Genomic DNA, 57,671 nt, shown 5'->3' on the forward strand with positions numbered 1-57,671 from the left:
CTATGTTAGGGTTGAAGAAACACTGATGATTTTAGCAAAAACACTGGAAGATAGTAGCTTTAAAGAGCAAATCGGTGCAGGTGTCGTTTTAACAGGTGGAATGACAAAACTTGATGGCATTAGAGAATTAGCATCAGCAATTTTTGATAATGTGCCAATAAGAATTGCCAAACCAAGAGAAATGGATGGACTTTTTGAGACACTCAGAGATCCAAGCTATTCAACAGCTATTGGACTTGTTTTATATGGAGGCGGTCATTTCACCCCCTATGAAATTGATTCTAATAAAAAATTGCGTTACAAAGATGAAACCATTGAACCAACGCGCCACCATCAAGAGACTTTTGATGAAGGTGATGAAACAGAAGAAGGCGAGGTAGGGACAGCTCCTCAAGCAGATAATGCAAAAGAGAAACTCAAAGATCTTGCAAATATTCAAGAAGAAGAAAGCGAAGGGTTTGGCTCTAAGCTATGGAATAGATTAACACAATTATTTTAAAGAGGGGTATGAGGTATGAACGGATTTAGCATAGAAGAATCAAAATGTGTTTACGGCGCTAAAATCAAAGTTATTGGTGTTGGTGGCGGTGGTGGTAACATGATTAACCACATGGTAAGAGAAGGTATTAGTGGTATCGATCTTATTGCTGCAAACACTGACGCTCAAGCCCTTGAAAACTGTTTAGCAAAAACAAAAATTCAATTGGGCAAAAAAGGTCTGGGAGCTGGTATGCGACCAGAAATTGGCAAAGAATCAGCATTAGAAAGTTATGAAGAGATCAAAAGTTCTTTAGAAAAAGCAGATATTGTTTTTATTGCATCCGGTTTTGGTGGTGGAACTGGAACAGGTGCTGCCCCTATTGTTGCACAAGCGGCTAAAGAAGTCGGTGCACTTACCGTTGCTGTTGTCACTCGCCCTTTTATGTTTGAAGGAAAGAAAAGAGCTAAACTTGCAGAGATGGGGATTAATGAACTTCGTAAAGAGAGTGATTCTATCGTTATTATCCCTAATGATAAACTGCTTTCCATCGTTGATGCCAAATTTGGAATCAAAGATAGCTTTAGAATCGTTGATGATGTTTTAAGTCGTGCTGTTAGTGGTATGAGTTTAGTGGTTCTTTCTTCAGGTCAAAGTGATATTAACGTTGACTTTGCAGATGTCCAAACCGTTATGAGTCATCGTGGTATGGCACTCATGGGTATTGGTGAGAGCACAGGCGATGATGCAGCCATTGAAGCAATCAAGAGTGCTATTGAATCACCTCTTCTTGATAACATGTCAATTAACGGTGCACTTGGTGTCTTGGTTCACTTCCAAATTCCAGCTAGTTATCCTATTACAGAGATCAGCAATGCAATGAGTCTTATTCTTGACTGTGCTGATGAAGACGCTGATGTTATCTTTGGTACAACGACCAGTGAAGACATGGCAGACAACTCTGTTCGAGTTACCATTGTTGCGACAGGCTTTGAAAATAAAGTTGAAGCCTCAAAAGAACTCAAGATGCTTAATAACAATCAAGAATCAATCAAAAAAGAGCGTATTTTACGTATGAAAAAAGTAAGTGGTGGCTATGAGGGACAAGATGACTATCTTGATATCCCAACGTACATTAGACACCAAATGGATTAAGTAACCCTCTCACCCCTCTTCTATGCAAAAGGAGGAAGCTAAAAGCTTCTTCCTTTTATCGTTGACTTAAAAATCCTCGTCTTATAAATAAACCAAATTGGGCAACCATCAAGAATTTCATAACCCATTCACTCTGTTTATGCATCGTTGCAAAGGCTTCCGTTACTGTCTCAGCCGAACCTAGTTGTTGTGCATGGACAATAAATGGCGTATAGTAAAAGAGAAAGAGCCCTGTAGTTATCACACAAATAAGAGACAAAACAAATGAGAGAAAATCATAGTTTTTACCCATCATCCAAACTTGCACTTCATAGATAATGCTGTAAAGTGCTATAAAACCTATTAGAATATTCATCTTCAAAAAGAATTGTGTCATTAGAATACCACTTTGAAAATGAGTGAGAACACCATCTCCTAGATATTTTTGCGGAAAAAAGATCACTGGGGCTATAAATGCACCTGCTGCGATTTCAACACCAATGGCAATACCCAACATTACCAAATAAACGACCATTAAACTTTTCATTTCTACTCCTTAATCCAAAATCCACGGTCTAATCCCGCTAAATCTTTATAAAAGTCCACTGCTAAACCTCTCTTTTCTGTATACTGGCAAATAGCCTTGCGTTGATCATACCCCATTTCACAGACGAGCACTTTTGCTTTTCGTTCCTGAAAAAGGTCAATAATATGACACAGCATTTCATCACCTTTTACGCCACCATAAAGTGCCAAGGATGGTTCAAAAGAAAGTCCTATTCCTAAGGGCTCTTCATTGGCAATATAAGGAGGGTTTGAAACAATCATATCAATCTCACCGCTCACACCATCTATATAACTTCCCTCAAGAAACGTTATTTTGTCACTAACACCATGTTTCTTTGCATTCTGTTTGCTTACATGTAAAGCCTCATTTGAAATATCTATCGCTGTCAATCTTGCATGAGGGAGTAAAAGTGAGAGCATAATTGAGATAATTCCACTACCACAGCCAATTTCAACGATATGAGCATCAGAAGAAAGCTCTTTAGCTAATGCCACGGCTTTATCGACCAATATCTCGGTTTCAGGTCTTGGAATAAGAACGCGCATGTCGACATCAAAAACTCTATCATAAAAACTGGCACGTCCTAAAATATACTCTAAAGGCTCATGGTTTTTGCGACGTTGTAACAATTCTTTTAAATGTTTATTTTCACCTATTTCATCCTCGCTATGACTTATAAGCCAACTCATCTCATAGCCTAATACTTCACTTAAAAGGATCATCGCTTCTTTTTGAGGAATATCTGTCACCTCACGCAATTGCTCAGCACTTTGTACTAAGAGTTCTTTAATGCGCAAGTGCTTCACCTTCTTCAAAATGCATGCCTAATTTTTTTAGTCTTTCAGTTAATGGTGGATGGGTGAAATAAAGTGCAATCGTTAAAGGATGCGAAAAAGGGAAACTTTTATTTTCATCAGCAAGTTTAACCAAAGCAGATGCAAGTGCTTCTTTGCTTTCGCAAACACTACCATATTCATCGGCTCGGTATTCATTGTAACGACTCAAAAGTCCAAAAAGAGGCATTAAGATAAACGAGACAACGGGAGATAATAAGAGAAAAAGCACCATAATACTGGCAGCAGATTTGTTTACATGTAAAGAATCAAAAAGCTCTACAGGGAGATTTCCAAAGAGAGCAAACATCACAAAAAGCATTAAAGCACTTGATGCAATATTTTTAAGAATATCTTTGTGGGTAAAATGCCCCAGTTCATGCCCAAGTACAGCCAACAACTCATGTTTTTCCAATTTGGCGATTAAGGTATCGAAAAGTACAACGCGTTTAGAACTACCCAGTCCACCAAAATAAGCATTAAGTCTATTGTCACGTTTACTCGCATCCAAACTAAAAACACCGCTACTCTTCAACCCTGCTTTATTCAAAAGTGCTTCAATAGAACTTTTAAGGTTTTCATCTTCAAGAGGAGTGAGCTTATTGAATAATGGAACGATAATAATCGGATAGATCATATTGATAAATAAAATAACCACAAAAGAGAATAAAAACCCATAAAACCACCAATAGTTATATGCCATAATAATCACACTCATAGCCCAAAAAAATGCCCCCCAAACAAAATAAACATTAAGATTGATTTGATCTGATCTAAAACAAATGTTTTAACATTAATCGTAGAAAAACCAAATTTTTTATCAAGTCCAAATGTTTGGTACAAATCAAAAGGGAGGAGCAAAACATAATTGATAGCAATAAAACTCATCACAAAAAGGACAGAGCGCACTGCTTCATTTCCAATATGGACTGTTGCCTCAAGCGCAGTAAGTCCAAAAGCAATCCAACCAAAAAAGAGAATAAAATCAAAAAAGGAGGAGACTAAAGAGAGCTTTTGTGATGCTATCTTGTACGCTGCTGCTTTGGCATAATTCGATGGAGAGAGGATAATTGCTTTCAAAATGCGTGCTTGAGTAACAAAACCTATTTCCATAAAGGCAGCATACATTTTAATTAAGAGATAAAGTATGTAAATGAGTATAATAAATTCTAACATAAAGCCTTGTTCCTTTGTCTAATTGAAAAACGTTATCATACCAGTTTTTCATCAATATTATCTAAACCGATATAACACATTTACAACGCATGCATGCTATTATTTTCACGGAAATTAGTTTTCCTTCTCATTTCTATACCCATAAAATTGATTTAAATATTTTATTAGGAAAATGAGTTTACAATCAAGATATAGAACAAAAAGGGGTTAAAATGACAATTTCTAAACAACTGATGATTCTGCTATCCATCGCAATCATAGGGACTTGTGCCATCTTTGGTATTAGTATGAAAGAACTAGATAAAGTCTATGAAGAAACAAATTATAGCAATGTTAATTCGCTTCCAAGTATTCTTATACTGAATGATATCACAGTTGATGCGCTCAGACTTCGATTGGTTTTATGGGAGCATATTTCGCAAGAAGATAAAGGATCAAACGATAAAAGTGCAACGGGAATTAAAACCAGTTTGGCGAATATTAGTAAACTACTTAAAAACTATGAGTCATTTGTAAGTGATGATAAAGATAGAGACATGCTTAGCAAAGATATTACAAGTTTTGAACAGTATGCTACTATTGCGCAAGACGTTATCAAATTATCAGAAACAGGGCATAAACTTGAAGCAGGAAATTTCCTCAACAAAAGTAGACCTACATTAAAAAATTTCACAGCTGCTTTAGATGCACATATGAAATATAATTCAGATATTGCAAAAGACTCTGCAACCACTGCTGCTCATGAAAAACAAAGTGCTAACACTATCATGATTATTCTCTCTCTTATCATTATTGGCTCAACAATTTTCATCAGTATTCTTATCCGTAATAACATCATGCAAGGTGTTCATCTTGTACGTGATAGTATTGCTAATTTTGTTCGCACTAAAGAGCTTAATTTCCGTATTAAATACGAGAAATCAAATGAGATCAAAGAGATGGTTGATAGCTTCAATGCATTGGTTGAAACTCTTGAAAGCACTATTGTTGATGCCAAAGCCTCTTCCAGTGAAAATGCTTCTGTATCGCATGAACTGAGTACCACCAGTATGCAAATTGGGCGTAATGCTGAACAAAGTTCTACGATTGTAGAGAATACAATCCAAGAGATTCAAACCATTAAGACCTTTGTTCAAGAAACCGCTACGCTTTCTGAAACGATGAAACAAAATATTGCAACAGCAGGTCATCGACTGGACAATGCTAAAAATGAAGTTATTACGCTTCGCAATGAAGTCGAATCTGCAAGTGAAGCTGAAACTGCCCTTGCTCAAAAATTAGAGCAAATGAGCCATGATGCAGAGCAAGTGAAGCAAATCTTAACGGTCATTTCGGATATTGCCGATCAAACCAATTTGCTTGCACTCAATGCCGCTATTGAAGCTGCTAGGGCGGGAGAACATGGTCGTGGATTTGCGGTTGTTGCCGATGAAGTACGAAAGCTCGCTGAAAGAACTCAAAGTTCACTGACTGAGATTAACGCAACGATTAATGTCATTGTTCAATCCATTGTCGACTCATCTGAACAGATGGGAAGAAATGCTAAAAACATTCAAAGACTATCGACGGTTTCCAGTGGTGTTGAAACGACAATTTTGGGAACAACACAAGTGATGAAAGAGAGCGTTGATTCCGTAACAACCAGTGCCCAAAACTCACAAAAGATTTCACAGGACACCGATAAAATCGTCAGTATGGTGAGCAACATCAATACGTTGACAAGTCAAAATGCAAGAAGCGTAGAAGAAATCGCTGCAGCAGCGGACCATCTCTCACGTTTAGCTGAAAATCTCAACAACAAACTCAATCAGTTCAGATCATAACCAACTTTTAGGGTAAAGTCCAAAGCTTTATCCTCTTCTTCCTTCTCATGTTAATGGTATAATACGCGCAAAAACAACGGAGTACATTTGGCACTTTTAGATTTAATCGGCATTAGCAAAGCATATGAAACTCAAAAAATTTTAACAGACGTTGACTTTTCCTTACATGAAGGTGAGCGTGTTGCAATCATTGGTAAAAATGGCGGTGGAAAATCTACACTGATGAAAATCGTTTTTGGCACATTGGAAACCGATGATGGAAGACGTATTCTTCAAAAAAATATTAAAGTTGGTATGTTAGATCAAACCCCTCGCTTTAAAGAAGGAATGAATGTTAAAGAAGCGATTGAAGAAGAACTCAAAGAGCTCAAAATGGCAAGGGTTCGTTATGAAGAGGTCATTAAGATACTTGAATCTGACTACCATAATGAAGCGCTACTTGCAGAGCAGAGCCAACTCGTCACTTTTTTGGATTTGCATGATGCATGGAGTTTAGATGAAAAGATTGAGCAAGTTTTACAAGAATTTGATCTCAAACAGTTTGAACAAAGTGATGTCAATCTCTTAAGTGGCGGCGAGCAACGACGTGTGACACTCGCTGGTCTCATCCTTCAAAAACCTGACATTTTACTACTGGATGAGCCAACGAACCATTTAGATGTTTATATGGTCGAGTTTTTAGAGCAGATGCTTTTAAAATCAAAATTTACCCTTCTCTTTATCTCCCATGATCGTTATTTTATCGACCATTTAGCAACACGAACGATTGAAATTGATGATGGAAAAGTGAGGAGTTTTGAAGGTGGTTATGAAAACTATCTTACATGTAAAGAGTTATTGATCTTATCTTTACAAAAACAGCATGAAAATCTCCTCAAATACCTCAAAGGGGAAGAAGAGTGGTTAAAACGTGGTGTCAAAGCGAGGCTCAAACGTAATGAAGGGCGAAAACAGAGAGTTTTTGAACTACGTGAGTCTGCCAAAAAAAATCCTTCTTTGGTCCGAAAACTTAAACTGGAATTAGAGAGAGAAAAGCACAATTTCAATGGTGAGAAGATTATCAATAAGCAAAAAATGCTTTTTGAGATGTATAACATCCATAAAAAATTGGGCGATAAGCTTCTCATTAAAGATTTTAGTACCCGTATTTTACAAAAAGATCGTATTGCCATTGTTGGTAAAAATGGAGCAGGAAAATCAACACTTTTAAAAATTCTACTCGGTGATCTCAACGTTGATAGTGGAAATTTTGATAAAGGTGAATTTAAAGTAGGTTATTTTGATCAACAACGAGCTATGCTCGATGATACTAAAAACCTCATAGAAACTTTTTGTCCTAATGGAGGCGATAGGGTTGATGTCAAAGGAAAAAATCTTCACGTCTTTGGCTATCTAAAAGACTTTCTCTTTCCAAAAGAAGATCTAAACAAAAAGATCGGCATCCTCAGTGGCGGTGAAAAAAATCGTGTTGCCCTCGCCCTGCTCTTTTCTCAAGAAGTAGATTGCCTTATTCTCGATGAACCAACCAATGATCTGGATATTCCAACCATCAATATTTTAGAAGAGTACATCCAAAGTTTTGCTGGCGCAGTCATTTTTGTCAGCCATGATCGTTACTTTGTGGATAAAATTGCAGCTAAGCTCTATGTCTTTAAGGGCGAAGGCATCATTGAGGAGAGTTATCAAAGCTACAGTGAATATTTAGAGATTGAAAAAGAGATTAAAGAGCTTGACGCAATGGAATCAGCTCAAGAAGCACCCTGGATTGAAAAAGAAGAACCAAAAGTGCAAAAAGCAAAAGAGAGTGTGCCTACAAAACTGAGCTACAAAGAGCAGCGTGCACTTGAAACACTACCGTTACAAATTCAAGCACTTGAAGACGAAATTGCCGCCACAAAAAAATGTCTTGAAAATCCTGAATGCTATCAGCAAATAGGACTAAGTACACTGAGTCAAAGATTAGAAGAGAAAGAGGCACTCTTAGAGCCGATGATTGAAGAGCTATTGGAGATAGAAGAAAAAGCAGAGATGTTGCAAAGAGGTTAAACCTCTTTGCCTTTAAGCTTTAAACGTTGAAAGTGTAGAATCTAGATTTTGAGAAGAGTCAAGCATTCGCTGAGAAATATGTGAAAGTTCTTCTGCAATTTTTTCATTGTTGTTGGATAAACTTAGCGTGCGCTTCATCTGCTCCATCATTTGATTTGTTAAGTGTGAAATCTCAACGACTTTTTTAGAAGCTTTTTTCGAAACCTCAATAGATTCTAATGTACGATTTTTTGTCTCTTCAGTTGCATTTTGAACATCAAATGCACTTTGTGAAATGCGATTAATATTTTCAGCATTCACTTCCATATTACTGCTAAGTTGTGTGACCCCTTGAACAATGACACTAATTGTAGCATCAATCTCTGCGAGCGATTTTTGTGTACGTTCTGCAAGCTTTCGTACTTCATCAGCAACAACCGCAAATCCACGACCATGTTCTCCTGCACGAGCCGCTTCAATGGCAGCATTGAGCGCAAGTAAATTGGTCTGATCCGCAATATCTTTGATCATCGCCAAAACACCTTTAATTTGATCGGTTTGCGAAACTACATTTTGAATTTGGTGTGCCATCTCTTGCTCGGAATCACTTGCTCCGTTGATATTTTGAACAACATCATTCAAAGCAATGCTCATCTTTTCAAGGACATTAAAGGACGAAGTGTTATCTTCCACGGTATGAATTGCAAGCTCTTCTGAGAGATCAAGATCCGTTTCAATATCTTTCATGAGATCAAACGACATCTTAATTTGATGCGCTTGGTCTACGACACCTTTGGAAAATTCAACGGCATTGGTATTGAGTGTTTCTCCTGTATGTTCAACATTTTGAGAAATTTTTTGAGATGAAAGAATAATAGATTGAATTTTTTCGATGAAAATATTAATATATTGAGCAATATCACCCATCTCATCTTGACTATTAATCTGTACCCGAGCTGTTAAATCACCGTTTCCGCTTGATAAATCTTTAATTCTTTCCAATAAAATTCCCAATGGATTTCCCACAACACGTTTTAACACCAACATAATGAGCACGGAAGTAATGAGCAATGAAAGGACAAAAATACTAATGAGTTTCCAACTGATCGCACCAATATATTCATCAATTTCTGCAAATGAAAACGTCATATCCATCACACCAAGCACATCGCCTTTTTGAGAGGTAGCATGACACGCTAAACAATCTTGTTCAGCAATTAGAGGTTTTAAAAGTCTTAAACGATGCCCTTTTGCATCATCAAGAGTCACGCTATGCTGTACAGGATTTTTAAAGATACCAATGACAGCTTCATCCGTAGAAGGTTTTGCATTAATACCAAAAGTATCGATCACCACTTGTGATTGGTGGATTTTAAGCTCTTGTATCCCTTTCATTTCCCCAGCATCTTTCAATGACTTTTCAATCAAAGCACGATCCCCTAAATTCATTGCCGCACGTACGGTTTGGAAAACAGACTGACTAAACAAATTAAGATTATTTTCACTTTGGATCTGAGATGATTTTTTAAACTCATTGACAATAAAAAATTGCAAAATAATAAAACTTGTCAAAAGCAAAGGAATGAGAGTTAACCCTATTTTTAAACCTATACCTTTTTTCATCCTTGCACCCTTCCAACATTCATGATTTCAATCAAATTCATATCATCTAACATCTCATACAGCTCTTCACTACCTACTTTTACATGTAAATTCATTTTGTCCATTTTAATGGACTTGATTAAAAAACCTATTACCGATGAAGTAATGATAAAAGAGTCTTGAATCATGAGGTTAATGCTAATATGGGGATGCTGCTCATGCGCTTGGCGAATTGCATCTTTGATCGCTTGTGCATTTCCAATTGTCTTAATCGTGCCTGTGATAAGAATATTCACATGCTCACTGTGCACTTTGGTCACTAAATCCATTGCGTCTCCAAATACAAAAAATTAACTTTTATTATAGTATATATTTGTCTATTTGAGGAATTAATGTATTATTAAAATGACACAATTTAGCCACACAGTTCCTTTTTGACACGTTCACTCGCCATTGTAATATTCCAAGCAGGTTCCCATACGATTTCAATCATACAATCTTGTACCCCATCGACTTTTAAGACCGCATCTTTTGTCCATTGTTGAATCAGTTCATGCAAAGGGCATCCTTTCGTAGAGAGCGTCATGGTAATGTTCACTTTAGCATCTTTAATTTTGACACCATAAATAAGTCCTAACGAAACGATATCAAAGCCAACTTCTGGGTCAATTACGGTTGAAATAGCATTGTAAATATCTTCTTCTGTAATAATCAATCATTCTCCTTAATTTTATAATTAAACACATACACTGTATTAAAAGCTACCAATATCAAAGATATAAGGAGCAACACACTCCCTATGAAAAAAAGTTTTTCAAACTGCATTAAAACACCACTACTAAGAACAACAACGGAAACAAACAGTATCCATGTTTGTGTATCGGCTACTTTCGTGTGAATCATCTGGTGTAAAAGTGGTACTTTTTGTTTGCCCACCAATGGTGCAAATCTCTCATACCAGACCAAAAAAGGCAAAATTTTATAGATATGCCCAACAATAAATGAGAGCAAAAAACCAAAAAAGAAAAGTACCCCAGCTAATATACCTATTGTACTATTCGCTAAAATCATATAGAACATAGAACTTATCACTGCTGCAAATAAACAGACCAGTCCAAAAACAACATTTTTAACCCAATAATCATTTTGCTTGCGTGCTCTTTGATGAAAAATAATTCCTATTTGCACCATGAAACACAAAATTCCCAATACTATCAACACCATAGCAATCGCTTGAATAAAAAAAGGAAGTTTAACAATCAAGGCAATCATACATAGCGCTATTCCAAAACTGTGTAAATACAATGTTGCATTGATCCACTTCTCTTCATAATCATGAGAAAGGGAAAACATCGGTATCAATACCATTGAAACACCCATAACAATCATCATCACAAAGCCGCCAAGAGTACCCAACATATGTGCTTTTACCCATGCGTCAATATCAATTGCTAAAAGACCATGTCCTAAGCTAAGGCCTATCAATAAACCTAAGGTTATGGAAATAAACAAAAATATCGTACCTATAAGCAAAAACTTACTTACGAGTGTGATCTTTTTTAAACGATTAAATGTTAAAAAAACATTGAAGCAAAAAATGAGCATTGAAAGATACGTAATAACCGCACCATAGGGAATCAATAAATGAAGTTCACCAAAGGTAAACCCACTCACCATCAAGGAAAAACCAACAACGTACATATAAAATTGTACATAGGCAAAATCTTTAGAAAAGATAGGTACTTCAAGGACAACAGGGAGAAGCTGATACATGGCTCCGAAAATAACCATCATCACAAAACCCAACAAATATAAATGTGAAAAAGCGGCTAATGAGGAAGAGATAATATAACCAGAGATGTCAACACTCATAAACAGTAGTGCAATACCACTTAAAAACAAAAATATAATTCCTGCAATAAAGAAATGTGCAACCAATACAAAAGGTGGTGCCATCTCTGTGGCTAAAGAGACTTTCATATTAACCGTTGCACTGTTTTTGGCTTAAATCAACTTTATCACTTATTCCCTCTTTATAGGAAAAAACAAGTTGAAGTTTTCCACCATCAATTTCAGTGACATCAATGTCATAAAAAGGTTGTACTTTAGCCAGTAAACCAACAGGTGAACGATGGTTAATCATCACTATTTTTTTATGCGCGTTATCTAACAATTCAAGCGCAATCATCGCATTGACCATTGGTTCTGGTGGTGTGCATAAAGAGGTATCAAAGCTAATGTATTCTATTCCTTCTCGTACATAAGAGAAAAACGGAACCGTTGCATTATCTACATGTAAAAGTTTTGCTTCGTGGGGATAATTGTCTGGAGTCATCATAATTTCATCCTTCTTTTTGATGAAACTATAATGCAAAGTAAAGTTAATTTCCTTAATCTACATCAAGAAAAAGAGAGTTATTGTCTTAATTAGCAAGATCGATGTTAGGAGAGTCTTAAAAAAGACTCTCCTTAGTATATTTTAGTGTAAAAAGTGTCGCACACCTGTGAAATAAAGCGCCATACCATGCTCATTGGCAGCAGCGATCACGTCTTCATCACGAATACTACCTCCTGGCTCAATGATCGCTTTAACACCAGCCTCTGCTGCGGCATCAATGCTATCACGGAATGGGAAGAATGCTTCGCTAGCAAGTGCAGCACCGCTGACATCAATACCCATCTCTTCGGCTTTACGAAGCGCTGCTTTAGCGGCATCCACACGACTGGTCATTCCCATACCAATCGCTACCATAGCGCTGTCTTTCACATACACGACGCAATTCGATTTGGTCAAACTTGCCACTTTATAGGCAATTTCAAGATCGCTCATTTCTTGTTTGGATGCCGTGCGTGTGGTTAAATATTTTGCATTTTTGATCTCATCATCATTCACTGCATCGCTCTCTTGGAATACAAAACCGCCATCGACATGTTTAAAGTCATACGCATCTTCACTCAGCACTAAGTATTTGCTCTCTTGCGTAAAGATTTTGATACGTTTTTTAGCATCAAACACATGCAACGCATCCTCGTCGACATTTGCCGCGATGATGACTTCCACGAAAATCTCATTAATTTTTTCTGCCAACGCTTTGTTCAAGGTTCCATTGATCGCCACAACACCACCGTACGCAGAAACAGGATCGCATTTAAGCGCTTTGATGTAACTGTCTAACAGATCGCCACCAATGGCAAAGCCACACGGATTGGCATGTTTGATGATACAGACCGCTGGAGCGTCACCAAAAGAAGCGGCAATTTTCACAGCACCGTTAATGTCTGTCATATTGTTAAAACTCGCTTCGCCTTTGAGGGTTTTAAAGTTGTTGGTAAAGAAGTAATCAAACTCGTACAATGAGCCTTTTTGGTGTGGGTTCTCGCCATAACGGGTATCAAACGCTTTAGTGCCAACGATGAACTGTTTCTCACCAAAACCGTTGTTAAAACGCTTATTCATATAGTTCGCGATCATACTGTCATATGCTCCCGTATGCTCGAACGCTTTGATCATCAAATCTCGTCGAAATTCTAAGGTGTTTTTGCCAGATTTTAGCGCTTCAATCACGTTATCGTAGTCCAAAACATCGGTGACGATCATAACATCGTTAAAGTTCTTCGCTGCACTTCGAACCATCGCAGGGCCACCGATGTCGATGTTTTCAATGATTTCATCAAAATCATCGGTCTTGGCAATCGTCTCTTTAAACGGATAAAGATTCACACAGACAAGGTCAATTCCTTCAATGCCATGCTCTTTGGCTACTTTTACATGTAAAGGTAAATCTCTTCGATGAAGTATCCCTCCGTGGATAAGAGGATTGAGTGTTTTCACACGTCCATCAAACATCTCAGGAAACTTGGTTACTTCACTGATTTCTAGAGCTTTAATGCCCTCTTCTTTTAAAAGTTTATAAGTTCCACCCGTAGAAATAATCTCAAAACCCAACGCTACCAAATCCTTAGCAAACTCCGCAATCCCCGTTTTATCGCTGACACTAATTAACGCTCTCACACTCGTCCTTTTTATCGTATTAATAATTTATTGATGTTTTTATTTTACAATACGTTCCTTTTAGGACGTATTAAATACAATTGGCAAAATATTGGGAGTTTTAATGGATCAAATACAAAAGTCGTCAAACACACTTTTTACACTACTGTTTTTTGCATGGATCGTTTCGATGGTATCAATGCTCGGAAGTCTGTTTTTCAGTGAAATTATGATGTTTCCTCCTTGTGTCATGTGTTGGTATCAGCGCATTTGCATGTATCCATTGAGTGTTCTTTTTCTCGTCGCACTTTTTAGCAACGATCAAAATATTTTCAAATATGCCATGCCACTCGTGCTCCTAGGGCTTTTCTTTGCGATTTACCACAATTTGCTCTACTTTGGCATCGTCCCCGAAACGCTAGCTCCGTGTTCTCAAGGGGTTTCGTGTACGAGTGACTACATCAACTGGTTTGGATTTATCACCATTCAGCTTCTCTCATTAGTAGGATTTACTCTTATTTTTGTTCTTTTACTCTTTATCAAACCAAAGGCTTCATAACTATGAAAAAACAGTCCCTTATTATCGCTTCACTCTTCGTACTTGTGCTTTTATTTGTTGGAGGAAGTTATGTTTATAAGAACGCTAACCACAGTGTCTCAACAGAAAAAAGTGCGGCTCTTGTGCGTCCATACGCCTATGTTTTAGGCAATCCTAATGCTAAAACCACGATTGTCGAGTTTTTTGACCCAGCGTGCGGTACATGTAAAAGTTTCTATCCGTTTGTTAAAAGCATACTCAAACAAAATCCTGACACACTGAAACTGGTATTGCGCTATGCTCCTTTTCATACCGATTCCTATTATGTGGTTGCGATGATTGAAGCGGCACGTTTGCAAGGTAAATACCTTGAAGCACTGGAAGTCATTTACAAATACCAAGATAAATGGGCAAGTCACGGCACCCCAAACATTGGTCTTATTTGGGGATTTTTGCCCGAAGCTGGGATTGATATTGACAGATTAAAAGAGGATTTGAAAAAACCTGAGATCGATGCACTGATTAAACAAGATATTGCCGATACCAAAACGCTAGGTGTCAATGCCACACCAGAGTTTTTTGTCAATGGCAAACCACTCATTAAATTTGGAAAACAAGAGTTAGAAGATCTTATAAAATCAGAACTCTAAAACACACCCCTAATTTTGGGGTGAGATCTCATTGTAGCCGTGAAGCCTAATGTCACGTCGACGCTGCCCATCATGAAAACGTCTCTTTTCAACATCTGTTTCGGGAACTAAGGGAGGCACAGGCGTAGGTCTCCCCTTTTCATCGACTGCGACCATCGTGAAAAAGCAACTGTTCGTATGCGTTGCGATCCCTTTTTGAATATTCTCTGCGATGACTTTAATGCCTACTTCCATCGATGTTTTACCTGTAAAATTGACACTGGCTAAAAATGTGACGAGCATTCCCACAGGAATCGCTTGTTTAAAAATAACCTGATCAACCGACATCGTAACCACATACCCACCACAATAGCGTGATGCACAGGCATAAGCCACTTGATCAAGGAGCTTTAAAAGATCTCCTCCGTGTACATTGCCAGAGAAATTGGCCTTATCGGGTGTCATTAAAACGGACATACTGAGGGTGTGTTTTTCAAATGGGGTCGATAACATCTAACTTTTTTCCTTTTTAATCATCTCATACGCTTCATTAATCTCTTGAAGCTTCGTAGTCGCAGCATCGATAATGCTTTGATCTTTTCCTTGTCCCATTAAAATATCGGGGTGATGCTCTTTGACCAAAGCGCGATATTTTTTCTTGATACTCTCCATATCTTCGCTCGGTTCAGCTCCTAAAATTGCATATGCTTTTTTTATTCCAAACTGTGTTTGCGCTGTTTTATTCGCATAAAATTGTTCAAAAGAGGCGATCAGTCTCTCAAAATCAGCATGTTTAATCTCTAACGCATTGGCAATGTCTTCGGTTATCATAAATTCCGCTTGAGAAAATTCATTGTCAATAAAGGCAAGATTGAGCAGATATTCCATCACTTTGAGACGTTTTGCGTAGTCATTTTGAGTCAGTTTAAGGTATTTTTGTGAGACAATCAGAGTGTTATCAAAACTTTGCATCTCTTTTTGATAGATCACTTTTAATGCTTCACGAACACTTTCACTGTTTTCAAATACACGAGCAATATCATTAAATGTCAAACTTAAAAGTTCAGCTTCAAGCTCATTGACTCTACCATCGGCTTTGGCGACTTTTGCCATCAATGCGACTAAAAGTCCCGCTTCATGCTCCGCTAAATCTCCTTTAAGCGTCTGCTTAACATTGACATTAATATGCTGGTATGCCTCAGTTTGATAGTTCTTTGTCAAGAGATAAAAAACAACAATAACAACTGCAATAATGACGTAGGTCATTTTTTCACCTTTACATGTAAAACTTGGTTTATAAAAATATGTTACAATCATTACACTAAAAAAAAGGACAATTTTGATGGGTAGTTTTGACGAGATTGTGGATAGAACAAAGACACCTTGTGAAAAATGGAACAGATATAAAGGAGCGGATGTCATCCCCGCATGGGTCGCTGATATGGACTTTAAGTCCCCTGCTTGCGTGGTTGATGCTCTTCAAACACGAGTGAATGAAGGTGTTTTTGGCTACACAGATATCGACGATGAAACCTATGATGCAATTATTGCATTTCTCAAACGCCACTACCACTGGGAAATCAAAAAAGAGTGGTTGCTCTTTACCCATGGTGTCGTTAGCAGCATGAATATCGCATGTCTTACCGTGGATGGAGCAAGCGTGATGACAACGACACCAATTTATCCGCACTTCATCAAAGCACCAAAGTATGCGAATAAAGATATTTTAGCGATTGCAATGAAAGAGGAAAACAACCGTTGGGTATTGGATTTCGAGGCAATGGAGAAAGCCATAAAGCCTACATGTAAACTCTTTATGCTCTGCAATCCTTACAATCCAGCAGGAACCGTTTTCACCAAAGCAGAGCTTGAAAAACTAGGAGCATTTTGCCTGAAGCACGACCTTACGATCTGCTCCGATGAAATTCATGCGGATTTATTATTGAATCCAACGGCAAAGCATATTCCACTCGCTTCACTCAGTGAGGAGCTTGCCCAAAGAAGTATTACACTCATGGCACCGAGTAAAACGTTCAATATCGCTGGACTTCAAGCCTCGTTTGCCGTTATTCCCAATGCAGAACTTCGTAAGAAGTTTCAAAAAAGCATGGGAAGCATGGTCGGAGGGATTAACCTTTTAGGAATCACTGCGCTCAAAGCAGCCTACTTAGAAGGCGATGCTTGGCTGAATGAACTTCGCCTCTATTTGGCTGAAAATCTAAAGATGCTGCAAGACTTTATACGTAAAAATCCAAAGCTCAAACTCCTAGATCAAGAAGCGACCTTTCTCGCATGGATCGACGCATCTGCTTTACATGTAAAGAGTCCATACCAGTTTTTTCTAGACTTTGGTGTAGGACTCAGTGACGGTGAACCGTTTGGAGATAAAAACTATGTGCGACTCAATTTTGGAACACAAAAAAGCGTTTTAAAAACAATACTCGAACGCATGCAAAAGGCAATGGATAGTCTGTAATCGCGTGTTTCTTAGGGCTTTAACTCGCCCTAAGTCCTAACGGTCATCTGTATTAGAACTTAGATTTATTGCAAAAAGTCTGGATTGATACAGATAAATGTATTGCTGGTAAACCAAAAATTTAGGAAAAAATCGTTACTATAATAAAAGAACTATGATGAGGATTTGAATGAGATCGTATTTATTGGCACTGTGTGCTTGTTTGTTTTTACTAAGCGGTTGTGCGCAAAAAGAGTTTACGCAAAACGCTCCCGAACTTCCACAGGTCAAAGATGATATGCCAAAACGTCAAGAAATCATCCAAAACGCACTCAAACATCAGAATAAAAAAGATGGTGCAGACTGTTCAGGTTTTGTAAATTTAGTGAATAAAGAGAGTATTCAGCCCTACTTTACCACAGCTGAACTCAATGATTATTTTGAGGATGCAAGGCGTTCGCTTGCCATTTACAATCTTTTAGAAGATCAACAACGGCTCTACCAAGAAAAACCTAAAGTTGGTGATTTGATCTTTTTTGCCAATACCGTTAAACAGTATTCTAGAGCAAAAAAGAGTATTGATAATATTACCCATATCGGCATCATCACCAAAGTTGATCCTGATGAAACCGTTTACTTTATTCACCACACCAAAGGAAAAAATTTGATTAGCCAAATGAACCTTAACTACCCTACCGTAACAACCTATAACACTAAAGTTGTCAACTCCTACATGGAAAAATGTCCCAAAGATGAAGGTCATAAATGTTTAGCGCCTGCTTATTTTAGTGCCTATGGAAGCATCAAATGAGACGCTGGCTTGCATTGAGTGCTACAACACTTTTATTGGTAGGTTGTGCACAACAGCAAACCGTTGAAACACCAACACTTCCTATTGCAAACAATACGCCTACTGAGCAAAAAATGTATCTTGGAGAAAAACCTTCCAATGAATATTTTCTTCAAAAAGAGCATGAAAGCTTTGACTTACGCACAGCACCCGATCTCTCACTTCGCGAATCTATTGTCCAAAATGCACTGATGTATTTAGGTAAACGTGACGGAGGCGATTGCTCAGGCTTTGTGAGTCTTATCAACTACAAAACAGGTGATCCATTTTTTCAAGATAAAGAGCTGAGTCAAAGCTTTGACAATGCTAGAAAATCACGCGCGATGTTCAACCTTATGTCTAAAAAAGGGAATGCCTTTGAGACAACATTGCCACATATGGGCGATCTTGTCTTTTTTGAAAATACAGAGCGAAAACCAGCAGTAAAAACAAAAGGTAAAGGCAAAAATAAAATAGCGGCGAAACAGCCTGCCGTTCAAGTCGCTGAAAACATTACTCATGTAGGTATTGTCACAAAAGTAGAAACAGATGGGACAGTTGAGTTTATTCACCATTCTAATGGCAAAAATATTTTGGATTATATGAATTTTAATTACCCAATGCTCACTAATAAAGATGGCAAAGTCATTAATACCTATATGAAACGATGCCCCTCTCAAAAAGGTGCAGCACAACCTCAGTGTATGAATATCGCCTTTTTCGTGGCGTATGGAACGTTTTAGATTTTACATGTAAAGAATTCAAAGGTAATGAGCTTGATTCGTTCATTGCCTTTGAATGGTGCAGGCGATTACCTTAACATAAACTGCGAAACAAGTCATTACTCTTTTGACTCATTAGATATCCCATACGCTTTTATAAAAACATCGATTGCTCTTTTGGTAATGTTTGTTATTTCTTCTTTTGAAAGTTTCGTTTTTACATGTAATAAATAAGGAAGTAATGTTTCAGACTCAAGCAAAGCCAAAAGATGTTTTGCTGCTACCAATGGATCCGCTGTTCTAAGCTTATGTAATCTCATCGCTTCTTCAAGAAAGATAGAGATAATGTTATGTGCTTTACATATGCCATTATTGTAAACGACTTTACCGAGTTCTCTTTGGGGATCCCCTGCAATCGCCAACATTCTTGTTGTAAAAATTTCATCTGAATAAATATAGGATAAAAAATTTTCACCAAATGCACACAGTGTTTCAATAATATTTTCTTGCTTAAAATTTAAAGACCCAAATGTCATTTCAATATCCGTTTCTACTCTTTTACGAATCGTTTCAAAGAACAACTCTTCTTTAGATTGAAAATAATTATACAGTGTTGACTTTGATCCTCCAAGCCGTGATGATATTTCTAATATAGACGTTTTTTCAAAGCCACGTTCTTTAAAAATTTGTATGGCGATTTCAATAATTTCTGCCCTTTTTGCTTCTGTTTTTAATTTCATTGATTAACCCTTAGTCTAAACTTATTGACATATTTTAACAAAATTTGGATATGATTTTATAAAGATACTTTAGTGTACAGTTATAATAAGAAAAAATATATCAAAGGAGGAGTAATGATTCACTGTAGGAAAGCCTTTTTGATTGGATTGTTAACCTTGTTAGGAATAACGGGATGCTCTCTTCCTCTAACAAATGAAGAGACGCCACAGATCGCACCTATCAACGCCTATCAAACAAAAGAGACATTCAAAACGACGATTGCCCAGTGGCCCAATGAACATTGGTGGGAAGCGTATCAAGATGCACAACTCACGCAATTAATCCAAGAAGGATTGAAAAATTCACCTGATATTAAGGCGGTATCAGCGAGAGTAACGCAAGCAAGTGCTGTTATGGGTATAGCACGTTCCTCTTTGCTTCCTCAAGTGGGGGTTAATGCTTCCGCTTCTCGTGAAAAAGAAAGTTACAACTATCTCACACCAGCATCCGTTGTACCACATAATTGGAACAGTTATGGACTTGTAAGCCTTAACATGAGTTGGGAACTTGATTTTTGGGGTAAAAATAGAGCAGCATTAGCAGCAGCAACTTCAGAATTTGAGGCAATGCTTGCCGATCAAGCGCAAGCCGAGCTTATTTTATCAAGCGCTATTGCAACATCGTATGCTACGCTAGCACAACTCTTTGCAATCAGAGACAACGCAAGCGCTTCCATGGATAATAAACAAAAAATTGTCGGATTAATGCAAAAAAGATTTGACCAAGGCCTTGAAAATAAAGCAGGAATCAGTGGTGTACAAGAACAATACGCACAAGCAGTAGGCACTCTACAAACCATAGATGAACAAATAGCACTGAGCAAAAATCAAATGGCTGCACTCTTAGGTGAGGGGCCTGATAAAGGACTTAGTATCCAAAGACCAACACTCAATGTTGATACAGCATATTCTCTTCCAAAAGAAATGGCACTCAATCTTCTGGGCAGACGCCCTGATATTGTCTCTGCACGTTTACAAGTTGAGTCAAGACAGTCTAAAATTTACCAAAAAAAAGCGGCGTTTTATCCTAATATCAACCTCTCCGCACTGATTGGTTTTCAATCTTTAGGATTAAACAACCTTACCAAAACAGGTTCTGATATTGGAGCCATTGGTCCGGCACTTTACTTACCTATTTTTAGTGCAGGTGCGTTAGAATCAGACTTAAAAAGCGCAAAAGCTGCTTATGAAGAAGCGGTTGCGAATTACGACAGCACCGTGGTACATGCACTTCAAGACGTTGCCGATGTGGGGGTAAGCCAAAAAAGCCTCTCAGAGCAAATTAAAACTGCCCAAGCAGGAGTGAATGCCGCAACTCAAAGCTATAATGTAAGCTATCAACGTCATCAGCAAGGTTTAGCAAGCTATATGGATCTATTATATGCGCATGACAATGTTTACATGTCGCAAAAAAACCTTATTACCCTTGAAACAAAATCCCTTATCTTAGATATCGCTATGAAACGCGCCCTAGGTGGCGGATATTTAATGGTACAACAACATCATAATTAAGCGAAGGAATACGCATGTCAGAAAATACCATCCATGAAACTCCAAACACTAAGCGTAAAAAACTACTCATTGGTTTTACTCTAATTGTCATAATAATAGGTGTACTCGTAAGCCTTTACTGGTTTATGTATGCGTCCCATTTTGTCAGCACAGACAATGCCTATACAGCTGTCGAAACAGCGCAAATTACGCCTGCTATCGACGGTACGATTCGTGAGATACTTGTGACCGATACACAAAGTGTTAAAGCAGGTGATATTTTGGTCAAAATCGACCCAATTGATACTAAAAGCCAACTGGATCAAGCAAAGGCAAACTTAGACAGTGCTATTCGTCGTGTTCAAGGCTATATCGCAAATGATGGTAATTTACAAGCTCAAATTACCGCTAAAGAAGCTGATGCAAAGCGTGTTTTAGCGCAGCTGCAAGCATCACAAGCCGATAAAGACAAAGCAGCAATAGATTTAAAACGCAGAGAAGCACTGATTGGCTCAGGTTCTGTTTCACAAGATGAGCTCACACTGATCCAAAATGCTTACACAACTGCAAAATCAAATTTTGAAGCATTACAAGCCACATCATTGGAAATAGGGGCCAATTTAAAAGCGGCGCAATACGCCAAAAAAATCAACGATGCACTCATTCAAGGGACAACAGAAGAGTCTCATCCTGAAGTCCTTGCTGCTCGTGCCAAATTGGATCAAGCTGAAATTGATTTTAATCGCACGATTATTAAATCACCTATTGATGGCATTGTTTCGAAACGTTATGTCCAATTAGGTCAGCGCGTTCAGCAAGGAATGAACCTTTTATCCGTCGTTCCCATAACCAAAATACACGTTGATGCTAATTTTAAAGAAGTTCAATTACCTAAAGTTAACGTTGGACAAAAAGCGATCGTGTATTCTGATCTTTACGGTAAACATGTGATTTATCATGGTATTGTAGAAGGATTTTCGGGTGGTACAGGCGCAGCATTTTCCGCCATTCCTGCTCAAAATGCAACGGGGAACTGGATTAAAGTTGTTCAGCGCATTCCTGTCAGAATTCAACTGGATGAAGATGAGTTAAAAGAACATCCATTAAGAGTCGGCCTTTCAATGAACGTTGAAATCGACACCACCACGAATTCTCGAAAAGAATAACCATGTCGCCCAATGATGCAACTATGACACCTCTAGGCAAAGGGGAATTTATACTTGTAACCTTTATGCTTTGTGCGGCCAATTTTATGGCTGTTTTAAACACAACGATTGCTAATGTGGCTGTACCTACCATCGCTGGCAATTTAGGTGTCACACTCAGTCAAGGAACGTGGGTGATTACCTCTTATGCCGTCGGTGAAGCGATTACAGTACCTTTGACAGGATGGCTTGCCGCGCGTTTTGGTTCTGTACGCGTTTTTGCGATTGCCATGGTTTGTTTTGGTTTGTTATCTGCTGCATGTGGGATGGCTCCTTCTTTGGGACTTCTTGTCACAGCTCGACTCTTGCAAGGTATTGCGGGAGGCCCTTTGATGCCATTGTCGCAAACGCTTCTTCTTCGCATTTTTCCAAAAGAAAAAGCAGGAGCAGCCATTGGAATGTGGTCCATGACAACACTGGTTGCACCGGTTGTTGGACCCATCGCTGGTGGTTATTTATGTGATGAATATACTTGGCACGATGTCTTTTTTCTCAATGCACCTATAGGGCTCGTTTGTGGTTTTTTTGCATGGAAACTGTTAAAACGTTATGCAGATGAATTGCGCAAAAATCCAATTGATGTCATTGGGCTTGCTTTGCTCATTATTTGGGTTATGGCGCTTCAAATTATGCTAGATGAAGGTAAAGATTTGGATTGGTTTGCTTCAAATGAAATCATTATGCTTTGCATCGTTGCAGTAGTGGCATTTTGTGCTTTTCTTATTTGGGAATGGTATGATGAACATCCTATCGTTGATTTAAAAGTTTTTAGGCATCGTGGTTTTTGGGTCAGCGTCTTGACCATCAGTTTAGCCTATGCCGCATTTTTTGGTATCAATGTTCTTACACCACTGTGGTTACAAAATTTTATGGCTTATACGGCTACAAATGCGGGACTTACGACATGTTGGATGGGATTATCCGCCCTTCTTATCTCACCATTCGTTTCCAAAAGTGCTGAAAAAATGGACTCTCGAAAAATTGTCTTTTTTGGCATTTTGCTCATGGGCTTCGTTGCATTTTGGAGAAGTATTGCAACAACTGATATGGACTATTGGAGCATTGCTCTGCCCATTTTAGTCATGGGATTTGGAATACCGTGCTTTTTTATTCCTGTGACAGGACTTGCACTTAAAAGTGTTGAACTCAAAGAAATTTACTCAGCAGCAGGGTTAATGAGTTTTTTACGAACACTCTCAGGAGCAGTTTCAACCTCGGTTGTCACAACGACATGGACCAATACCATCACGGTTAAACATGCCGAGCTTTCTGATGTCGTTCAAGACCAAGGATTACGAACTCTTTTAGGGCAACAAAATATATTTTCACAAGCGGCTACCAATGAATTTATCAATTCTTTGGTTACAAGCCAAGCCGTCATGTTAGCAACCAATGATCTTATGCTTTTTATTGGATTTACCTTCACCATAGCCGCATGCATCATTTGGTTGGCTCCTAAGCCTAAAAAACCTGTATCAGCTTAAACAACTGATACGGTCATAAAAGGATAGAAGAATGTATCAAAAAATATTGGTTCCAATAGATGGCTCTGAATTGTCAAAAAAAGCAGTAAAACAAGCTGTTGCATTTGCCAAAGAGTCAAGTGCAGAGCTCGTTTTTTTTCATGCCAAAGATATCAAACATTTTCTATACGATGGCATGGAGGCAATTTTTGATCCCAATGCACAAACTATCTATGAAGAAAATATCACTACAATTTGTCAAGCATTTTTAGATGAAGCTCTCAGTATTGCACAAGCCAACAAGGTTGTGTCCCAACAAATTCTTGTTGAGAATTCTACGCCCTATCAAGCAATTATTGATTATGCACACTCGCATACATGCGATTTAATTCTTATGGCATCACATGGTTTTGGTGCATTAGAAGGGATTTTTCTCGGAAGTCAAACCAACAAAGTGATTGTTCTTTCTAAAATCCCTGTTCTTATCATAAAATAAGTTTAATTTTTTTACGACTAGATGGTTAATGAGGTATAGAGCGATAACCTGTTAACAAACGTATGAAAAGAATGCTCAATTTGGCGCATTCTTCCATATTTAGCGTGATCTTCGCCTAAAAAAGATCATTGCAATACTCATAGAAATAATCCCTAAAAAAAGCATCGGCACAATCTGACTCCAAGCAATCTCCCACGAAATATCTTTTAGAAAAACACCTTTGATCAGAACAAGATAATATTTAAGCGGTGTAAGTGTCGTTAAAGGCTGTAACCATGAAGGCATATTTTCCACAGGTGTCGCAAAACCTGAGAGTAAAATCGACGGAAGCAAGAAAACAAAGGAGCCTAAGATAGCTTGTTGTTGGGTATTTGAAAGCGCTGAGATAAATAAACCAATACCTGAGATGGAAAACAAAAAGACGATCACGCCTGTATAAAGGATGGTTAAAGAGCCCATAAAGGGAACACCAAAAAGATAAAGAGCTGCAAGCAAAATTAAGAAAGACTCACTCATGCTAATCAACAAAGCGGGCACCAACTTTCCAATCAAAATCTCAAACGGGCGCAGAGGAGAGACCAGAATTTGATCAAACGTTCCCAGCTCTCGCTCTCTCGCAATCGAAAGTGCTGTTAACAGCATCGCTACCACCATCGTAATCGTGCCAAAAAGGTTGGGCACAATCCACCAAAAATTACTCAAATTGGGATTAAAAAAGAAGCGTGTTTGAATGCTAATAGCACTTGTTGAGGGTTGTTTACTCAGAAAAAAAGTTTGCACGATACTGCTTAAATACCCCTCCACAATTTGTGCCGTGTTGGAGCGTCTTCCATCCAGTAAGAGTTGCACATTGGCTTTAGCGCTTAAAACCTCTTTGCCAAAACCACTGGGGATGACAAGAACGGCTAAGACTTTTTGAGTATTGATAAGCCCTTCAATCTCACCTTGATGGTGAACACGAAGCAATTTTTGGACGTACGAAGAGCCTTTGAGATTCTGAATCAACTCTTGGCTTGTGTGTGATCCATCTTGATCAAAAACAGCTAAATCAATATGCTTCACTTCCAAAGTCGCAGCAAAGGAGAACATCATCACTTGAATAAGCGGAGGTACAATCACCACAAAAAGGCTTTTTTTGTCATTTTTGATCGCCAATGCTTCTTTGCGAATCAATGCCAATAATCGACCTATCATTCCAACCCCTTCTTTGTTTTTTTCACCACAAGAGTGAAAAAGAAAAGCCCTACAACAAACATACACACCATATCTTTGATAAAAATGGAAGGGATATTGCCCACTAGAAAAATTGTCTGTAAAGACTCTACAAAATACCGAGCAGGGATGATATACGTAAAATACTGTAATACTATAGGCATATTGTTGATCTCAAACAAAAAGCCTGAGAGTAAAAAGGCAGGTAAAAACCCTGCGATAATGGAAACTTGCGCAGCCACAAATTGATTTTTAGCGATGGTAGAGATGAGTAAACCAATGCTAAGGGAAGGGAACAGGTAAAAAGCACTGAGTAAAAGCAAAATGCCAAAATTGCCATTAAAAGGAATCTCATACCAAAAATAGGCCACCACAAAACACAAAAGCATCGAGCCTAATCCCAAAATAAAATATGGGATTAATTTTCCTAAAAGAATCTCTATCATCGATGTAGGTGTTGCCATGAGCGCTTCCATCGTACCTCGCTCCCATTCTCTAGCTATGACTAAAGCGGTGAGCAAAATTCCAATAAGCGTCATGACAACACTGATGGAGCCGGGAATCAGAAAGTACCGACTCGAAAGCGGCGGATTGAACCAATAACGAGGCACAATCGTGATACCACGTGAGGGCATAATTCCCTCTTCAATGGCCCACGTTTGGATGATTTTAGAGGCGTAATTTTGAGTCAATCCACCCGTATTGGGTTCGGTTGCATCGATGAGGATTTGAATGCTATAGTTGTTGTGTTTGCCAAAGGACTCAGGCACTTCTAAAACGCCTTTAAGTTCATTATCTTGAAGCGATTGCATCAACTCTTTTTTGCTGTAAGCAATGTGCGTCTTAAAAAAAGAAGAGCCAACAAACGAAGAAACCAAGTCATGCGCTTCTTTGGTGTTACTTTTATTGATAATTCCTAAAGGAATATTGCGCGCATCCAACGAGACGGCATAGCCCATTAAAAAGAGTAAGATCAACGGCAAAATGACCGCAATCAAAATGGCACTAGGATCACGGATGATTTGCAAGCTCTCTTTGATTAAAAGTGCCCAAAGTCGTTTGCGGTTCATCGTCTGACTTTCGCATCGTAATCATGAATTAACTGGATAAACGCCTCTTCCATCGTTGCGTTGGCAGAGATTTGGTGCTTGAGCTCATCGGGCGTTCCTGTGGCGATGGCTTTTCCATGATAAATCAGCATAATACGATCACAATACTCCGCTTCATCCATAAAGTGCGTTGTCACCATCACAGAAACCCCTTTTTTAACGATGCCATTAATATGCGTCCAAAACTCTTTTCGCGTAATAGGATCAACCCCGCTCGTAGGCTCATCTAAAAACAAAACAGAAGGTTCATGCATCAGCGCACATGCCAGTGCCAAACGCTGTTTAATACCTAAAGGCAACAGTTCTGCTTTTGTTGTTAAATGTGACTCAAAATCAAAAGTTTCAATAATATCCTGAATTTTTTGGGTATAGTGCTTCCCACTCAATCCATAGATACCTGCAAAAAATTCTAAATTGTTGATGATATTTAACGTACTGTAAAGTGAAAATTTTTGTGCCATATACCCAATGTATGAACGCACTTCTGCGCCTGCCGTGTAAAGGTTTTCACCCATAACCAACGCTGTTCCTTCTGTTGGAACCAGCAACCCACACAACATCTTAAACGTGGTTGATTTACCTGCACCATTAGGCCCTAAAAAACCAAAAATTTCTCCTCGTCCAATCTTGAAGTCAATATGATCTGTCGCTGTAAAATTTCCAAACGTTTTGGTCAATTTTTTCGCCTCAATCAAATAACCTTGATGCTCTTTTTTAGGTGCCATTTGATTTGCCAAAAGCGATTCTGGCTCGGTTTTGACGCCTAGTAAGCGCACAAAAGCATCTTCAAAGGTAGGGGCACATACTGCAAAACTTGCCCGAGTATCGTACCCACTTAGATGCACAATGGGAAAGGACGTTCCTGCTTTAAGATTGACACGAATAGTATTGCCTACCAAAACAGCATCCATGACGTCAGGGGCATGTAAGAGGTGTGTTAAAAGCCTTCGTTTATCGGTGCTGATAGTGCTTACAAGATAGACTTCTCCCTTAAGAGGCTCTTTCATTTTCTGGGGAAATCCTTGGTAAAGAGAGACACCAACATTCAGTAAAATAACCGAATCACACTTATCAGCCTCATCCAGATAAGACGTTCCCCACAAAACCGCGACATCTTCTTTTATAAGTGTTTGGATCATTTCCCATAGATTGATGCGCGAAATCGGATCGACCCCAACACCAGGTTCATCCAGAAGCAAAAGTTTTGGCTTTTTAATCAAAGCGCAGGCAAGGCCAAGTTTTTGTTTCATTCCCCCTGAGAGTGCACCTGCTTTTCGGGTACGAAACTCTAAAAGCGATGTAAATTCCAATAACTCTTGAATACGCTCTTTCGGCGCTTCCACATCTTGCAAAGCAGCATAAAGTCGTAAATTTTCATCCACGCTCAAATCTTCATAGAGTCCAAATTTTTGAGGCATATAGCCAATTTGTTGCAAAAGGGAACTTTGCGTACACGGCATCAAGGTTCCTAAAATTTCCAATTTTCCAGAAGTTGGGGCTAGCAATCCTGCTAACATGCGTATCAGCGTCGTTTTCCCTGCACCATCAGGACCTACAAGTCCTGTAATTTTTCCCGTTTCGATGGAAAAATTAAGCGCATGAAGTGCTGGTGTATCTTTATTGGGGAAGATTTTAGAGAGCTGTTCCGCCGTGACGATGGTCATTTTTGGGTATCTTCTTTACATTTGATGGTAATGGGCATCCCTTGTTTTAAATGCGAATCTGGATTTTTAATAATCACACGAAAACGGTACACAAGGTCAGGACGAAGTTCTGTCGTCTCAATGTTTTTAGGGGTAAATTCTGCCACGGGAGAGATAAAACCAATACTGCCTTCATAAGGCTCTTTACGTGAATCAATGTAAACTAACATAGACTCACCTTGCGTAATTTTGCCTAAAAGTGGCTCAGCAACATACGCTTTGACCCAATATTCATCTTCCAAAGCAATTTCCAAGATACTCTGAGCTGCACTCACGATGGATGAGGGCTCTTTATAACGCGCAAGGACCGTTCCTTGGGTCGGCGCATACAGTGTTGCATCCTCTATGTCATGCTCTACGCTTTTGGCTTGGGCAATCAAAGACAACACGGTTGCTTTTTGCATTTCAATATCTTCATCCCGATAACCTTTACGTTCTAACTCATAATAACTGAGCGCTTTATCGTAACTGGCATTGGCTTGATCGTATTGTGTTTTTGCAGAAATATAATCTTGCTCAGTTGTTGCATCGACCTTTAAAAGCTTTTCTTGCCTGATATAAACATCTTTTATTCCCACTAAGGCCGCTTTTGTCTCTTCAACACTTGCCTTTGCTTGAGCAATTTCTTCAACACGATAGCCTTTGGTAAGCTTGGCTAAGGTCGCTTTTGCAGCCATAATTTGTGCGTTGAGATTGTCTAATTGATAGTGTAACGCGGTAGTATCTAAGCGCACCAAAGGCTCACCTTTACTGAAAGACTCACCTTCATCTTTGGCAATGCTTTGAATCGTGCCTAAAAATCGAAAGGATAAATCTTGCGTACGGTTTTCAATGTTACCGTAAAAAACCAATGGCTTTTCCTGTCCTTTGACGTGACTGTAGTAATAATACCCTCCGCCGACACCTAAGATAACCAGTAGTAGAAGTAAGACTAATTTTTTCATGCTTGATCCCTTTTGGCAACTAATCCCCAAAGAATATATTCTGTATTCTCAAGAATGGTGCGAATAATAATGTCCATATTTTCCTCCTGAGTTTCCTCTAAAAAAGGCATACGTTGCGTGATGGTAATTTGTTGTACGCTAAAAATGACAATTTGACCCAACAGTGTGTGCGTTCTTGCCCTCACGTCAGGTGAATTCATCGCTTGTTGGCTAATGCGTGCAACCAAATCATCTATGATCGTAAGTATTGGCTCTAACCCTTGTTGATACAACAGTTCAAACCCTTTTGATGGCGTCATTTGCTCTCTGATGATAATGCGGTGTAAATAATTATTTTCTTTGAGCCTACCGATAATCAATCGTGCAATCATCTCTAAAAGATGTTTCAACCAATAAATATAAAATGCATCTGAGGCGACGGTATCTTTTTGCGCCACAGTAAAGGCATTCATAAACTCGGTAGCTTTTTGCGCCATCATCTGCGTAATAGTGTTCACCACCGCTAAATAAAGCTCTTCCTTACTTCCATAATAATAATTGATCGAGGAAATATTGACATTGGCTTCTTTGGCAAGTTCTCTCACGGAAACATCCTCCAAAGAGCGCTCCCCAAAAAGCCTGTACGCTGTCTGCAATATTTTTTCTTTCGGTAATTTTGATTGGGTGGAATCTTTTAACAAATCAGTACTCCTTCGCCACTTTATAATGGAAAGCTTAACACAAACACTTGTTTAAGTCAAACGTTTGTTTTAATTTTATACTTAGCCATTTGTATAGAGTGATTCATTTTACTTTCTTAGACTAAAAAGCTAGGGCTAAAGTATTTTTATATGTAAAACTTTAGTATTATAATGCTACTTTGATACAGTTTCGACCGCTATTTTTTGCCTCATACAACGCTAAATCAGCACGTGAAACCATCAATGTATCGGTATCGTTCTCTTTATACAGTGTAACGCCTATACTAATGGTGCGTTTGCCCACGTGCGCAAAGACATGCTCTTCTATTGTGAGACGAATTGTTTCGACCAATGTCAGTATGCCAGGAAGTGAACTCTCCAAACAGATTAAAGCGAACTCTTCGCCACCCCAACGCACCAGCACATCCGTTGAACGAATACAGCTTTGAATAACCGTCGATATTTCGACTAAAAACGTATCGCCGACATGATGCCCATGAGTGTCATTGACCGACTTAAAATAATCAATATCCATTATGACTAAACCAAACGTATGATGAAATCGTTCAGTGCGAGCTAACTCATGCGATAAAACTTCATCAAATTTTGCACGATTGTAAAGACCTGTGAGTTTGTCGGTAACAGCAAGCTTTGCCAGTATCTCTTTATTTTTAAATACTTTTTTGTTTGAGCGCTCTAGCAGGTAAGCGCCTAACCCCCAAATGAGGTTGCACAAAAAATCCAAAACAGATGCATTATAAATTCTTGAGATGAAAGATATAGACTGGAAAAAAGAGAGATAAAAATGATCATACTGACACTAATAATGGCAAGAAAAAGCCTTAATCCAGAAAGAATAAAAGCCCAAAAAATAATAAAATACGTTTCTGGCATATAAAAGGTTGGATCTCCAAGTTTTGAGAGAATCAGAAAATTTCCAAAATTTGCAATAATGGGAGCTACTATAGTAGAATAGGTCAAAAGGGAATGATGTTTTTCAAAAAAAGTCAGCCCAGCGACCACTAATAAGAGAGGGCAGAGAAAATACAAATGGATTGTATGAACAAAAAATAACGATTTAGAAGGGACAATAAAAGGATCAATTTGAGCAAATATACAATATAACGCAGCCGTTAAAAGGGAAATATAACGAACTTGCAAAACCTTTGAAGATTGTATCCATTGATTGTATTTTGCCGTATCAAACACGCTGTTATCCTCTATATATACCCAAAAATAGATAGATAAAATCTATCACTTAGGGATTAACATTAAGACATGAACCAAGAAAAATAAAATCTTTACATGTAAGAAATTTAGAGTAAGCTCTAAAGAGGAAAAGAGGTGCGTTCACACCTCTTAAAGTTTTTAGATATCTTGTTCAACCACTTCCACAAAACGGTTAAAATAACGCTCACAAATAGCTTCAACGCTTTTTGAAACATCATTACATGTAAAGCTATTTCCACCAACTTTTCCGATTTTGACAACGCTAATGCCAACAGCTTTTGCTTTTGCTTCAAAACCTGCTTCATCATTTACTTCTACAATTGCGCGTGAAAAACTCTCTGCAAAAATGTCTTTAGCATCCTTACATGTAAAGTTACATGTAACGCCTTTTTTGCTTTTCGCGACCATCTTCGCCAGTGCAATTGCTATACCGCCAACGTTCACATCTTTAGCCGCATTCAAGAAACCTTTTTTATTGGCTTCGATGACGAGTTCCCATAGTTTTAACTCTGTGTCGTAATTAAGTTCTGCCAAAGTGCCTTCGACTTTGCCAAAAAGCTCTTTCATATACAAGCTAGCACCAAAATCACTCTTCGTTTCGCCAATCAAATAAACACTTGCGCCCTCTTTTTGAAAACAAGAAGGAAGCGTTTTATTTGCATTATCATTGAGTCCCACCATAACAATGGCAGGCGTTGGGAAAACACCCACGCCATTGGTTTCGTTATAAAGAGAAACGTTACCGCTGACAACGGGTGTGTTCAACTTCGCACATGCCTCTTTGATGCCATAACACCCCTCAGCGAATTGCCACATGACTTCAGGGTTTTCAGGATTTCCATAGTTCAAACAATCGGTAATCGCGAGAGGTCGTGCACCACTCATCGCAACATTTCGTCCACTCTCAGCGACAGCCGCAGCAGCGCCCATTTTTGGGTCAATGTAGTTATAACGCGGGTTACAATCACTGCTCATGGAGAGTGCTTTTCCATTTTCTTTGATACGTATCACACTTGCATCCAAACTGCCGGGGGCTTTAATGGTATTGGTTTGAACGGTTGAATCGTATTGGTTAAAAATCCATGTTTTATCGCTGACTTCGACAGAATTTAAAAGGGTGTCGAACGCTTTTTGGTTGTCCACTTTGGCAAAATCATTGATCGTTGTATGTTTAATCAAAGCCAAATAGGCTGGCTCTTTGGTTGGTCGATCATAAATAGGCGCTTGCTCGCTCACCGGTTGTACGGGCATATCTGCCACTCGCTCGCCATGCCAGAAAAGTTCCATATTGCCCGTTGCGGTGACTTCACCGATGATTTCAGCGTTAAGGTCCCATTTTCTAAAGATATCAACGACTTTGTCCTCATACCCTTTTTTTGCACAGATAAGCATGCGTTCTTGGGACTCTGAGAGCATAAATTCAAAGGGTTGCATCCCCTCTTCACGCGCTGGGACTTTATCTAAGTGCATAATCATACCGCTACCACTGCGTCCTGCCATCTCAAAGGCGCTTGATGTAAGTCCTGCCGCACCCATATCTTGAATGCCCACGATGTAGTCTGTTTTAAAGAGTTCTAAACACGCTTCCAAAAGAAGTTTCTCGGCAAATGGATCGCCTACTTGAACGGTGGGACGAAGGCTTTTGTTGGCTTCAGTAAAGCTATCACTCGCCATAACAGCCCCACCCAGTCCATCACGTCCTGTTTTAGAACCCACATACACAACAGGATTGCCTAGTCCTTCAGCTTTTCCGTAAAAAATCTCATCACTTTTAGCAAGACCCAACGTAAAGGCATTGACCAAAATATTGCCATTGTAACTCTCATCAAAAAACGTCTCACCACCAATGGTCGGTACACCCATACAGTTACCGTAACCGCCGATGCCCGCAACAACACCACGGACAAGAAAACGTTGGTGACGTGAGATATCATCGTTATTTGTGACATTTCCAAAACGAAGGGAGTTCATGTTTGCAACAGGTCGCGCACCCATGGTAAAGACGTCTCTTAAAATTCCGCCAACACCCGTTGCTGCACCTTGGTACGGTTCAATAAAGCTTGGGTGATTGTGAGATTCCATCTTAAAGACCGCTGCCATACCATCGCCTACATCGATAACACCCGCATTTTCACCCGGTCCTTGAATAACCCATGGCGCTTTGGTTGGGAAGCCATTGAGGTATTTTTTACTGGATTTATACGAACAGTGCTCACTCCACATGGATGAGAAGATACCAATCTCTAAAAGATTTGGCTCACGTCCTAAAATGTTCAAAATATTTTCATATTCGTCTTTGGTTAACTTATGTTTTTTTAACACTGCGTCTAAATTTTCCATGGATTGTTGCCCTATGTGATGTAATTAAAATGGGCTTATTTTACACAAAGGGAGCTAAAAGTTAGTTTTGATCTAAAGAGGTTTCCCAAGCTTCCGCGCTCATGGGTTTTGCAAACAGAAAGCCTTGCATGCTGTCGCATCCATTTTCAATGAGAAAGGCTTTTTGCGCTTGTGTTTCAACGCCTTCTGCCAATACTTCAAGTTCAAGTGTTTTACCCAAAGCAATAATCGCTTTAGCAATAGCTTGATCATCCTTGGCTTCTGGTAAATCTTTGATAAAAGAACGATCAATTTTAAGCTTATGCAACGGTAGCTGTTTGAGGTAACTGAGAGACGAATACCCTGTACCAAAATCATCAATTGAAATTTTGTAGCCCAAATTTTCAAGTTTTTGTAACGTTATAGCAAATTGTTTAGGATTGCTCATAAAGCAACTCTCGGTTACTTCGAGCTCTATGGTTAAAGCACTCACGCCAACATTCTCACGTATTGCTTCAATTTTCTCAACAAAATCATCTTCTTCGATTTGTACACTGGAAATATTGATAGCAACAATGACATCCTCAAATAAATTTTGTTGAGACCATGTGTTCAACTGTTCTAACACTTTTTTAAAAATCAATAATCCAAGGGGAATGATCAATCTTGTCTCTTCTGCTCTTGCAATAAAACTATCTGGCATCATCATGCCATTAATAGGATGTTGCCACCGAACAAGTGCTTCAAGACCTGTAATTTTGTTTGTATAAAGATTGACTTCAGGTTGAAAACAAACAATCAATTCGTCATTATCAATCGCTTCTTTTAGGTCATTATCTAACTTGGAAACATTTAAAAGGTGTTCTGTCATAGAAGATGTATAAAAGGCATAACATTTTTTGCTACTCATTTTTTTAGCTTCGTACATCGCGGTATCTGCATTTTTCAAGAGGGACTCAAAACTCTTACCATCTTGTGGACAACACGCTACACCCATGCTTGTAGTCACCTTGAAATGTTCTATAGCAACGTCAAGGGGAACAGTCAAACTATTGGCTAATTTTTCACACAATGCTTCTACATGTAAATGGCCATTTGTCAAAATAACAAATTCATCGCCACCTACACGGGACATAAAATCAGTTTCAGATAAACACGATAAAAAGCGTTCAGCCACTAATTGAATAACTTTATCACCTAATGTGTGACCATACATATCATTGATCGTTTTAAAACGATCCAAATCTAGAAATATAAAAGATAATGCAGGCTCATTGACTAAACGTTTTTCAAGCTCTTGTTTCAAAAAAACACGATTTGGCAGTTTTGTCAAAGGATCATTTAGAGCTAAAAAAAGCACCTCTTGTTGTGCATTTTTACGATCACTAATGTCACGATGCGTTCCAGCGAGTCTTAATGCAGCACCCATTTTATCGCGTTCTACAACAGCACCTGAGCCTTCTATCCAAACCCAATGTCCATTTTGATGACGCATACGAAACTCTATAACATAAGGCTTATTATTTCGAATGGTATTTTCAATAGCATTATTTGCAATCATTTGATCATCAGGATGAATTCGATTTGACCAATCCGTATCTATGTCATCAATATCTTCTCGTTTTAAGCCTAAAAAAGAGAGCCATATATCATTGACAATATGGGTATGATGGACATAATCCCAATCCCAATACCCTAAATTGGCACCTTGAATAACATGCTCCAAACGTTGTTCATTTTCTTTAAGTTTTTTTTGCATGGATTCAATTTGAAGAATTTTTGTTTTAATCAAACTATAAAGCAGCACTGATGTGATGAAAACAAAAAAGAAACCTTTATAGGTTGAGAGTGTTGCAAAGAGCGTGGTATTAGTAACAAAATACTCTACTGCATGATCTGAAAAATAGATCCACAACACAGAAAAAAGAGCATAAATAATCACAATACGTAAAGGGTTCATGTTAAACAACATAGGTTTGCTCGCTCTTTCTGAAATTTCTCTTGATCTATTATACAATAGGATAATAGATATTTATGGTATTTTGATATAAATTCAGATAAAATCCAAGCTTCAAATTAACTGTGAGGCGGTACCTTTCATGTTCGGTATGGGTATAGGAGAAATCCTTGTTATTGTAATTATTGCGATTATATTTTTAGGTCCAGAAAAACTTCCAGAGGCAATGGTCAAAGGTGCAAAATTTTTTAAAACACTGAAAACCAGCATCAATGACGTCAAAAGTACCTTTGAACAAGAGATGAAAATTCAAGAGCTTAAAGAAGAAGCAATCACCTATAAGAAAAAACTAGATGAAGCAACGGCAAGTGCTCGTAAAGTGATCACATTTGATGAGCTTGAAGAGATTAAAAAAACGACACAAGGCGTCAATGACTCGTTAAAAGAGCTTGAAAATAGTGTCAAAGAGAGTGCTTCGCTTGAATCTTCTGCCACTCCCGTCACTCCACAGCAACCTGTGATTGTTGAAGAAACCCCTAAAGAGATCAAGAAAGAGGTAAATGCATAATGTTTGATGAGTTAAAACCCCATTTAGCTGAACTTCGTAAAAGACTTTCGATCTCCTTACTGGTTATTTTAGTAATGTTTATTGTCTGCTTTGCCTTTTGGCAACCCATCCTTGCATGGATGATCGCTCCTCTTAAAGCGGTTCTTCCTGAAGGAAGTAATGTCATTTTCACAGGCGTACAAGAACCTTTTTTCACCGCAATGAAAGTTGCTTTTTTTGCAGGATTTATTCTCTCATTGCCCGTTATCTTTTGGCAATTTTGGCTTTTTGTTGCCCCGGGTCTTTATGAGAATGAAAAAAAACTGGTTGTGCCTTTTGTAGCAGCTGCCACTTTGATGTTTACGATGGGTGCTTCGTTTTGTTATTACGTTGTTGTTCCACTCGCTTTTGGTTTTTTAATTGCTTTTGGTAGTGCTTTGTTTACTGCGCTTCCTAGCATCGGCGAATACGTTGGTTTTTTCACCAAATTCTTAGTGGGATTTGGACTCTCTTTTGAAATGCCTGTTGTCATCTTTTTCTTTGCAAAATTGGGGCTTGTCGATGATAAAGGGCTCAAAGAGTTCTTTCGCTATGCCATTATTATTATCTTTATCGTTGCAGGTATTTTAACTCCTCCTGATATTTTGTCACAATTTTTAATGGCAGCCCCTCTGCTTATTCTTTATGGTATCTCTATTTTGGTCGCTAAAGCGGTAAATCCGTACATTCCACCAGAAATTGATGAAACTGAAGATGATGAAGAAACAAAAAGCGAGGAATAGACCATAGACCCGCTTTTAAAATCGACTTACGACTACACACTTCCACCAGAGCTTATCGCCACACATCCGGTTGAACCCAGAGATGAGGCGAGGCTTTTGGTGTTTGATCGAAAAACTGGTCGCATCACGCACACACTTTTCAAGCATCTTTTTGACTTTTTACCCGCAGACATTGCTGTGCTTCTTAATGACACGAAGGTCATTAAGGCACGTATTTTTGGCAAAAAAGAGAGTGGCGGTGAAATCGAAGTGCTTCTCAATGCCCCACTACAAGAAAATTGCTACTCTGTTTACATCAGAGGTCGTGTTAAAGCAGGAACCGAACTTTTTTTTGATGAACATATGCACGCAAAAATTATCGAACTCAAAGAGGATGGTACCCGTGTGGTTGCATTTTTTCAAGAAGGCAAAGCTTTACATACCAAAGCGCTCTTTGATGTACTCGAAAAAATTGGACATATTCCATTGCCTCCGTACATCAAACGAGAAGATACCAATGAAGACAGTGTGGATTACCAAACAGTTTTTGCTAAAGAGCAAGGTGCGGTTGCCGCACCAACCGCTTCATTGCACTTCACCGATGCAATGTTTAAAGCGTTAAAAAAGCGTTACGAAACCCATTTTTTAACCTTACATGTAGGAGCAGGAACCTTTAAACCCGTCGAAGCGGAACACATCAAAGATCATGTCATGCACTCTGAGATTTATGCCATTCCTTCGCTTACATGTAAACTCATTGAAAGTCCCAAAAACATCTTAGCCGTTGGGACAACGGTCACACGAACAGTAGAGTATTTTGCTAGAACCAAAGTGCCAGTGGGAAAATGCGACCTCTTTTTGCATCCTCAAAATCCCCCTATTCGCGTCAATCATCTTTTAACGAATTTTCATCTCCCCAAATCAACACTGATCATGTTGGTCGCTTCTTTTGTTGGCATTGAGAAAACACTGGAACTTTATGAAGAAGCTGTCAAAAAGAAGTATCGTTTCTTCTCTTACGGCGATGCGATGCTTATTCTCTGAACTTTAACTTTTTTACATGTAAGAAAAAATGCAAATGTATTTTTGAAGATTATGCTTTCATATCGAGGAGGCTTCCAAGCATCTCATTTTGAGTTTTAATCGTTTCAACATTCGCTTTAAAACTTTTATCAATAGCGATTTGATCGGTAAATTCTGTTGTTAAATCAGTGCCGTTGGTTGATTGACTGCTTTGTGCGACAATGGCATCATTTTGATTGGTAATCGTTGTTTGCGTTGCATTATAATTGTCTGTGTTTACATTCGCAACATTTTGTGCACTGTTGTTCATCCAGTTTGACATTGCTGTCATGGCAGTAGAATTAATTTGCATGCTGACTCCTTCCTCTCTTTATGCAACTATACTCTACTTCGCTTGAAGGGAAAATAAAGAAAATAATCGATCTATTTTAGAAGGGTTTTGAGTGTCTCATTCAGCTCTGCGATCAATTTTGCATTGGTCTCTTTTGAAAAGGCAAAATACAAATCGCTCTCTTTGAGAACATAAACAACTTCATATTCGGAGAGATCATTTCCCATTTCTTGGAGAAGTTGCCATACTGCCTCAACACCAAAAGCAATGGCATCGACACGGTTTTCCTTAAGCTTTTTTAACTGAGAAGTGAGATTGGCAAAACGATCCAATTCTTCAGCACGAAAACCAATATCAAATAAAGCTTTTTCAGTTGAAGTACCTGGGATGGTGGCAATTTTATAGCTATGTAAGGCATCAGGTGATGCGATAATCATATGTTTACTTTTTTTGGCAATAACTCCCAATGTCATTTTTCCAATAGGACCAACCCATTGAAACAAAGCTTCACGCTCATGGATACGAGCCATACTGTAGATCATCGTATTTTTTTTATTTAAAACTTCATGATAACCAATCGTCCAAGGTAAAAGGTAAATGTTGTTTTCAAAAATTGTATGGCCACTTTTTTGAAATAATTGTTCTAACAAAAGAGTTGCTTGACCCTTAACCTTTCCATTTTCTAAAAAATTATAAGGGGGATTTTGTTCTGTATAGACTTTAAAAACCTCGGCAGACAAAGAAAAACATAAAAGGAATAAGAGAAAAAAAGATTTCATTACTTATCTTTAGGTCGGTTGAGTGATTTCCAAGTATAAATAAACATATCAAAATTTTCAAGCAAAATATTGGCAATATCGGGATCAAACTGAGAACCTGACATCATCACAAAATAGTCTTTAACCGCCTTTTCTTCCCAAGGCTCTTTGTAGACACGTCTATCTAAAAGGGAATCAAAGACATCCGCCACTGCACAAATACGCCCAACTAAAGAGATATCTTCACCTTTTTTACCATAAGGGTACCCTTTTCCATCCCAACGCTCATGATGTTCAAGCGCAATGGTTGCCGCTAATTGCATGAGTGCAAATTCAGAGTCAACTAACATCGTATGCCCCAATAGAGAATGGCTTTGCATCATTTCCCACTCTGTAGTATCCAGTTTTGAAGGTTTATTGAGAATTTCATCACTGATGCCAACTTTACCTATATCATGCAACACAGATGCCATTTTAATCTTTTCACACTCTGCTTCATCATGACCTAAAAATTTACACAAAAGATAACAAAATTCTGCTACACGTCTCAAATGTTGACCGGTCTCTTTAGATTTAAGCTCCGCAATGGAAGCTGCAAGATATGTCATTTCATGATTAAGTTTACGTACTTCTTCCGTTTTATCATTGACTTCTTCTTGCAAATGAGATTGGAGTTGATACAATGCTATATGTGTTTTAACTCTTGCTTTTAAGACCTTTGCATGAAAAGGCTTTGAAATAAAATCAACAGCACCTAAATTAAACCCAATCTCTTCAAAATCGCTCCCATCATTCGCAGTGAGAAAAATGACAGGAATCGCATGTGTTTTTTCATTGAGCTTCAATCTACGGCATACTTCATACCCTGTCATCAAAGGCATATTAATATCCAATAAAATTAAATCAGGAAGGACAGTTTCAGCTAGTAAAATCCCTTTTTTACCCTCTTTTGCAGCATAGACTTCATATTCATTCAGTAAAGAACTCAGCATTTCAATATATTCAGGAGTATCTTCAATCACCAAAATTTTAGCCATACGTTATCTCCTCGTTTACACGTGCTAAATGTTCTAATGCTGCTTCAAAATCAAAAGATTTACACGCAAGAAGTAGCATTTTAAAAACTTCATGTTCGCGCAGTATCTCAACTGAAGACAATTGCTCTACTAGAAGATTTATTTTTGATACATTTGATATTTCAAGGGCGTCTTTAAGCTCTTTGAGTGATCCTTCTAAAGAATATTCTGAAGATTGTGCATGTAACATTTGATACATTGTAGGATCGATTCCATTATACTCATCTCGCAGTGTCGTTAACAAAGAGTGATGCTCATTTAAAACAGCTTCCAGTAGATTGTCTTGAATACTTGTGTTCTCTTTTAAAGATTTTTCAAAAAGACGCAATGTCTCTTCAAGAAGAGAAACGCCTATCGTACCACAAAGTCCTTTGACCGTGTGTACATAGTCAAGAAGAGTTGCTGACTCTTGTTTTTTGATGAATTCATGAAGCTTTTCGGGAAGGAGAAGATAGGTCTCATAGAAACTGCAAAAAAGCTTTTGCCATAGTGCTTCATTACCACCTAATTTTTTGATGGCCTCTTTTTTATTAAAATGTAATTTCACACGTTTTTGAGTATTGACTTGCTGTTTAGGCGCAATGGAAAGGCTTACATGTAAAACCTCTAAAAGTGTGCCATAAAAGTCTTCAACATCAAAAGGTTTACCAATGTGTGCATCCATACCCGATTGAATACACTTTTCAATATCTTGTACCATCACATTAGCCGTCATAGCCACAATAGGCGTTAAAATATTAAGTTCTTTTCGAATAATGCGTGTAGCTTCATACCCATCCATCAAAGGCATCTGAACATCCATCAAGATAAGATCAAATGGATGGATCTGTTCTTGAATTATTTCAACAGCTTCTAATCCATTACGTGCGATTTCAACTTTAGCATGGGTTTCTTTGAGCAAATAGGTTGCAACTTCAAGGTTAATATCATTATCTTCCACAACCAAAATACGTTTTTGAGAAAGATCAATCTTTGAAGGATCGAACAGGGATGTTTGAGAGCTTCCTGCCGATAAAGCAACAAGTTCATCGTAAAGCATTGAAGGATTAATCGGTTTTTTCAAACAAGATTTGATTCCAGCACCGTAAATACGGTTTTTAATCTCGGCATCATTATTGGTTGCAAGCATCAAAACAGGAGGCATATCCACTAAAGCGACCTGTTGAAGTAATTGCTCATAATAAGAGACTCCATTCATACCTTTTGATAGTTCATAATCAAGAATGATGAGCTGATGCGGTTTATCGATGGTTTTAATCTGCGAAACAACATCATCACTACTTTTTTGAACAGTGACAAAAAAGCCAAATGAACGAATAAAATCACACAGCATATCACTCTCTTTTTTCTGATCAATGATCAGTAAAATACGCAGTGGCTCATAGGCATTGGCTGCATTATTTTCATGCTGCAGATCAAGCCCTTTTGCAAGGGATAGATTAATGGTAAAACTAAAAAGACTCCCTCTTCCTTCCTCACTTTCCAGCGTGATATAGCCATGCATCATGGAAGCAAGTTGATTACAGATATAAAGTCCTAGACCTGTACCTCCATGTTTGCGCGTAACGGAAGCATCCAGTTGTCCAAAGGCTTTAAAAAGAAGTGATTGTTTCTCTTTTGCAATTCCAAGTCCACTGTCTTTGACATGAAAAGTCAAGGTTGAAGTCGTATCATCATTGACCTTTTCGTGTACGCTTAAAATGACAGCGCCCTCTTTCGTAAACTTAATAGCATTGCTTAAAAAATTATTGACAATTTGCATAATTTTGCATGGATCGCCTTTAAAAAAGCGATTGCTCTCTACAAAATCACATTGAAAACCAATTCCTTTCTCTTTAGCAAGAACGGAAAAAATTGAGCAGCTTTTTTTAAGCTCTTTATGCAAATCAAATGCAACCGATTCAACTTCCATCTTACCTGCTTCGATTTTAGAAAAATCCAAAACATCATTGATGATGCGAAGCAACACAGAAGAGGCCTCTTTAATCTTAGTGACATAGCTTAATTGTGTGCTATTCATAGCAGTTTTACGCATAAGATGTGACATCCCCATGATAGCATTCATAGGTGTTCGAATCTCATGGCTCATGTTGGCTAAGAATTCAGACTTGTACCGACTGGCATCTTCAAGTTCTTTGGTTCGTTGTTTGACCTTCTCATCGAGTATCTCATTTTCATGTTTTAAAGAGTCAAACAAGCTTTTAAGCTGAATTCTTGTTTTCTCAAGCGCAAAACCAAGCGTTCCTATTTCGTCATTTTCATCCCAGAGGAAAGGCTCATCAAGTTTTTGATGGGCTAAAAGAGTGGAGTGTTCAACTAAGCGTCTAATTGGTTTAATAATTTTATAGTAGTAAATCCAAGAGATTAACACGACTAAAAAGAAGATTTGTAAAAAGAGGATATAGCCAAAGAGTGACATATCGGACATAATAGAAGCAATGAGGTCTTCACGAATAAATCCCATTTCTAAACTGCCTACGACAATATTATCTTTTTCCAGTACTTTGCGTAGTAAAAATATATTGTCATTTCCACTCTTATTCTTATTTTCCCAACCTAAGAAAAGTTTGCCATCGCTATCATCAACATGAACAAATTGTAACTTTGGATCAAGAAGGAGTTGATCGAGCATCTTTTGTCCAAGTTCAGGATAAAAATTCCACAAAGACTCGACAAAAATAGCAGAAGAGAGATTAAATTTTTTAGTATTGAGTGTTGTAAACTCTTCTTGTTTGTTTTGGTAAGTGCTATTGGCATATGTCAGCATCAAAAGCGGTAGGGGCAATAGCAGTGAGATAACAATCATCACCGCCAATGCCTGTAATAAGGAGACACGATACAACATTGCTCTAATCATACGTCAAGACTCTTTTCATAAGACTTTTTTATCAAGCCAAAATAGCACTAAAGAACAGAAGAAAGCTCTGAGCAATAAACTATATTGGATAAACTATAGCATTTTAAAAGCTTGCGTGTCAATTTTCAGAGATGCATACGCTCTGCTTTTTTCACAATATGTACTTTAGTGTCAATATTTTCATGTAAATAGGCTTTAAAGAGCTCTTGTTTATCGGTTTCACCATGAATTAAATAGATAAGATTGAGCCCTGAGATTTGTTTGATCCAAGCCAATATATCCACACGGTCTGCGTGCGCTGAAAATCCATTAATCGTATAAACTTTTGCACGTACTTTGATATCTTCTCCATAAATGCGAACAAACTCTTCCCCATCAACGATGTTACGTCCCAATGTCCCATGAACTTGAAATCCGACAAAAACAATAGCATTTTTGGGATTCCAGATGCGTTGTTTAAGATGGTGAACAACCCTTCCACCATTGCACATGCCACTTCCTGCAATAATGATAGCGCGTTTTTCCACATCATTAATTTCCATCGAATCTTTTTTACGGAGCGTATATTGAAGCTCTGGAAAATCAAAAGGATCATCCCCTAAACTGACACGCAAGCCTAATGTTTTATTCAATTCAGCAGGGTATTTTTTATAGATTTTCGTTGCTTCAATGGCAAGAGGACTGTCTAAAAATACATGGCAGTTATGCAACGATCCCTCTTGGTGCATTTGATGCAATAACCATAAAATCTCTTGTGTTCGCTCCAATGCAAAAGAAGGGATGACAACGTTTCCACCGGCATCAATCGTCTGAATGATCGCCTCTTTAAACTCTTTAATACTCTCTTCTAGCACTTTATGCTCTCTATCACCATACGTTGATTCCACAAAAAGCGCATCCGCATGTTTAATTGGGCTGAGATTATTGAGAAGCAGACGGTTTTTGCTTCCCAAATCGCCTGAAAAAACAACACTTTTATGTAAGGTGTCTTCTTCATATTTGACCTCAACAAAGGCACTTCCCATAATATGACCTGCATTATGAAGGCACAGTTTTACCGAAGGGGTGAGCTTAATAGTTTCATCATATTCAACGCGACGAAGTTTTTTTGTAAAGACTTGTTCCACATGTTCTTTCGTATAAAGTGGCTCTTGCACACTGTTTTCATCGCCTCGTCGAAGCGCTTTTCTCAGCAATGTTTGGTACTCTTCTTCAAGCAAACCAGCACTATCCAAAAGCATAATATACGCAATATCCAGCGTTGCATCGGTCGCAATAATCTCGCCATGAAATCCTTCTTTAACCAGTTTTGGGACACGCCCAATATGATCAATATGCGCATGCGTTAAAACCAAATAATCAATCAAAGTAGGATCAAATGGAAAAAGCTTATAATTGTCATGCCAACTTTCACCTTGAATCATTCCACAATCTATCAAAATCTTGAGTGAATCAACTTCCAATAAGTGACATGAACCTGTAACCATTGATGCTGCACCATACGATGTGACATTTGCCATAATAATTCCTTTAGTGTATAAATTTGTCGATAATCTCTTTGTATTTTTTTTCTATGACGTGACGTTTCTTTTTGAACGTATTGGTTAACTCTTCACCTACTTTGAACTCTTGGTCTAAGAAATGAATATTTTGGAGCTTTTCAAAAGGTTTAAACCCCTGCCCTTGATGCAAAAGATCGTTCATCTCACTTTTGATTTTAGCAACAATCTGTTTATCTTCCATAACCTGTTCGATATTATAGACCACTTTATCAAAATGAAATGCTACATACTCTTTCAATTTTTCAAAATCAGGCACAATCAGTGCACCTAACCCTTTTTTTGTGTGACCTACTAAAATAGCATCCGTAATAAAAGGCAACATGGCTATCGTTGATTCAATACGGCTTGGATCGACATTTTCACCACTTGCAAGCACGATCATCTCTTTAGAACGACCCGTAATAACCAGCTCACCTTTGATGGTCAATTTTCCAAGATCACCTGTTTTAAAAAAGCCATCTTCACTAAAACTTTTAGCATTTTCTTCGGGGTTATGGTAGTAGCCTTGCATGACTTGCTCACCTTTGACCCAAATTTCCCCAATTTCACCTGCACCGACCAGTTCACCTTCTTTGTCAACAACCACAAGTGTTGTACCGCGCACAGGCAAGCCCAATGTTGAAAATGTATTGCACTGCAACGCACGTCCTGCAATCGTTGGCGCACACTCTGTCATACCATAGGCATTGACAATACGAATGCCAATCGCATCAATCCATGTATCTAAAAAATCAGGAAGTGCTCCGCCTCCGCTCACGGCCAAACGAAGTCTTCCTCCAAATTTTTCCTGCACAAGTGCTAATTTTTTCTGAGCAAATGCATTGAATGGGCTCAGCACTAAACGTTTGAAAAAGGCAATGGTTTTGTCTTTACATGTAAAGAGGATGGAGCGCTTTTTAAAACAGGGTAATTCGTCTTTTAAAACACGATCTGCTCGTTTATACGCCGCTGAAATTGCAACCAGTTTATTAAAAAGTTTCGCTTTCTTAGGATCTTTTTTTTCTAAAGCCGTGTTAATCTTTGTGTACATAGACTCCCATAGTCTAGGAACTGTAGCCACAATCGTTGGTTTATACTGTTCTAAATCAGCTGCAAATGTTTTAATGGTCGAATAAACCGTACAGCTCCCTTTTGCGATTGAAAGATACTCGGCGGCCCGTTCAAAAATATGCCATGAAGGGAGAATCGAAACCCAAACATCATCACACTCAAGGGCAATGAGTGGAGGCAATTCTTCGACATTGTACATAATGTTTTTGTGGGTGATAATGACACCTTTGGGAATACCCGTTGTTCCAGATGTATAAATCAATGTCACAATATCTTCTTCATCCAAAAGCGCTTTTCTCGCACAAAAAGATTCAATTTCATCTGCATGAATTGTTCTATCTTTTAACAGATCGTGATAAGAATAGAGATTGGTCAATAAAGAGTGAACCTTGGGTGCTTCAAGAATAAAAATCGCTTTAAGTTTAAGAGTATTGAGCATTGTTTCATGTCTTGTATAGACCTGCTCATTTTCAATAATCAAAAACTCTGCACCCGAATGCTCGAGAATAAATTCCAGCTCTTGTGTTGGAGTATCACATCCTCTTGGAATACTAATCGCACCCAAAGAGATGAGTGCAAAGTCAGTGACCATCCACTCATAGCGATTGTCACATAAAAACATCACTTTTGAGCCTTTACCTATCTTTTTGCTTTTAAAAGCACGCGAAAGGACTAAAACATCCTCAAATAATTTTTCATAGGTAACTTCAAACTCGTTATCTGTCACCTTATAAATAAAGGCTTTTCTCTCTTTATACTGCTCATAGGTCTTGACAAACATATGAAACAACGTGTTTTCTTCACGATGCAAGCACAATCCTTAACAATTCAAATTAACTTTTATTGTAATCATTATTCCTGAAAGAGAAGCTTATCTTGTACGAAAAGACCTGAAAACATACCAAAGAATTACAATTTGAACAACCAAAAGCAATGCATGTAAATAATAGACTTGAGTTTCCTTGTTGACAATGCCAAAAAATTCGACCACCTTATAAAAAAAGTAAGAGATGACCATTCCCGCAAGATAGCCTTTTTGCTTAATGACATCGGCAAAGGAGAGTAAGAGTGTGCGTTTAAGAGCGAGGGTTTCCATACGCATCAGATAATTGCCAAAAACAAAGGTTACTTGGTATGCAATATAGATAAATAACACATCACTATAGTTGTATTGAAAAACAAGAAAACTGACAATCATAAGGAATGTCAACAGTTCCACGAAAAGAGTAATGCGGTAAAAGACGAGAAGATTCATCATCTTCTCGTACCCTTTCGCCACTAAGAGCAAACCAATGGCAAGCCCAATACCTCCGAGTGAAAATACGGAAGGCTCAAGCGGTGTATACAGCACAAAAACACTTCCTACCGCAAGCCCAAAAAAGAGAGAATTGAGCAGTTTATACCACAGGTAAGGACGTAGGGCTAATTTCATTAAAATCTCGCTTCCGCACCGGCATAAACACTACGCCCAGCAGAGGCATACCCGTAAACCGTTTGATAATAACGATCAAAGAGGTTATTGGCTTTGAGATAAACATTCCATGTTTTATCAATCTGATAGCTCGCTTTGGCACTTGCTACAAAATAATTACCGGTTTCTTCATCTTTTTGAGCGTACGTTATTGGGTCAAATGAGACATCAGCTCGCGAACCAATATAGGTACCATTCACATTAAAGGTCAATTTATTTGTTGGCATATACGTTGCATACAAACTACTTTGATAACGAGGACGTTTTTTAAGTCTCTCACCATCTTCACCTTTGGCATCGACATAGGTGTAATTTGCGCCCATGAGTAATGATTGAAGGAGTTGTTGTTCATACGATAACTCGATTCCTTTCATAACCGATGTTCCATTGAGATTCACATATTGGTATTTATACGTTGATGCATCATACTGTGCATCAATCATATCTTCAATTTCGTTTCTAAAAATATTCATATTGAATCCTGCATATTGCAGGCCGATGTTAAAGCTTTTAATGTTTTCTGGTTTGAGATCAAAATTACTCATACCATAACTTGCCCAAGGATAAATCATTTCAAACATCGAAGGGGATTTATAGGCGGTACCATAATTTGTATAGATATTAAATTGATCGCTAAAGAGATATTTTGCACCGATTTTGCCCGTAACTTTGTCATCAAACGCACTAAAGCTATCGTAACGCAAGGCTTCGGTGAGGATGACGTTACCAACTTTGTTGGTGTTATTCATATACAGTGCTTTGGAGTGTTCATTATGTTCTTTTTCACTATCGCCAATCGCGGTATAGGTCAACTCTCGCTTTTCATAAGAAGTTCCAAACACTAAAGCGCTATTGTCATAGTATTTCCATGTATCTTTAAGCTCAATAGAGGGTACTTTCCCTTGATAATCGTTTAAGTCGCCTGTATAGGAAGCATTGAGCTCTTTTCTATGAAAGGAGCTTTGGGAGAGTGTTGTTTCAATGGCATGATTGGATGTAAAATATTTATACGTTAAATAGCCAGATTGGATATGCGCATCACTGTGCTGAGAACTATTGGGAAAACCAAAATCATCGTAGCTACTGAGTGAATTAATATCGTGGTATCCCGCCTCAATGCGATTATACGCATCAATCCAATATCCCGCTTTGAGATTCACTGTGGTATTGCGATAACCATCGTTTTCGTATTGATCTATATTTTCGCCTCTAGGCGCATACGTCGTAAAGCCATCTTCAGTGACACGTTGCACAGAGAGCATGACATCAAATGTATCCGTTTTATGAGAAATCGACGTGTTGGCACTTCTTCGACCGTAACTTCCAAACTCCACACCCGCAGTTCCATGGGTTCCGACTTGTGGATTTTTAGTAATAATATTAATCACACCAGCAGCGGCATCAGCGCCCCAAACACCACTTTGCGCACCTTTAATCACTTCGATACGTTCAATATCACCGACCAATAAATGGCTCAAATCGGCGTCACCTAAAAGTGCACTAGGATCGTTGTAACGTACACCATCAACCATCACGAGCGTATATTGATTGGACATCCCTTGCATCATAACAGCGGTTGATTTACCAAGGCCACCATTGGAGGCAAAGCTGACACCTGGAATGGTATTGAGTGCGTCAACAACAGTCGTAATACCTTTGAGGGAGAGTTCTTCAGAGGTGATAATGCTGACATTATCGGTTACATTGGTAGCACTTACCAATGATTTGGAAGCGGTGTAAACTTCAGACTTTTTCTCTTTGATCTTCTTTGAGATCACTACAACAGGTGCGCTACTTTCTTCAAGCACGTCTGTTGTTTCAGAGGAGGCTTCCGCTTTTGGCGTATACAGTTGCTTTTCAGTATCTACAACACTTTGAACATCACTTGCCAAAGAGAGTGTAGCATTTAAAGCAAGTATTGCCGCAAGGCTAAAATACTTTCCTCTAAATCCTTTCAGATTTTTCATTTATTCTCCTTAAAATTTGGAAAAACAATTTTATCTAAAAAGTCTCTTTTTTAATAATTTCCACCTTTTGCCTTACACACTTTTTTACATGTAAACGATGAAATTTTATCAAGACGTGCATAAATTTGATACAATAGTTTGTTGTAAATGTTTGTAAAGTTTCTTACTTTAGAAGCATCGTCTCAAAGGAAATGAATGAATCAAAAGACCTTACGGATTATCTTTTTTAGTTATCTTGCGGTTGTTTTTATCGGTGCTATTTTATTAATGTTGCCCTTTGCCCATGTAGGAAAATTACAGTTTATCGATGCTTTTTTCACCTCGACATCCGCAACATGTGTGACAGGTCTTATCGTCAAAAATACTCCCGAAGCATTTACTTTTTTTGGGCAATTTGTTATCTTAATCCTAATGCAAGTGGGCGGTGTTGGGTACATGAGTATTGTTACCCTCTTCTTCTTATTTATGAAACGAAATCTTACCATCCATGAAAAAAATATGGCGAAAGATTCTCTAAACTACTCAACAAATCTCGACATTCAAAATTTTCTTCAAAAAGTCTTTCTCTTTACACTGATTATTGAATCTATCGGCGCATTTATATTAACACTGCGTTTTGCCACACATATGCCACTAAATAAAGCTATCTGGCAAGGTATCTTTCACTCGGTAGCCGCCTTTAATAACGCTGGTTTTTCCATGTTTAGAGACAACCTTGTAGGCTATCAAACGGATTTTACCGTTTTAGTCACCGTTGGATTTTTGATCATTTTGGGAGGCGTTGGCTACTTGGTACTGGTTGAACTTCATGCCAAAGCAACCCATAAACGCTTTATGCTCTCGGCTCATACGAAAATAACCCTTGTGGGTACACTCATTCTTATCGTTTCAGGTACACTGCTCTTTTTAGCGATTGAATGGGACAACAAAGCTATTTTTGGTCATATGTCACTCTACCACAGCGTTCTTAACAGCTTTTTTCTCTCTGTCAACTTTAGAACTTCAGGATTTAATAGCTTGGATCTTTCACAGCTAAGTGACGCCTCACTCTTTTGTTCTACCATTTATATGATGATCGGTGGAGGAGCAGGCAGTACGGCGGGTGGTATCAAAATTACCACGGTTGCAGTCTTGATCATCGCAACACTGCATACGATTAAGATCAGTAATCAACAACCCAATGCCTTTAAACGTACCATTCCTCAAGAGGTGATTAACCGCTCTTCTGCCATCATTTTAGTTGCTTCTTTTATCGCTATTACAGCCACCGTCATCTTAACAGAAACACAACATACGAATTTTATGGCAACCCTTTTTGAAGTGGTTTCTGCCTTTTGTACGGTAGGTGTTTCCGTTGGAAATGGTGATGTACTGAGCCTTTCAGACAAATTTAGCACGTTTGGTAAGTCGATGATTATAGCGTTAATGCTCATAGGACGGATGGGTATTTTCGCTTTTGGATTTCTCATCATAGGAAAAGAAAAAATTAAACACATACAGTACCCTGAAGGAAGGATTTTATTATGAAAACTTACGCCGTTATAGGTCTTGGCAAATTTGGCTTTCACATCGCTAAAGGACTTGCGGAACAAGGCATGGACATCATTGCTATCGACAACGATCCACATAAAATACAAGTGATTAGCGACTACATCCAAGATGCGCTTATTTTAGACAGTACTGATACAAAAGCTCTTCAAGAAGCGGGTGTTGTGGGACTTGACACGGTTATTATTAGTATTGGTGAGAATATTGAAGCGAGTATTTTAACACTTATGGCACTGAAAGAGTTGGATAATAAAAATATCATTGCCAAAGCCATCACACTGACACATGGCGAAATTTTAGCAAGGCTTGGAGCATTTAAAGTTATTTATCCTGAGCGAGAATCCGCTAAAAAACTCGTTGAAAACCTTGTTGGTAACGTTGTCATTGACCAAGTTGATTTTAGCAGTACCATCAAAATTGCAAAGTTTCTCGTCACAAAGTCACTGATTGGAAAGCCTGTCAGTGAAGTTGAAGCCATGTTTGAAAATGAGATCCATCTCATTGCCTGCAAAACCAGAGATAACTGGACCTTTGATGTTGAAAAAGCTTATAAAATTCGCGAAAATGATATGCTCTCTTTTATCGGTAAAAAATCTTTTATTGAAAAACTAAGACATCTTACTAAATCCGAAAGTGAATAGACTTTTAAATAACCTATAACTAACCGTCTAATCTTTACATGTAAAGACATTCTTACACAAAAATAGTTATAACCTTTACATGTAAAGAGGTTTTTTTGCTCTTTTAAAAACTCTCGTGCATAATTTTTCATCACTGGATAAAGGATTTTTTATGACACACTATTCTCTAACGCCCGAGGAAGAACGCGTCATCCTTCATAAAGGTACAGAAATGCCATTTTCTGGGCAATACAACGACTTTTATGCCCAAGGAATCTACCACTGCAAACAGTGCAATGCACCGCTTTATAACTCATCTGACAAGTTTAATTCAGGATGCGGTTGGCCAAGTTTTGATGATGAGATACCAGGAGCTATAAGACGTGAAACGGACCGTGATGGCAGACGGACTGAAATCCTCTGTAAGGCCTGTGGAGCGCACTTAGGACATGTGTTTGAAGGTGAGAAAATCACGCATAAAAACACCCGTCACTGTGTCAATTCTATCTCACTTACATTTGAGCCTGTAATAAAGTAGTCTTTTGTTTATGCTATAATAGCGTACAAAATATTTTAAAGGAATTCTGTATGACCCAAAGCGAACCGGACTCGGTTAGTTTTCATTTCGTTAATCTCAGGGGAGTTATTCTATGACACTTCTGATCGTCTATCTTTCTCTTGCTCTTTCTGTATCGTTCCTCTGTTCTGTTTTAGAAGCAGTTTTACTCTCAAGTACAAACTCTTACATTGAAACACTCCCCAAAGAAAACAATGAAACCGTTATTGCAATGATTAAAGGATTAAAAGCCAATATCGATAAACCGATCTCTTCGATTTTAACCTTCAATACCTTTGCCCATACGATGGGAGCAGCAGGTGTAGGTGCTCAAACACAAATCCTCTTTGGTGCGGAATGGCAAACCTTAGTGGCTTTTGTTGTAACACTTCTCATCTTGTATGTTTCAGAGATTATCCCCAAAACCATTGGTGCGCTTTACTGGAAAAGACTTTTGATCCCTTCAGCCTATATGATCGAGTTTTTGGTAACCATCAGTACACCATTTACATGGATTTCATCACTTTTGACGAACTATATCTCAAGAAACAAAAAACACCAAGGCAATTTTTCGCGTGATGAAATTATGGCAGTCGTTGCAATGGGTGAGAAAGAGGGATCAATCCTTAGTAAAGAAAGTGACCTGATCGAAAATCTTTTAAAACTTAAAAACATTAAAGCCAAAGATATTATGACACCACGAAGTGTTGTGTTTGCACTTCCTGCGACAACCACTATTGAAACTGCGATTGAAGATGATCGCATGTATATTCACTCACGTATTCCTGTCTTTGGTGAGACTTTGGATGATGTTGTGGGTATTGCTTTCAACCAACGTATCTTGGAAGAGAGTGTGGAAGATCACGATAAAACAACACTTGCGGATATCGCCCATGAAGTACATATGGTTTCTGAGTATTTGCCTGTTCCAAACTTGATCGACCAATTTATCAAACGTAAAACCCATCTTTTTGTGGTGTTTGACAGTTACGGACAAACCGCAGGTGTTGTCACGCTTGAAGATGCCATTGAAACGCTTTTGGGTGTTGAAATCGTTGATGAAATGGACGAAGTAGAGGACATGCAACTCTTTGCAAAAGACCGCAGTAAAAAATTCCAAGACCGTATGAAAGTCGAGCGTAAAAAACTCGAAAAAGCGAAGGTTAACTAAACAGTTCCAAGCATAAAAAGAGCTTTACATGTAAAGCTCTTTTTATAAAACTCTTTGATAATTCCACTGCGTTCTTTGTTGATCCCATGTCAATTCATTCACACAGGCATACGGTTGTTCTATTGTAAACATATCCTTAATTTCTATACTTAAAATAGATGACAGAATCATACGATTGACACCGGCATGGGCAATGATGAGAATAGTACCCGTTGCATGGTGTGTAATGGCATCAAAAGCATCTCTGACACGTTTTGCCATATCATGAAAACTCTCACCATTGGGTGGCGTAAAGTATTCTAAATCCTTGCCTCTTTGCGCATACAGTTCTGGATTGTGTGACGCGATATATGACATTTCCACATTTTCCCAATCGCCCATATCAATCTCGGCAAATGCCTCTACCATGTGATACGTTATAGGTTTATCAACACAAAGAACACGTGCCGTTTGCACACAGCGCTTGAGTGGACTCGTAAAAATCATATCAATAGGAATCGTTTTAAAATAATCATGCAAGCTGTGAGCTTGCTCTTTTCCTTGCGTATCAAGGGGAACATCCGTTCGACCAAGATACCTTTTTGCACTCCCATTATCAATGTGCCCATGTCGAAGCAAATAGACCTTTTCAACCATCGTTAAAAACTTTGTCCGTTAGATTTTCTATTTTTGAAATAATCGCTTTTGTGGCATCTAAGCGTCTTGTGATGTTGCGTAGTGCGTCATCATTACCTTCACATTTTTTAAGCGCCTTTTCAAAGCGTTTTTCAAAACCACATACCTCATCTTCACTCACTAATTTATCGGCTAAGAAAAGTAACTCGTTGGCATTTAAAGGAGTATGGACATTAACATCCATATCCATGTGCGTTTCAATGATATTACCGATGGCTTCATACCCCATCGCACGCAGCTTTTGTGCACCAACAAGAGCATGATTTTTCTCTTGACGCGCAATATCATGCAACAATGCTGCGGCACTTAGAGTTTGTTTATTAATATTGAGTCCAAAAGAAGCGATGCTCTCATACACTTTGCTAGCGATGCTCTCTACCGCTTCACAATGCTTAATGATAGGCTCAGGTACCTCATTTTGTAACATGATTGCTAAACACTCCTCTTTAGTGGGAGTATTCATCACTTCATAGACAACAAGATTAATATAATCATCCAGTGTATCCATATCCATTAAAACCGATTGGTCAGACACGTTTACATGTAAAGCATCGGATTTAAACGCTTCCAATACTTTTTTAAGCCCACCCGCACCATCGCTTGCTAAAATTTGCTCTTTATATTTCATATCAATGAGCGGAGGATGACCTTTTTTCCCAAGAAAAGTAGGATAAAGAACGCCCTTATGTTCATGGGTATATGCCTCGTATATGCTATCAAGGGTTTTCACTTTAATGAGTGGAATATCCACTGGCTGCATATAAAACGCATCCACTGTTTCATCTATGGCACTCAGTCCTTTTTGAATAGAGCTAAACATACCTTTTGCATAATTCTCATTATAAACGATGTGAACCTTATACCCTTGAAGTGCCTCAATAATATCATCCTGCCTATGCCCCGTGACAACATATATATGCTCTATCCCATGAGTTTGATAGGTCTGAATCAATCTCTCCACAGCCGTTATTTGCCCAAAAGGCAAAAGGGGTTTAAAATCGTGCATTCTAGAAGAATACCCGGCGGCAATAATAAGAACAGCGATGTTGCTCTTTCCCATAATGTTAGCTTCTTCTAACTTTTATAAGTTCTGCAACGATGCTAATGGCGATTTCCTCAGGCGTTTGAGCATTGATAGAAACACCAACAGGACAACAGACATCATCCAAATCTTTTTGCGCGAAACCCTCTTGTAGAAGTTGAGAGTAAACATAATTTTTTTTCGTTTTGCTTCCAATCATACCGATATATTTTGCCTTTGCTTGAAGCGCTTGTTCGAGTACCACTTTATCGACACCTCTGGTAACAATAACAATATAACTGTTTTTAGCAATATGTACATCTTGAAGTAACCCCTCATAGGTTGAAGGAACAACATGCACTTCATCCGCAGTAGGAAAACGCTCTTTGTTGGCAAACGCTTCCCTGTCATCTAAAATAGCCGTGTAAAAACCAAGTGTTTTGGTAAGGGCTGCAATTTGTTGCGAAATATGCCCTGCTCCAACGATATAAAGCTTATCTGTCGTATAAAAAGGCTCAATCATATACCTATTGTTTCCAACATAGAGATGAAACTTGATATGGTTAAAATTTTCTCGAAGCTCTTTTACAATGCTCTGTACCTCTTTATCTTCCTCACCATATAGATCCGTTTCAGTACATATCCATTTATTCTTACCGGAAAGGTGTCTTTTGGACTGTGAAATCTTTGTAATCATCACAAAATCCGTATCAGAGACTTTGAGCTCTTTTGCTTTATGATAGATATTGAGTTGTGAAATATCGAGTGCGTCTATGTACTCTAAAAGAACGCTGACTTCACCGCCACATACCATACCAGCAGCACGTGCATCATCATCGGTTAATTCAATATCTTCAACAGAACACTGCTTTGTTTTAAAGACATTTGGTGCTAATTGTATTGCCATGGCTTCTAGTGTGCCTCCACCGATCGTTCCTTCAATCGATACATTTTTACGAATCAGCATCTTAGCCCCCGCTTCTCTGGGAGCTGAACCACTTTTTTGCAATATCGTTGCGGTTACAACTTCGTGTTCTTCATTTAAACTATCCACAATATGTTCAATTATGGTTTTCATCCATCATCCTTTGTTTCTTATGTTGTTGTCTATCTTTCTTTTGATCATGCTGTTGGTCATTTTGGGTGAGTGATCGTCTTCTTCTACATGAAGTCTAAAATTAAATTCAAACGGGAAAGAGTCTCGAATACGACGAATTACCTCTTCTTTTAACGCTACACAACGCTCTTTATTTGCAAGAATAAGCTTTACATGTAAACAGTTTTTCTCACATACCGTAAGCTTATAATCTAAAATACGAGGAAAGTGTAAAAGAATTTCATCGAACTCCCTTAAATGAATAGTATGCCCATTAATCTCTATTTTATTTTCAATGCGACCAAGCACTTTCTCCATGGTTCGCAAAAATGTCCCACAACCGCATGGCTTCGTAGAAAAGCGTGCCATGTCGCCTGTTTTGTAACGAATAAGAGGCATTGCTTGACGATGAAGGGTTGTAAAAACAACTTCACCGTATACGCCATCTTCCACAGGCAACCCCGTAACTGGATCTATGATTTCAAAATAGAGATCGTTTTCTCTTAAATGATAACCCTTAAGGCATTCGCACTCAACTCCTCCACCATATCCCATCTCAGTCATACCGTAATGGTTAAAAACTTGACACTGCCCGTTATCGCTAAGCGCCTCAATGAGGACATCGGGCACATAATCTGTACTTAAAAGAACTTTTTTTATATGGTTTGCAAATACTTCAGGTTTGGCTTTTTTAAAGTACAACACCTGCATCGGTATACCCACAATACAGGTAATGTTATTTTCTTCAATACACAAAGCCGTTTTTTCAACATCACTCAATACACCTTGAACGATACACTCAATCTTTGAAAGTGCCAATGCTTTTTTGAGTAAATCCCCAATACTTCCATAAGCAGAACCAGGAAGCAGTACCAACACTGTGTCGCTTTCATCAACCAAACAGCGCATCCCATGCTGAAAAAAATCAATGGTCAACTCCAAATCTTTCTGCGTAAAAAAGATGCGCTTTTCATCTCCTGTCGTACCCGAAGTATTTAAAGTCACAATACGTTCAACCTCATTACTCGGGACACAAGCAAAATCATACGCATTGCGTTTAATATCATCAGGGGTTGTAAATGCAATGCGCTCAAAATCTTTGAACGATGAGAGAGCGTTTAGGTCAATATCTTTCAACATTGCTTGATAAAATCGGCTTTTCTCTTTTGCATAAGCCAATGTTTTAATCAATTCACCAAGCTGATACGCACGCAAGGCTTCTTGGCTTTTGTGTGCGATGTGTGTACGCTCCAATATCCATTGCTCTAAGGGTGTGACCGTCATCGTATCCTCTTTGCGCCTCGATAAAGAGACTCTCCATCTCTATTGGTGATGTTATACATACAAAAAGGGATAAGCCTACCATCTGTGGTCGATACATGAATACAACAATCTCTAATACGCTCTAAATTCACATTCCACGCATCTTGAAATGCCATTCCTGAAATGCTAAAAGCGTTGTTGGCAATGGCACTGAGAATTTTGTCCCAATCAGAGAGTTTCTCTTCTTGAGCGTATTGTTTTTGATACGACCAATTTCGTGCCACAAAAGCTTTGGCTTTGGTCGCGCCCACTTCTGCTTTTTCGCTTTCACCTGAACAACATGACCTCTTCGTCACAGGTTTTAAAACATCCTCTTCTATCAAATAATTGCCATTAAAAGAACAGAGCGCATTTTCGCATCCTGGGGGTTGCATACTCTGCATACTGACCATCTGATCGGTTTGTTCGCAAATATGTTCCATGACTTCAGGCAAGGTGATTCTATCTGCATCTTTAGGTGTTTCAGGAATACGTCCAAAATAGCTTACGGGCTGAAAATGCACACCTCTAACGGCAGGAGACCTGCTTATGCCAAAACGTATAATCTCACCAATGCTATCCACATTAATGTTAGGTACGATGGTAGGAACCAGCACAACACCAATGCCGAATTTTCGGCAATTCTCAATCGCTTGGCATTTAACATCAAACAGAGCCTTTCCACGCAGTTTTTCATAAATTGCATCATCAATTCCATCAAATTGCAGGAAAATAGAATTGAGTCCTGCTTCTTTTAAAGCTTTTACATAGGCTTCATCATTTGCCATACGAATACCATTGGTATTGACTTGAATGAAAGGAAAACCTAGTTCAACGCCTAGACGAACAATATCTGCTAAATCATCTCTTACCGTTGGTTCACCACCG

The 57,671-nt window shown here is 38.4% G+C and carries 54 protein-coding genes and 1 pseudogene (2 of these 55 cut by a window edge); 20 read left to right on the top strand and 35 right to left on the bottom strand.

Annotated elements, in window-relative coordinates:
- Positions 1-499 carry the 3' end of a cell division protein FtsA gene (gene ftsA / locus SJPD1_RS08925; RefSeq protein ID WP_096046845.1) on the top strand. It extends 872 nt beyond the left edge of the window, so only the last 499 of its 1,371 coding nucleotides appear in the window; the start codon falls outside the window, past its left edge; it ends in the stop codon at positions 497-499.
- A 15-nt stretch (positions 500-514) separates the two neighbouring features.
- Positions 515-1,633 (top strand): cell division protein FtsZ, encoded by a 1,119-nt coding sequence (gene ftsZ, locus SJPD1_RS08930; protein ID WP_096046846.1) that lies wholly within the window; start codon positions 515-517, stop codon positions 1,631-1,633.
- A gap of 55 nt (positions 1,634-1,688) precedes the next feature.
- Here ftsZ and SJPD1_RS08935 read toward each other — a convergent pair whose 3' ends face one another.
- The 4 genes and pseudogenes from SJPD1_RS08935 to SJPD1_RS14745 all read right to left on the bottom strand — a co-directional run.
- Positions 1,689-2,159 carry a DUF4149 domain-containing protein gene (locus SJPD1_RS08935; RefSeq protein WP_096046847.1) on the bottom strand — a complete coding sequence of 157 codons (471 nt, stop codon included), beginning with the start codon at positions 2,157-2,159 and terminating at the stop codon, positions 1,689-1,691.
- Between the two features lie 2 nt (positions 2,160-2,161).
- Positions 2,162-2,986, bottom strand: coding sequence for a peptide chain release factor N(5)-glutamine methyltransferase (gene prmC / locus SJPD1_RS08940; protein WP_226372296.1), 825 nt, complete (start codon positions 2,984-2,986; stop codon positions 2,162-2,164).
- Entirely contained in the window at positions 2,967-3,650 is a 684-nt protein-coding gene (locus tag SJPD1_RS14740; protein ID WP_476755917.1) for a M48 family metallopeptidase, read from the bottom strand. Before SJPD1_RS14740 ends, prmC begins: the two co-directional genes overlap by 20 nt.
- Positions 3,651-3,671: 21 nt before the next feature.
- A pseudogene (locus SJPD1_RS14745) lies at positions 3,672-4,189 on the bottom strand (M48 family peptidase); the annotation flags it as partial.
- 212 nt (positions 4,190-4,401) lie between these two features.
- Between SJPD1_RS14745 and SJPD1_RS08950 the strand changes: the two are divergent.
- Both SJPD1_RS08950 and SJPD1_RS08955 read left to right on the top strand, forming a co-directional pair.
- Positions 4,402-6,012, top strand: a complete 1,611-nt coding sequence (locus SJPD1_RS08950) for a methyl-accepting chemotaxis protein (protein WP_096046849.1) — start codon at positions 4,402-4,404, stop codon at positions 6,010-6,012.
- Between the two features lie 87 nt (positions 6,013-6,099).
- Positions 6,100-8,058, top strand: coding sequence for an ABC-F family ATP-binding cassette domain-containing protein (locus SJPD1_RS08955; RefSeq protein WP_096046850.1), 1,959 nt, complete (start codon positions 6,100-6,102; stop codon positions 8,056-8,058).
- A 12-nt stretch (positions 8,059-8,070) separates the two neighbouring features.
- Here SJPD1_RS08955 and SJPD1_RS08960 read toward each other — a convergent pair whose 3' ends face one another.
- From SJPD1_RS08960 to purH, 6 genes are all read right to left on the bottom strand, one after another.
- A complete protein-coding gene (locus SJPD1_RS08960) occupies positions 8,071-9,660 on the bottom strand; it encodes a methyl-accepting chemotaxis protein (protein ID WP_096046851.1) in 1,590 nt (529 codons plus the stop codon).
- Positions 9,657-9,968: a hypothetical protein gene (locus SJPD1_RS08965; RefSeq protein WP_087438859.1), complete on the bottom strand. Its 312-nt coding sequence runs from the start codon at positions 9,966-9,968 to the stop codon at positions 9,657-9,659. Before SJPD1_RS08965 ends, SJPD1_RS08960 begins: the two co-directional genes overlap by 4 nt.
- Positions 9,969-10,054: 86 nt before the next feature.
- Positions 10,055-10,351, bottom strand: a complete 297-nt coding sequence (locus SJPD1_RS08970) for a metal-sulfur cluster assembly factor (RefSeq protein ID WP_087439871.1) — start codon at positions 10,349-10,351, stop codon at positions 10,055-10,057.
- The gene (locus SJPD1_RS08975) at positions 10,351-11,619 is read right to left on the bottom strand and encodes a hypothetical protein (RefSeq protein WP_096046852.1); all 1,269 of its coding nucleotides are present in this window, start codon (positions 11,617-11,619) and stop codon (positions 10,351-10,353) included. The genes SJPD1_RS08970 and SJPD1_RS08975 overlap by 1 nt, the downstream gene beginning before the upstream one ends.
- A gap of 1 nt (position 11,620) precedes the next feature.
- Positions 11,621-11,977 (bottom strand): hypothetical protein, encoded by a 357-nt coding sequence (locus tag SJPD1_RS08980; protein ID WP_226372181.1) that lies wholly within the window; start codon positions 11,975-11,977, stop codon positions 11,621-11,623.
- Between the two features lie 141 nt (positions 11,978-12,118).
- Positions 12,119-13,651 (bottom strand): bifunctional phosphoribosylaminoimidazolecarboxamide formyltransferase/IMP cyclohydrolase, encoded by a 1,533-nt coding sequence (gene purH / locus SJPD1_RS08985; protein ID WP_096046853.1) that lies wholly within the window; start codon positions 13,649-13,651, stop codon positions 12,119-12,121.
- Between the two features lie 103 nt (positions 13,652-13,754).
- Here purH and SJPD1_RS08990 point away from each other — a divergent pair, with 103 nt between their 5' ends.
- Together SJPD1_RS08990 and SJPD1_RS08995 are read left to right on the top strand one after the other, a co-directional pair.
- Positions 13,755-14,189, top strand: a complete 435-nt coding sequence (locus SJPD1_RS08990; protein ID WP_096046854.1) for a disulfide oxidoreductase — start codon at positions 13,755-13,757, stop codon at positions 14,187-14,189.
- A gap of 2 nt (positions 14,190-14,191) precedes the next feature.
- The gene (locus SJPD1_RS08995) at positions 14,192-14,818 is read left to right on the top strand and encodes a DsbA family protein (RefSeq protein ID WP_096046855.1); all 627 of its coding nucleotides are present in this window, start codon (positions 14,192-14,194) and stop codon (positions 14,816-14,818) included.
- Positions 14,819-14,827: 9 nt separating this feature from the next.
- On the opposite strand, the gene SJPD1_RS09000 is transcribed toward SJPD1_RS08995, so the two are convergent.
- Complete coding sequence (locus SJPD1_RS09000; RefSeq protein ID WP_096046856.1) at positions 14,828-15,310, bottom strand: acyl-CoA thioesterase; 483 nt, start codon at positions 15,308-15,310, stop codon at positions 14,828-14,830.
- Positions 15,311-16,063, bottom strand: coding sequence for a DnaJ domain-containing protein (locus SJPD1_RS09005; RefSeq protein WP_096046857.1), 753 nt, complete (start codon positions 16,061-16,063; stop codon positions 15,311-15,313). It abuts the gene before it with no gap.
- Between the two features lie 76 nt (positions 16,064-16,139).
- Here SJPD1_RS09005 and SJPD1_RS09010 point away from each other — a divergent pair, with 76 nt between their 5' ends.
- The 3 genes from SJPD1_RS09010 (at position 16,140) to SJPD1_RS09020 (ending at position 18,824) form a co-directional block, all read left to right on the top strand.
- The gene (locus tag SJPD1_RS09010) at positions 16,140-17,273 is read left to right on the top strand and encodes a MalY/PatB family protein (protein WP_096046858.1); all 1,134 of its coding nucleotides are present in this window, start codon (positions 16,140-16,142) and stop codon (positions 17,271-17,273) included.
- A 169-nt stretch (positions 17,274-17,442) separates the two neighbouring features.
- The gene (locus SJPD1_RS09015; RefSeq protein WP_096046859.1) at positions 17,443-18,063 is read left to right on the top strand and encodes an NlpC/P60 family protein; all 621 of its coding nucleotides are present in this window, start codon (positions 17,443-17,445) and stop codon (positions 18,061-18,063) included.
- Positions 18,060-18,824: an NlpC/P60 family protein gene (locus SJPD1_RS09020; RefSeq protein ID WP_096046860.1), complete on the top strand. Its 765-nt coding sequence runs from the start codon at positions 18,060-18,062 to the stop codon at positions 18,822-18,824. The genes SJPD1_RS09015 and SJPD1_RS09020 overlap by 4 nt, the downstream gene beginning before the upstream one ends.
- A gap of 98 nt (positions 18,825-18,922) precedes the next feature.
- On the opposite strand, the gene SJPD1_RS09025 is transcribed toward SJPD1_RS09020, so the two are convergent.
- Positions 18,923-19,543, bottom strand: a complete 621-nt coding sequence (locus tag SJPD1_RS09025) for a TetR/AcrR family transcriptional regulator (RefSeq protein ID WP_096046861.1) — start codon at positions 19,541-19,543, stop codon at positions 18,923-18,925.
- 114 nt (positions 19,544-19,657) lie between these two features.
- On the opposite strand from SJPD1_RS09025, the gene SJPD1_RS09030 reads away from it, so the two are divergent.
- The 4 genes from SJPD1_RS09030 to SJPD1_RS09045 are packed head-to-tail and all read left to right on the top strand — an operon-like array spanning position 19,658 to position 24,237.
- On the top strand, positions 19,658-21,094 hold the full coding sequence (locus SJPD1_RS09030) for an efflux transporter outer membrane subunit (protein WP_096046862.1): 1,437 nt from the start codon (positions 19,658-19,660) through the stop codon (positions 21,092-21,094).
- 14 nt (positions 21,095-21,108) lie between these two features.
- On the top strand, positions 21,109-22,239 hold the full coding sequence (locus SJPD1_RS09035) for an HlyD family secretion protein (RefSeq protein WP_096046863.1): 1,131 nt from the start codon (positions 21,109-21,111) through the stop codon (positions 22,237-22,239).
- A gap of 2 nt (positions 22,240-22,241) precedes the next feature.
- Positions 22,242-23,762 carry a DHA2 family efflux MFS transporter permease subunit gene (locus tag SJPD1_RS09040; protein WP_138070109.1) on the top strand — a complete coding sequence of 507 codons (1,521 nt, stop codon included), beginning with the start codon at positions 22,242-22,244 and terminating at the stop codon, positions 23,760-23,762.
- Between the two features lie 31 nt (positions 23,763-23,793).
- Positions 23,794-24,237, top strand: a complete 444-nt coding sequence (locus SJPD1_RS09045) for a universal stress protein (protein ID WP_096046865.1) — start codon at positions 23,794-23,796, stop codon at positions 24,235-24,237.
- Positions 24,238-24,336: 99 nt separating this feature from the next.
- Here the strand turns inward: SJPD1_RS09045 and SJPD1_RS09050 are convergent, their stop codons facing one another.
- The 9 genes from SJPD1_RS09050 to SJPD1_RS09090 all read right to left on the bottom strand — a co-directional run bounded on the left by SJPD1_RS09050 (position 24,337) and on the right by SJPD1_RS09090 (position 35,406).
- Positions 24,337-25,431: an ABC transporter permease gene (locus SJPD1_RS09050; protein WP_096046866.1), complete on the bottom strand. Its 1,095-nt coding sequence runs from the start codon at positions 25,429-25,431 to the stop codon at positions 24,337-24,339.
- On the bottom strand, positions 25,428-26,519 hold the full coding sequence (locus SJPD1_RS09055; protein ID WP_096046867.1) for an ABC transporter permease: 1,092 nt from the start codon (positions 26,517-26,519) through the stop codon (positions 25,428-25,430). Before SJPD1_RS09055 ends, SJPD1_RS09050 begins: the two co-directional genes overlap by 4 nt.
- Positions 26,516-28,222, bottom strand: coding sequence for an ATP-binding cassette domain-containing protein (locus tag SJPD1_RS09060; RefSeq protein WP_096046868.1), 1,707 nt, complete (start codon positions 28,220-28,222; stop codon positions 26,516-26,518). The genes SJPD1_RS09055 and SJPD1_RS09060 overlap by 4 nt, the downstream gene beginning before the upstream one ends.
- On the bottom strand, positions 28,219-29,205 hold the full coding sequence (locus SJPD1_RS09065; RefSeq protein ID WP_096046869.1) for an HlyD family secretion protein: 987 nt from the start codon (positions 29,203-29,205) through the stop codon (positions 28,219-28,221). The genes SJPD1_RS09060 and SJPD1_RS09065 overlap by 4 nt, the downstream gene beginning before the upstream one ends.
- Positions 29,202-29,885: a CerR family C-terminal domain-containing protein gene (locus SJPD1_RS09070; RefSeq protein WP_096046870.1), complete on the bottom strand. Its 684-nt coding sequence runs from the start codon at positions 29,883-29,885 to the stop codon at positions 29,202-29,204. Before SJPD1_RS09070 ends, SJPD1_RS09065 begins: the two co-directional genes overlap by 4 nt.
- 166 nt (positions 29,886-30,051) lie before the next feature.
- Complete coding sequence (locus SJPD1_RS09075) at positions 30,052-30,630, bottom strand: GGDEF domain-containing protein (RefSeq protein ID WP_168171347.1); 579 nt, start codon at positions 30,628-30,630, stop codon at positions 30,052-30,054.
- The gene (locus SJPD1_RS09080; RefSeq protein ID WP_096046872.1) at positions 30,597-31,094 is read right to left on the bottom strand and encodes a hypothetical protein; all 498 of its coding nucleotides are present in this window, start codon (positions 31,092-31,094) and stop codon (positions 30,597-30,599) included. Before SJPD1_RS09080 ends, SJPD1_RS09075 begins: the two co-directional genes overlap by 34 nt.
- A 159-nt stretch (positions 31,095-31,253) precedes the next feature.
- Positions 31,254-33,455, bottom strand: coding sequence for a phosphoribosylformylglycinamidine synthase subunit PurL (gene purL / locus SJPD1_RS09085; protein ID WP_096046873.1), 2,202 nt, complete (start codon positions 33,453-33,455; stop codon positions 31,254-31,256).
- Between the two features lie 61 nt (positions 33,456-33,516).
- Positions 33,517-35,406: a putative bifunctional diguanylate cyclase/phosphodiesterase gene (locus SJPD1_RS09090; RefSeq protein WP_096046874.1), complete on the bottom strand. Its 1,890-nt coding sequence runs from the start codon at positions 35,404-35,406 to the stop codon at positions 33,517-33,519.
- Between the two features lie 127 nt (positions 35,407-35,533).
- Here SJPD1_RS09090 and tatB point away from each other — a divergent pair, with 127 nt between their 5' ends.
- Genes tatB through queA form a run of 3 tightly spaced genes read left to right on the top strand, consistent with a single transcriptional unit; the run spans position 35,534 to position 37,743 of the window.
- Positions 35,534-35,959, top strand: a complete 426-nt coding sequence (gene tatB, locus SJPD1_RS09095) for a Sec-independent protein translocase protein TatB (RefSeq protein ID WP_096046875.1) — start codon at positions 35,534-35,536, stop codon at positions 35,957-35,959.
- The gene (gene tatC, locus SJPD1_RS09100; protein WP_096046876.1) at positions 35,959-36,720 is read left to right on the top strand and encodes a twin-arginine translocase subunit TatC; all 762 of its coding nucleotides are present in this window, start codon (positions 35,959-35,961) and stop codon (positions 36,718-36,720) included. The genes tatB and tatC overlap by 1 nt, the downstream gene beginning before the upstream one ends.
- 54 nt (positions 36,721-36,774) lie before the next feature.
- Positions 36,775-37,743, top strand: coding sequence for a tRNA preQ1(34) S-adenosylmethionine ribosyltransferase-isomerase QueA (gene queA, locus SJPD1_RS09105; protein WP_245391486.1), 969 nt, complete (start codon positions 36,775-36,777; stop codon positions 37,741-37,743).
- Between the two features lie 49 nt (positions 37,744-37,792).
- On the opposite strand, the gene SJPD1_RS09110 is transcribed toward queA, so the two are convergent.
- From SJPD1_RS09110 to SJPD1_RS09145, 8 genes are all read right to left on the bottom strand, one after another.
- A complete protein-coding gene (locus SJPD1_RS09110) occupies positions 37,793-38,074 on the bottom strand; it encodes a flagellar basal body rod C-terminal domain-containing protein (RefSeq protein WP_096046878.1) in 282 nt (93 codons plus the stop codon).
- A 71-nt stretch (positions 38,075-38,145) separates the two neighbouring features.
- Positions 38,146-38,703, bottom strand: coding sequence for a substrate-binding periplasmic protein (locus SJPD1_RS09115; protein WP_420855350.1), 558 nt, complete (start codon positions 38,701-38,703; stop codon positions 38,146-38,148).
- Between the two features lie 128 nt (positions 38,704-38,831).
- Entirely contained in the window at positions 38,832-39,848 is a 1,017-nt protein-coding gene (locus SJPD1_RS09120) for an HD-GYP domain-containing protein (RefSeq protein ID WP_096046880.1), read from the bottom strand.
- Positions 39,841-42,744 carry a response regulator gene (locus SJPD1_RS09125; RefSeq protein WP_096046881.1) on the bottom strand — a complete coding sequence of 968 codons (2,904 nt, stop codon included), beginning with the start codon at positions 42,742-42,744 and terminating at the stop codon, positions 39,841-39,843. Before SJPD1_RS09125 ends, SJPD1_RS09120 begins: the two co-directional genes overlap by 8 nt.
- Before the next feature lie 125 nt (positions 42,745-42,869).
- Positions 42,870-44,264 carry an MBL fold metallo-hydrolase RNA specificity domain-containing protein gene (locus SJPD1_RS09130; protein WP_096046882.1) on the bottom strand — a complete coding sequence of 465 codons (1,395 nt, stop codon included), beginning with the start codon at positions 44,262-44,264 and terminating at the stop codon, positions 42,870-42,872.
- 10 nt (positions 44,265-44,274) lie between these two features.
- A complete protein-coding gene (locus tag SJPD1_RS09135) occupies positions 44,275-46,167 on the bottom strand; it encodes an AMP-dependent synthetase/ligase (RefSeq protein ID WP_096046883.1) in 1,893 nt (630 codons plus the stop codon).
- Between the two features lie 60 nt (positions 46,168-46,227).
- Positions 46,228-46,788, bottom strand: coding sequence for a hypothetical protein (locus SJPD1_RS09140; protein WP_096046884.1), 561 nt, complete (start codon positions 46,786-46,788; stop codon positions 46,228-46,230).
- Complete coding sequence (locus SJPD1_RS09145) at positions 46,788-48,794, bottom strand: TonB-dependent receptor plug domain-containing protein (RefSeq protein ID WP_096046885.1); 2,007 nt, start codon at positions 48,792-48,794, stop codon at positions 46,788-46,790. The genes SJPD1_RS09140 and SJPD1_RS09145 overlap by 1 nt, the downstream gene beginning before the upstream one ends.
- 195 nt (positions 48,795-48,989) lie before the next feature.
- On the opposite strand from SJPD1_RS09145, the gene SJPD1_RS09150 reads away from it, so the two are divergent.
- From SJPD1_RS09150 to SJPD1_RS09165, 4 genes are all read left to right on the top strand, one after another.
- Entirely contained in the window at positions 48,990-50,321 is a 1,332-nt protein-coding gene (locus SJPD1_RS09150) for a TrkH family potassium uptake protein (RefSeq protein ID WP_096046886.1), read from the top strand.
- Positions 50,318-50,983 carry a potassium channel family protein gene (locus tag SJPD1_RS09155; RefSeq protein WP_096046887.1) on the top strand — a complete coding sequence of 222 codons (666 nt, stop codon included), beginning with the start codon at positions 50,318-50,320 and terminating at the stop codon, positions 50,981-50,983. Before SJPD1_RS09150 ends, SJPD1_RS09155 begins: the two co-directional genes overlap by 4 nt.
- Before the next feature lie 151 nt (positions 50,984-51,134).
- Entirely contained in the window at positions 51,135-51,500 is a 366-nt protein-coding gene (locus SJPD1_RS09160; RefSeq protein ID WP_096046888.1) for a methionine-R-sulfoxide reductase, read from the top strand.
- Positions 51,501-51,612: 112 nt separating this feature from the next.
- A complete protein-coding gene (locus SJPD1_RS09165; RefSeq protein ID WP_096046889.1) occupies positions 51,613-52,689 on the top strand; it encodes a CNNM domain-containing protein in 1,077 nt (358 codons plus the stop codon).
- A gap of 42 nt (positions 52,690-52,731) precedes the next feature.
- Here SJPD1_RS09165 and SJPD1_RS09170 read toward each other — a convergent pair whose 3' ends face one another.
- The 5 genes in view from SJPD1_RS09170 to trsS are tightly spaced (at most 4 nt apart) and all read right to left on the bottom strand, a layout consistent with a single transcriptional unit that may run on beyond the window.
- Entirely contained in the window at positions 52,732-53,325 is a 594-nt protein-coding gene (locus SJPD1_RS09170; RefSeq protein ID WP_096046890.1) for a histidine phosphatase family protein, read from the bottom strand.
- Positions 53,318-54,424: a DVU_1551 family NTP transferase gene (locus SJPD1_RS09175; protein ID WP_096046891.1), complete on the bottom strand. Its 1,107-nt coding sequence runs from the start codon at positions 54,422-54,424 to the stop codon at positions 53,318-53,320. Before SJPD1_RS09175 ends, SJPD1_RS09170 begins: the two co-directional genes overlap by 8 nt.
- Before the next feature lie 4 nt (positions 54,425-54,428).
- Positions 54,429-55,463, bottom strand: a complete 1,035-nt coding sequence (locus tag SJPD1_RS09180; RefSeq protein ID WP_096046892.1) for an XdhC family aldehyde oxidoreductase maturation factor — start codon at positions 55,461-55,463, stop codon at positions 54,429-54,431.
- A gap of 3 nt (positions 55,464-55,466) precedes the next feature.
- Positions 55,467-56,765, bottom strand: a complete 1,299-nt coding sequence (locus SJPD1_RS09185) for a DVU_1553 family AMP-dependent CoA ligase (protein WP_096046893.1) — start codon at positions 56,763-56,765, stop codon at positions 55,467-55,469.
- Positions 56,762-57,671: the 3' portion of a radical SAM (seleno)protein TrsS gene (trsS, locus tag SJPD1_RS09190; protein WP_210394351.1), read on the bottom strand. It continues 434 nt past the right edge of the window; only the last 910 of its 1,344 coding nucleotides appear in the window; its start codon lies off the right edge, out of view — the gene reads right to left on this strand; the stop codon is at positions 56,762-56,764. The genes SJPD1_RS09185 and trsS overlap by 4 nt, the downstream gene beginning before the upstream one ends.

Source organism: Sulfurospirillum diekertiae, assembly GCF_002309535.1.
Taxonomy (GTDB): domain Bacteria; phylum Campylobacterota; class Campylobacteria; order Campylobacterales; family Sulfurospirillaceae; genus Sulfurospirillum; species Sulfurospirillum diekertiae.

What these genes read in the sequence shown, in the direction of transcription:
- ftsZ (WP_096046846.1), top strand. Translation starts at nt 515, where the DNA reads ATGAACGGATTTAGCATAGAAGAATCAAAATGTGTTTACGGCGCTAAA.
- SJPD1_RS08935 (WP_096046847.1), bottom strand. Translation starts at nt 2,159, where the DNA reads ATGAAAAGTTTAATGGTCGTTTATTTGGTAATGTTGGGTATTGCCATT.
- SJPD1_RS14740 (WP_476755917.1), bottom strand. Translation starts at nt 3,650, where the DNA reads ATGATCTATCCGATTATTATCGTTCCATTATTCAATAAGCTCACTCCT.
- SJPD1_RS08950 (WP_096046849.1), top strand. Translation starts at nt 4,402, where the DNA reads ATGACAATTTCTAAACAACTGATGATTCTGCTATCCATCGCAATCATA.
- SJPD1_RS08960 (WP_096046851.1), bottom strand. Translation starts at nt 9,660, where the DNA reads ATGAAAAAAGGTATAGGTTTAAAAATAGGGTTAACTCTCATTCCTTTG.
- SJPD1_RS08965 (WP_087438859.1), bottom strand. Translation starts at nt 9,968, where the DNA reads ATGGATTTAGTGACCAAAGTGCACAGTGAGCATGTGAATATTCTTATC.
- SJPD1_RS08975 (WP_096046852.1), bottom strand. Translation starts at nt 11,619, where the DNA reads ATGAAAGTCTCTTTAGCCACAGAGATGGCACCACCTTTTGTATTGGTT.
- SJPD1_RS08980 (WP_226372181.1), bottom strand. Translation starts at nt 11,977, where the DNA reads ATGATGACTCCAGACAATTATCCCCACGAAGCAAAACTTTTACATGTA.
- SJPD1_RS08990 (WP_096046854.1), top strand. Translation starts at nt 13,755, where the DNA reads ATGGATCAAATACAAAAGTCGTCAAACACACTTTTTACACTACTGTTT.
- SJPD1_RS08995 (WP_096046855.1), top strand. Translation starts at nt 14,192, where the DNA reads ATGAAAAAACAGTCCCTTATTATCGCTTCACTCTTCGTACTTGTGCTT.
- SJPD1_RS09000 (WP_096046856.1), bottom strand. Translation starts at nt 15,310, where the DNA reads ATGTTATCGACCCCATTTGAAAAACACACCCTCAGTATGTCCGTTTTA.
- SJPD1_RS09005 (WP_096046857.1), bottom strand. Translation starts at nt 16,063, where the DNA reads ATGACCTACGTCATTATTGCAGTTGTTATTGTTGTTTTTTATCTCTTG.
- SJPD1_RS09010 (WP_096046858.1), top strand. Translation starts at nt 16,140, where the DNA reads ATGGGTAGTTTTGACGAGATTGTGGATAGAACAAAGACACCTTGTGAA.
- SJPD1_RS09015 (WP_096046859.1), top strand. Translation starts at nt 17,443, where the DNA reads ATGAGATCGTATTTATTGGCACTGTGTGCTTGTTTGTTTTTACTAAGC.
- SJPD1_RS09020 (WP_096046860.1), top strand. Translation starts at nt 18,060, where the DNA reads ATGAGACGCTGGCTTGCATTGAGTGCTACAACACTTTTATTGGTAGGT.
- SJPD1_RS09025 (WP_096046861.1), bottom strand. Translation starts at nt 19,543, where the DNA reads ATGAAATTAAAAACAGAAGCAAAAAGGGCAGAAATTATTGAAATCGCC.
- SJPD1_RS09030 (WP_096046862.1), top strand. Translation starts at nt 19,658, where the DNA reads ATGATTCACTGTAGGAAAGCCTTTTTGATTGGATTGTTAACCTTGTTA.
- SJPD1_RS09035 (WP_096046863.1), top strand. Translation starts at nt 21,109, where the DNA reads ATGTCAGAAAATACCATCCATGAAACTCCAAACACTAAGCGTAAAAAA.
- SJPD1_RS09040 (WP_138070109.1), top strand. Translation starts at nt 22,242, where the DNA reads ATGTCGCCCAATGATGCAACTATGACACCTCTAGGCAAAGGGGAATTT.
- SJPD1_RS09045 (WP_096046865.1), top strand. Translation starts at nt 23,794, where the DNA reads ATGTATCAAAAAATATTGGTTCCAATAGATGGCTCTGAATTGTCAAAA.
- SJPD1_RS09050 (WP_096046866.1), bottom strand. Translation starts at nt 25,431, where the DNA reads ATGATAGGTCGATTATTGGCATTGATTCGCAAAGAAGCATTGGCGATC.
- SJPD1_RS09055 (WP_096046867.1), bottom strand. Translation starts at nt 26,519, where the DNA reads ATGAACCGCAAACGACTTTGGGCACTTTTAATCAAAGAGAGCTTGCAA.
- SJPD1_RS09060 (WP_096046868.1), bottom strand. Translation starts at nt 28,222, where the DNA reads ATGACCATCGTCACGGCGGAACAGCTCTCTAAAATCTTCCCCAATAAA.
- SJPD1_RS09065 (WP_096046869.1), bottom strand. Translation starts at nt 29,205, where the DNA reads ATGAAAAAATTAGTCTTACTTCTACTACTGGTTATCTTAGGTGTCGGC.
- purL (WP_096046873.1), bottom strand. Translation starts at nt 33,455, where the DNA reads ATGGAAAATTTAGACGCAGTGTTAAAAAAACATAAGTTAACCAAAGAC.
- SJPD1_RS09090 (WP_096046874.1), bottom strand. Translation starts at nt 35,406, where the DNA reads ATGTTGTTTAACATGAACCCTTTACGTATTGTGATTATTTATGCTCTT.
- tatB (WP_096046875.1), top strand. Translation starts at nt 35,534, where the DNA reads ATGTTCGGTATGGGTATAGGAGAAATCCTTGTTATTGTAATTATTGCG.
- tatC (WP_096046876.1), top strand. Translation starts at nt 35,959, where the DNA reads ATGTTTGATGAGTTAAAACCCCATTTAGCTGAACTTCGTAAAAGACTT.
- SJPD1_RS09110 (WP_096046878.1), bottom strand. Translation starts at nt 38,074, where the DNA reads ATGCAAATTAATTCTACTGCCATGACAGCAATGTCAAACTGGATGAAC.
- SJPD1_RS09120 (WP_096046880.1), bottom strand. Translation starts at nt 39,848, where the DNA reads ATGGCTAAAATTTTGGTGATTGAAGATACTCCTGAATATATTGAAATG.
- SJPD1_RS09125 (WP_096046881.1), bottom strand. Translation starts at nt 42,744, where the DNA reads ATGATTAGAGCAATGTTGTATCGTGTCTCCTTATTACAGGCATTGGCG.
- SJPD1_RS09130 (WP_096046882.1), bottom strand. Translation starts at nt 44,264, where the DNA reads ATGGCAAATGTCACATCGTATGGTGCAGCATCAATGGTTACAGGTTCA.
- SJPD1_RS09140 (WP_096046884.1), bottom strand. Translation starts at nt 46,788, where the DNA reads ATGAAATTAGCCCTACGTCCTTACCTGTGGTATAAACTGCTCAATTCT.
- SJPD1_RS09145 (WP_096046885.1), bottom strand. Translation starts at nt 48,794, where the DNA reads ATGAAAAATCTGAAAGGATTTAGAGGAAAGTATTTTAGCCTTGCGGCA.
- SJPD1_RS09150 (WP_096046886.1), top strand. Translation starts at nt 48,990, where the DNA reads ATGAATCAAAAGACCTTACGGATTATCTTTTTTAGTTATCTTGCGGTT.
- SJPD1_RS09155 (WP_096046887.1), top strand. Translation starts at nt 50,318, where the DNA reads ATGAAAACTTACGCCGTTATAGGTCTTGGCAAATTTGGCTTTCACATC.
- SJPD1_RS09160 (WP_096046888.1), top strand. Translation starts at nt 51,135, where the DNA reads ATGACACACTATTCTCTAACGCCCGAGGAAGAACGCGTCATCCTTCAT.
- SJPD1_RS09165 (WP_096046889.1), top strand. Translation starts at nt 51,613, where the DNA reads ATGACACTTCTGATCGTCTATCTTTCTCTTGCTCTTTCTGTATCGTTC.
- SJPD1_RS09170 (WP_096046890.1), bottom strand. Translation starts at nt 53,325, where the DNA reads ATGGTTGAAAAGGTCTATTTGCTTCGACATGGGCACATTGATAATGGG.
- SJPD1_RS09175 (WP_096046891.1), bottom strand. Translation starts at nt 54,424, where the DNA reads ATGGGAAAGAGCAACATCGCTGTTCTTATTATTGCCGCCGGGTATTCT.
- SJPD1_RS09180 (WP_096046892.1), bottom strand. Translation starts at nt 55,463, where the DNA reads ATGAAAACCATAATTGAACATATTGTGGATAGTTTAAATGAAGAACAC.
- SJPD1_RS09185 (WP_096046893.1), bottom strand. Translation starts at nt 56,765, where the DNA reads ATGACGGTCACACCCTTAGAGCAATGGATATTGGAGCGTACACACATC.